This window comes from Candidatus Weimeria sp. HCP3S3_B5 (assembly GCF_052064335.1).
Classification (GTDB): Bacteria; Bacillota; Clostridia; order Lachnospirales; family Lachnospiraceae; genus Weimeria.
On sequence record NZ_JBQHVU010000018.1, the window covers coordinates 1 to 57,671 of the forward strand.

49 protein-coding genes and 2 pseudogenes (1 of these 51 running past the window's edge) are annotated in these 57,671 nt (G+C 44.6%); 46 read left to right on the forward strand and 5 right to left on the reverse strand.

Going from position 1 to position 57,671, the window contains the following annotated elements; translation table 11 throughout:
* The 5 genes from ACTNCK_RS09040 to ACTNCK_RS09060 all read left to right on the forward strand — a co-directional run.
* Positions 1 to 481: DDE-type integrase/transposase/recombinase (locus tag ACTNCK_RS09040; protein WP_441082192.1), on the forward strand; the 481-nt coding region annotated here is incomplete at its 5' end.
* A 200-nt stretch (positions 482 to 681) separates the two neighbouring features.
* On the forward strand, positions 682 to 2,109 hold the full coding sequence (locus tag ACTNCK_RS09045; protein WP_441082193.1) for an NAD(P)/FAD-dependent oxidoreductase: 1,428 nt from the start codon (positions 682 to 684) through the stop codon (positions 2,107 to 2,109).
* 12 nt (positions 2,110 to 2,121) lie between these two features.
* On the forward strand, positions 2,122 to 3,372 hold the full coding sequence (locus tag ACTNCK_RS09050) for an NAD(P)/FAD-dependent oxidoreductase (protein WP_441082194.1): 1,251 nt from the start codon (positions 2,122 to 2,124) through the stop codon (positions 3,370 to 3,372).
* A 15-nt stretch (positions 3,373 to 3,387) separates the two neighbouring features.
* Positions 3,388 to 3,741 (forward strand): DUF1667 domain-containing protein, encoded by a 354-nt coding sequence (locus ACTNCK_RS09055; RefSeq protein ID WP_441082195.1) that lies wholly within the window; start codon positions 3,388 to 3,390, stop codon positions 3,739 to 3,741.
* 187 nt (positions 3,742 to 3,928) lie between these two features.
* On the forward strand, positions 3,929 to 4,147 hold the full coding sequence (locus ACTNCK_RS09060) for a hypothetical protein (protein ID WP_441082196.1): 219 nt from the start codon (positions 3,929 to 3,931) through the stop codon (positions 4,145 to 4,147).
* 5 nt (positions 4,148 to 4,152) lie between these two features.
* Here the strand turns inward: ACTNCK_RS09060 and ymfI are convergent, their stop codons facing one another.
* The 4 genes from ymfI to ACTNCK_RS09080 all read right to left on the reverse strand — a co-directional run bounded on the left by ymfI (position 4,153) and on the right by ACTNCK_RS09080 (position 7,758).
* A complete protein-coding gene (ymfI, locus tag ACTNCK_RS09065) occupies positions 4,153 to 4,917 on the reverse strand; it encodes an elongation factor P 5-aminopentanone reductase (RefSeq protein WP_441082197.1) in 765 nt (254 codons plus the stop codon).
* Positions 4,918 to 5,409: 492 nt separating this feature from the next.
* Complete coding sequence (locus tag ACTNCK_RS09070; RefSeq protein WP_441082198.1) at positions 5,410 to 5,964, reverse strand: lysophospholipid acyltransferase family protein; 555 nt, start codon at positions 5,962 to 5,964, stop codon at positions 5,410 to 5,412.
* A 249-nt stretch (positions 5,965 to 6,213) separates the two neighbouring features.
* Positions 6,214 to 6,747, reverse strand: a complete 534-nt coding sequence (gene hpf / locus ACTNCK_RS09075) for a ribosome hibernation-promoting factor, HPF/YfiA family (RefSeq protein ID WP_441082199.1) — start codon at positions 6,745 to 6,747, stop codon at positions 6,214 to 6,216.
* Between the two features lie 87 nt (positions 6,748 to 6,834).
* Positions 6,835 to 7,758, reverse strand: a complete 924-nt coding sequence (locus ACTNCK_RS09080) for a helix-turn-helix domain-containing protein (protein ID WP_441082200.1) — start codon at positions 7,756 to 7,758, stop codon at positions 6,835 to 6,837.
* Positions 7,759 to 8,027: 269 nt separating this feature from the next.
* Here ACTNCK_RS09080 and ACTNCK_RS09085 point away from each other — a divergent pair, with 269 nt between their 5' ends.
* From ACTNCK_RS09085 to ACTNCK_RS09150, 14 genes are all read left to right on the forward strand, one after another.
* A complete protein-coding gene (locus ACTNCK_RS09085; RefSeq protein WP_441082202.1) occupies positions 8,028 to 8,270 on the forward strand; it encodes a Veg family protein in 243 nt (80 codons plus the stop codon).
* 100 nt (positions 8,271 to 8,370) lie between these two features.
* The gene (locus tag ACTNCK_RS09090; RefSeq protein ID WP_441082203.1) at positions 8,371 to 9,555 is read left to right on the forward strand and encodes a C40 family peptidase; all 1,185 of its coding nucleotides are present in this window, start codon (positions 8,371 to 8,373) and stop codon (positions 9,553 to 9,555) included.
* Entirely contained in the window at positions 9,552 to 10,298 is a 747-nt protein-coding gene (locus tag ACTNCK_RS09095) for a hypothetical protein (protein WP_441082205.1), read from the forward strand. Before ACTNCK_RS09090 ends, ACTNCK_RS09095 begins: the two co-directional genes overlap by 4 nt.
* On the forward strand, positions 10,295 to 11,209 hold the full coding sequence (locus tag ACTNCK_RS09100; RefSeq protein ID WP_441082206.1) for a methionyl aminopeptidase: 915 nt from the start codon (positions 10,295 to 10,297) through the stop codon (positions 11,207 to 11,209). The genes ACTNCK_RS09095 and ACTNCK_RS09100 overlap by 4 nt, the downstream gene beginning before the upstream one ends.
* Positions 11,210 to 11,793: 584 nt before the next feature.
* Positions 11,794 to 15,336: a transcription-repair coupling factor gene (gene mfd / locus ACTNCK_RS09105; RefSeq protein ID WP_441082207.1), complete on the forward strand. Its 3,543-nt coding sequence runs from the start codon at positions 11,794 to 11,796 to the stop codon at positions 15,334 to 15,336.
* 49 nt (positions 15,337 to 15,385) lie between these two features.
* Positions 15,386 to 15,811 (forward strand): RrF2 family transcriptional regulator, encoded by a 426-nt coding sequence (locus tag ACTNCK_RS09110; RefSeq protein ID WP_441082208.1) that lies wholly within the window; start codon positions 15,386 to 15,388, stop codon positions 15,809 to 15,811.
* Positions 15,812 to 15,898: 87 nt separating this feature from the next.
* Positions 15,899 to 18,493 carry a preprotein translocase subunit SecA gene (secA, locus tag ACTNCK_RS09115; protein ID WP_441082209.1) on the forward strand — a complete coding sequence of 865 codons (2,595 nt, stop codon included), beginning with the start codon at positions 15,899 to 15,901 and terminating at the stop codon, positions 18,491 to 18,493.
* 220 nt (positions 18,494 to 18,713) lie between these two features.
* Positions 18,714 to 20,081 (forward strand): ABC transporter substrate-binding protein, encoded by a 1,368-nt coding sequence (locus tag ACTNCK_RS09120; protein ID WP_441082210.1) that lies wholly within the window; start codon positions 18,714 to 18,716, stop codon positions 20,079 to 20,081.
* A gap of 236 nt (positions 20,082 to 20,317) precedes the next feature.
* Positions 20,318 to 21,160 carry a carbohydrate ABC transporter permease gene (locus tag ACTNCK_RS09125; RefSeq protein WP_441082211.1) on the forward strand — a complete coding sequence of 281 codons (843 nt, stop codon included), beginning with the start codon at positions 20,318 to 20,320 and terminating at the stop codon, positions 21,158 to 21,160.
* A gap of 1 nt (position 21,161) precedes the next feature.
* Positions 21,162 to 22,031 carry a carbohydrate ABC transporter permease gene (locus tag ACTNCK_RS09130; protein WP_441082212.1) on the forward strand — a complete coding sequence of 290 codons (870 nt, stop codon included), beginning with the start codon at positions 21,162 to 21,164 and terminating at the stop codon, positions 22,029 to 22,031.
* 28 nt (positions 22,032 to 22,059) lie between these two features.
* On the forward strand, positions 22,060 to 23,559 hold the full coding sequence (gene malQ, locus ACTNCK_RS09135) for a 4-alpha-glucanotransferase (protein ID WP_441082213.1): 1,500 nt from the start codon (positions 22,060 to 22,062) through the stop codon (positions 23,557 to 23,559).
* Between the two features lie 24 nt (positions 23,560 to 23,583).
* The gene (locus ACTNCK_RS09140; RefSeq protein WP_441082214.1) at positions 23,584 to 24,618 is read left to right on the forward strand and encodes a LacI family DNA-binding transcriptional regulator; all 1,035 of its coding nucleotides are present in this window, start codon (positions 23,584 to 23,586) and stop codon (positions 24,616 to 24,618) included.
* Between the two features lie 86 nt (positions 24,619 to 24,704).
* Entirely contained in the window at positions 24,705 to 25,904 is a 1,200-nt protein-coding gene (locus ACTNCK_RS09145; protein ID WP_441082215.1) for an NUDIX domain-containing protein, read from the forward strand.
* Positions 25,905 to 25,999: 95 nt separating this feature from the next.
* On the forward strand, positions 26,000 to 26,281 hold the full coding sequence (locus ACTNCK_RS09150) for a LysR family transcriptional regulator (RefSeq protein WP_441082216.1): 282 nt from the start codon (positions 26,000 to 26,002) through the stop codon (positions 26,279 to 26,281).
* Here ACTNCK_RS09150 and ACTNCK_RS09155 read toward each other — a convergent pair.
* The gene (locus ACTNCK_RS09155; RefSeq protein WP_441082217.1) at positions 26,269 to 26,808 is read right to left on the reverse strand and encodes a histidine phosphatase family protein; all 540 of its coding nucleotides are present in this window, start codon (positions 26,806 to 26,808) and stop codon (positions 26,269 to 26,271) included. The genes ACTNCK_RS09150 and ACTNCK_RS09155 overlap by 13 nt on opposite strands.
* 157 nt (positions 26,809 to 26,965) lie before the next feature.
* Between ACTNCK_RS09155 and lon the strand changes: the two genes are divergently transcribed.
* From lon to brxL, 27 genes and pseudogenes are all read left to right on the forward strand, one after another.
* Positions 26,966 to 29,272 carry an endopeptidase La gene (gene lon, locus ACTNCK_RS09160; RefSeq protein ID WP_441082218.1) on the forward strand — a complete coding sequence of 769 codons (2,307 nt, stop codon included), beginning with the start codon at positions 26,966 to 26,968 and terminating at the stop codon, positions 29,270 to 29,272.
* 43 nt (positions 29,273 to 29,315) lie between these two features.
* The gene (locus ACTNCK_RS09165) at positions 29,316 to 30,680 is read left to right on the forward strand and encodes a sugar transferase (protein ID WP_441082219.1); all 1,365 of its coding nucleotides are present in this window, start codon (positions 29,316 to 29,318) and stop codon (positions 30,678 to 30,680) included.
* A complete protein-coding gene (locus ACTNCK_RS09170; RefSeq protein ID WP_441082220.1) occupies positions 30,677 to 31,504 on the forward strand; it encodes a hypothetical protein in 828 nt (275 codons plus the stop codon). Before ACTNCK_RS09165 ends, ACTNCK_RS09170 begins: the two co-directional genes overlap by 4 nt.
* Before the next feature lie 40 nt (positions 31,505 to 31,544).
* Positions 31,545 to 33,356, forward strand: coding sequence for an O-antigen ligase family protein (locus tag ACTNCK_RS09175; protein WP_441082221.1), 1,812 nt, complete (start codon positions 31,545 to 31,547; stop codon positions 33,354 to 33,356).
* A complete protein-coding gene (locus tag ACTNCK_RS09180) occupies positions 33,353 to 34,270 on the forward strand; it encodes a glycosyltransferase family 2 protein (protein ID WP_441082222.1) in 918 nt (305 codons plus the stop codon). Before ACTNCK_RS09175 ends, ACTNCK_RS09180 begins: the two co-directional genes overlap by 4 nt.
* A 16-nt stretch (positions 34,271 to 34,286) precedes the next feature.
* Positions 34,287 to 35,783: a sensor histidine kinase gene (locus tag ACTNCK_RS09185; protein ID WP_441082223.1), complete on the forward strand. Its 1,497-nt coding sequence runs from the start codon at positions 34,287 to 34,289 to the stop codon at positions 35,781 to 35,783.
* On the forward strand, positions 35,761 to 36,456 hold the full coding sequence (locus tag ACTNCK_RS09190) for a response regulator transcription factor (protein ID WP_441082225.1): 696 nt from the start codon (positions 35,761 to 35,763) through the stop codon (positions 36,454 to 36,456). The genes ACTNCK_RS09185 and ACTNCK_RS09190 overlap by 23 nt, the downstream gene beginning before the upstream one ends.
* Positions 36,453 to 37,571 carry an ABC transporter ATP-binding protein gene (locus tag ACTNCK_RS09195; protein WP_441082226.1) on the forward strand — a complete coding sequence of 373 codons (1,119 nt, stop codon included), beginning with the start codon at positions 36,453 to 36,455 and terminating at the stop codon, positions 37,569 to 37,571. The genes ACTNCK_RS09190 and ACTNCK_RS09195 overlap by 4 nt, the downstream gene beginning before the upstream one ends.
* Complete coding sequence (locus ACTNCK_RS09200; protein WP_441082227.1) at positions 37,571 to 38,344, forward strand: ABC transporter permease; 774 nt, start codon at positions 37,571 to 37,573, stop codon at positions 38,342 to 38,344. The genes ACTNCK_RS09195 and ACTNCK_RS09200 overlap by 1 nt, the downstream gene beginning before the upstream one ends.
* Positions 38,345 to 38,491: 147 nt before the next feature.
* Complete coding sequence (locus ACTNCK_RS09205; RefSeq protein WP_441082228.1) at positions 38,492 to 40,828, forward strand: YfhO family protein; 2,337 nt, start codon at positions 38,492 to 38,494, stop codon at positions 40,826 to 40,828.
* Positions 40,825 to 41,955, forward strand: coding sequence for a dTDP-4-amino-4,6-dideoxygalactose transaminase (gene rffA, locus ACTNCK_RS09210; protein ID WP_441082229.1), 1,131 nt, complete (start codon positions 40,825 to 40,827; stop codon positions 41,953 to 41,955). Before ACTNCK_RS09205 ends, rffA begins: the two co-directional genes overlap by 4 nt.
* Positions 41,952 to 42,953, forward strand: coding sequence for an NAD-dependent epimerase/dehydratase family protein (locus tag ACTNCK_RS09215; RefSeq protein WP_441082230.1), 1,002 nt, complete (start codon positions 41,952 to 41,954; stop codon positions 42,951 to 42,953). Before rffA ends, ACTNCK_RS09215 begins: the two co-directional genes overlap by 4 nt.
* A complete protein-coding gene (locus ACTNCK_RS09220; RefSeq protein WP_441082231.1) occupies positions 42,950 to 43,891 on the forward strand; it encodes a glycosyltransferase family 2 protein in 942 nt (313 codons plus the stop codon). The genes ACTNCK_RS09215 and ACTNCK_RS09220 overlap by 4 nt, the downstream gene beginning before the upstream one ends.
* The gene (locus ACTNCK_RS09225) at positions 43,884 to 45,053 is read left to right on the forward strand and encodes an ATP-grasp domain-containing protein (protein ID WP_441082232.1); all 1,170 of its coding nucleotides are present in this window, start codon (positions 43,884 to 43,886) and stop codon (positions 45,051 to 45,053) included. Before ACTNCK_RS09220 ends, ACTNCK_RS09225 begins: the two co-directional genes overlap by 8 nt.
* Before the next feature lie 97 nt (positions 45,054 to 45,150).
* Positions 45,151 to 45,444, forward strand: a complete 294-nt coding sequence (locus ACTNCK_RS09230) for a prevent-host-death protein (protein ID WP_441082233.1) — start codon at positions 45,151 to 45,153, stop codon at positions 45,442 to 45,444.
* On the forward strand, positions 45,434 to 45,751 hold the full coding sequence (locus tag ACTNCK_RS09235) for a type II toxin-antitoxin system RelE/ParE family toxin (protein WP_441082234.1): 318 nt from the start codon (positions 45,434 to 45,436) through the stop codon (positions 45,749 to 45,751). The genes ACTNCK_RS09230 and ACTNCK_RS09235 overlap by 11 nt, the downstream gene beginning before the upstream one ends.
* 58 nt (positions 45,752 to 45,809) lie before the next feature.
* Complete coding sequence (locus ACTNCK_RS09240; RefSeq protein WP_441082235.1) at positions 45,810 to 45,932, forward strand: hypothetical protein; 123 nt, start codon at positions 45,810 to 45,812, stop codon at positions 45,930 to 45,932.
* A gap of 48 nt (positions 45,933 to 45,980) precedes the next feature.
* Positions 45,981 to 48,437 carry a glycosyltransferase family 2 protein gene (locus ACTNCK_RS09245; RefSeq protein WP_441082236.1) on the forward strand — a complete coding sequence of 819 codons (2,457 nt, stop codon included), beginning with the start codon at positions 45,981 to 45,983 and terminating at the stop codon, positions 48,435 to 48,437.
* A 77-nt stretch (positions 48,438 to 48,514) separates the two neighbouring features.
* Positions 48,515 to 49,753, forward strand: coding sequence for a lipopolysaccharide biosynthesis protein (locus ACTNCK_RS09250; RefSeq protein ID WP_441082237.1), 1,239 nt, complete (start codon positions 48,515 to 48,517; stop codon positions 49,751 to 49,753).
* A 415-nt stretch (positions 49,754 to 50,168) separates the two neighbouring features.
* Positions 50,169 to 51,194, forward strand: coding sequence for a BrxA family protein (locus ACTNCK_RS09255; RefSeq protein WP_441082238.1), 1,026 nt, complete (start codon positions 50,169 to 50,171; stop codon positions 51,192 to 51,194).
* Positions 51,195 to 51,206: 12 nt separating this feature from the next.
* Complete coding sequence (locus ACTNCK_RS09260; protein WP_441082239.1) at positions 51,207 to 52,487, forward strand: AAA family ATPase; 1,281 nt, start codon at positions 51,207 to 51,209, stop codon at positions 52,485 to 52,487.
* Entirely contained in the window at positions 52,487 to 52,909 is a 423-nt protein-coding gene (locus tag ACTNCK_RS09265) for a hypothetical protein (RefSeq protein WP_441082240.1), read from the forward strand. Before ACTNCK_RS09260 ends, ACTNCK_RS09265 begins: the two co-directional genes overlap by 1 nt.
* Positions 52,910 to 53,191: 282 nt before the next feature.
* Complete coding sequence (locus tag ACTNCK_RS09270) at positions 53,192 to 53,986, forward strand: hypothetical protein (RefSeq protein WP_441082241.1); 795 nt, start codon at positions 53,192 to 53,194, stop codon at positions 53,984 to 53,986.
* Between the two features lie 18 nt (positions 53,987 to 54,004).
* Positions 54,005 to 55,516: pseudogene (gene pglZ / locus ACTNCK_RS09275) on the forward strand (BREX-1 system phosphatase PglZ type A); the annotation flags it as partial.
* An 8-nt stretch (positions 55,517 to 55,524) separates the two neighbouring features.
* The gene (locus ACTNCK_RS09280; protein WP_441082242.1) at positions 55,525 to 56,136 is read left to right on the forward strand and encodes a DUF6338 family protein; all 612 of its coding nucleotides are present in this window, start codon (positions 55,525 to 55,527) and stop codon (positions 56,134 to 56,136) included.
* Positions 56,129 to 56,275 carry a hypothetical protein gene (locus tag ACTNCK_RS09285; protein WP_441082243.1) on the forward strand — a complete coding sequence of 49 codons (147 nt, stop codon included), beginning with the start codon at positions 56,129 to 56,131 and terminating at the stop codon, positions 56,273 to 56,275. Before ACTNCK_RS09280 ends, ACTNCK_RS09285 begins: the two co-directional genes overlap by 8 nt.
* Before the next feature lie 155 nt (positions 56,276 to 56,430).
* A pseudogene (brxL, locus tag ACTNCK_RS09290) lies at positions 56,431 to 57,671 on the forward strand (protease Lon-related BREX system protein BrxL); its annotated part runs 14 nt beyond the window's last position; the annotation flags it as partial.

Consider the following 57,671-nt stretch of genomic DNA (forward strand, 5'->3'; position numbering starts at 1 on the left):
CTTCTGCAACTATCTGAATGCGGTTCCAGAGTTCAAGGCGTATTTTAATAAACGACGACCATCAAAGAGCCAGGCATTTATACGATATGAGACAGAGGCAGGTAAGCAGGCGCAGCTTGACTGGAAAGAATCAATGAAGTTGCTTACCACAGATATCGGATGGGTCGAGATAAATATATTCGTGCTGATTCTATCTCTTTCGAGATACAGGGTCTATCAACTTACTATGAGTAAGTCTCAGGATGTTCTTTTCTCCTGTCTGGATAACGCTTTCGAGACATTTGGCGGCGTCCCGGAAGAAATAGTCACAGACAACATGAAAACTGTAATGGATTCACCTAGAACAAAAGGTTCTGAAGGGAAGATCAATATACGTTTTAAGCAGTTCGCCGATGATTATGGATTCAAAGTTCAGCCATGTGTGGCGGCTACGCCTAAGACAAAAAATCCATTTCTAAAACAGTTGATATTCTCTACTTGAACAAGAGGTTTACCATGAAATACACCAAAGAACAACATTTGGACATTGGCCGCCGGATTTATTCTGGTGAAATCAGTAAGTTCTCGAAGAATGTAGCAAAGAAGCCTCCTCCCTTGCTCACTCCTCCGAATCGTGATATAATCGAAACTATAACGAGACGATTTAGTTTCGCGGGGCTTATAGATAAGGAGGAAAGACAGATGTATGACGTGGTGATCATAGGGGCCGGCGCAGTCGGTTCAGCCACAGCCAGAGAGCTTTCAAGGCACAAAGGGAGATTTCTGGTGCTTGAGGCAGACTGTGATGTCTGCTCTGGCACGACAAAGGCGAATAGTGCGATAGTGCATGCAGGATATGATGCAGTGCCGGGGTCGCTCAAGGCAAAGTATAACGTGTGGGGTTCGAGGGTCATGGAGGCGCTGTCAGAAGAGCTTGATTTCCCGTATAAGAAGACGGGGTCTCTTGTGGTATGCAGGAAGGATCAGGACAGGGCGGAGCTTGAACGGCTGCTTGAACAGGGGAAGAAGAACGGAGTAGAAGGACTTTCTATAATAGAAAGAGATCAGATCATAGAGATGGAACCGCAGATAGCCGATGAGGTTACCTGCGCGCTTTACGCGCCTACGGCAGCGATCATCTGCCCGTTTGGGATGAATATAGCTTTTGCGGAAAATGCCGCGGACAATGGCGTGGAATTCGCCTTCAATTCAAAAGTCACCGGGGTGAAAAAGGTCGATGACCATTTCTCCATAAAGACAGAGAATAGTGAATATCAGGCAAGGGCAGTTGTAAATGCAGCCGGTGTCTATGCTGATATCATCCACAATATGGTATCAGAGAAGAAGATCCATATCACGGCCAGAAGAGGTGAATATGAGCTTTTGGACAAGTCGGCGGCAGGGATCTGCAGCCATACTATTTTCCAGCTGCCATCAAAGCTTGGAAAGGGAATTCTGGTGACTCCTACAGTGCATGGGAATGTGCTTATAGGGCCTACAGCAGAGGATATACTGGATAAAGAGGACATTGAAACAACGGCCGATGGCTTGTCCAGGGTCGAGGAGATGAGCGCGCTTTCGATAAAGGATATACCATACAGAAGTGTGATCACATCATTTGCAGGACTAAGGGCTCACGAGGATGGAGGAGATTTCATCATCGGGGAGGCGGCCGACTGCAGCGGATTTTTCGATGCGGCAGGGATAGAGTCACCGGGATTATCAAGCGCACCGGCAATAGGAGCAGACCTGGCAATGATGGTGGCAGAGAGTCTTTCTCTTAAGGAAAATGAACGATTCAACGGTACAAGGATAGGAATCCTCGATCCGAAGAAGCTGTCTGCAGAGGATCGGAACACACTGATAAAGGAACATCCGGAGTACGGTCAGATCATCTGCCGGTGCGAATCGGTGACGGCGGGCGAAATAAAGGATGCGATCACAAGAACGCTTGGCGCACGGACCCTTGACGGGATCAAGAGACGAACAAGAGCCGGAATGGGCAGATGCCAGGCCGGATTCTGCACACCGCGTCAGATGGAGCTTCTGGAAAAATATGCAGGCCTTTCGTCTGAGCAGGTTACCAAATCAGGCGGAGACAGCCTACTGGTTTATGGCAGGACTAAATAAGGGAGGCTTCTAATGGAAAATTATGATCTTGTAATTGTCGGAGGAGGTCCTGCGGGTCTTGCTGCTGCACTTTCAGCCAGAGCTGATGGGATTTCTGATATACTAATACTTGAAAGAGATGACAGACTCGGAGGCATCCTGAACCAGTGTATACATAATGGCTTTGGACTCCATACCTTTAACCAGGAGCTGACAGGACCTGAATATGCAGCAAGGTTCATTTCCCAGGTCATCGATCAGAAGATCGACTACAGACTGAACACAATGGTGATGGATATAAGCCATGACAGGACAGTCACAGCAATGAATCCGACTGATGGACTTTTCATGGTAAAGGCAAAGGCTGTGGTACTTGCAATGGGATGCAGGGAAAGGAGCCGCGGCGCTTTGAATATTCCGGGCTTTCGCCCAGCCGGCATATATACTGCGGGCTGCGCCCAGCGCCTTGTAAATATGGAAGGAGAAATGCCGGGAAGGAAAGTCGTGATCCTGGGTTCAGGTGATATTGGACTTATAATGGCCAGACGCATGACGCTGGAGGGCGCTAAGGTCGAGGTAGTAGCCGAGCTCATGCCATATTCAGGAGGACTCAAAAGAAATATAGTCCAGTGCCTTGACGATTTCGGAATACCATTAAAGCTTTCCCATACAGTTGTAAGCATTGAGGGAAAGAAAAGGGTCGAGGCTGTGACAATAGCAGAGGTTGGAGCAGACAGGAAACCGATAGCCGGTACTGAGGAAAGATATGAGTGCGACACGCTTCTTTTGTCCTGTGGACTGATCCCTGAAAACGAGCTTTCAAAGGACTGCGGCGTTGAGCTTTCAAGGATCACAAATGGCCCCGTCGTAAATGACTCGCTGGAGACAAGCGTTGCTGGAATATTTGCCTGTGGAAATGTGCTGCATGTCCATGATCTGGTGGATTTCGTCTCAACAGAGGCAAAGAATGCCGGACACTATGCAGCAGAATTCATAAGGCACGGCGAGACATCATATAATACCATAGACATAAGATGTGATGGCAGGGTACGCTATACTGTGCCTCAGACCGTAAGACCCGAGGCCATGGAGGATACGATCACAGTAAGGTTTCGCGTAGCCGATGTCTATAAGGGAGCCTCTATTGTCGTAAGGGCAGCAGGCAGGGAGCTTGTCCGCAGAAGGAAGCAGATAATGGCACCCGGTGAAATGGAACAGGTGGTCCTTAAGAAATCAGATCTTGGAGATGCTGATTCGATAGAAATAGGCCTGGAGGAAGCCTGAACAGGAGGTAGAACAATGGAAAGGAATCTGACCTGTATAGGATGTCCCATGGGATGTGCCCTTACAGTTACCATAGAAAACGGGGAGGTAAAATCAGTAACAGGTAATACCTGCAAGCGCGGCGAGGATTATGGAAGAAAGGAGGTCACTAGCCCTACAAGGATAGTGACAAGTACAGTTGCAGTAGAGGGCGGAAGGGACGCTGTGGTGTCCGTAAAGACCGCCTCCGATATACCAAAGGCAAGGATCGGTGATATTGTAAAGGCGCTTGGAACAGTGAAGGTAAAGTCTCCGGTGCATATCGGTGATGTAATAATAAAGAATGTCTGTGATACTGGCGTTGATATCATAGCGACCAGGGAGGACTGAATAAAGCAGGATGAAAAGGAAGAGATACTTCTTTTTCATCCTGTTTTTTTAATCTGAAGATACAATTATGATAAAGTGTCTTATAAAGTGAAAAAATGGTGTTGACATAGATTTATTTATAAGTTATAGTAATGTGAGTAGATAAAAATAAATATTTAAGTAAATTATAAATAAAAGGAGAAAAGAAATGAGTGATATAAGCACTAGCGAACAGGCCGGAGCACAGACCGAGTCCCGTCACAGAGGGAGGCCCAGAGTTGCTAACAAAAAGAAACAGTATACTCTTACAATGAGACCCGATATATACAAGCAGGCCTGTGAGGAGGCTGACAGAAGAGGCATATCGTTTTCGGCGCTGATCGCAAATGCTCTTACCGAGTACCTGGACAAGAACTCAGATGATTAGGCGGATCAGATAAAGGCACCATCAGCAGTGAGAATCTGTCCAGTCACATAGGTCAGGTTCATTACTGACCAGGCTGCATCAGCTATTTCATCAGGAGAAGCGAATCGGCCGAGAGGGATCTGGTTTTCCAGATCCTTTTTTTCTTCTGGAGAAAAAAAGGAATTCATATCAGTATCAACGCAGCCTGGAGCGATCGCATTGACCCTGATCCCGGATGGAGCCAGTTCTCTGGCAAGAGCCTTTGTATAGAGATTGACTCCGCCTTTGCTGGCTGAATAGGCTACCTCGCAGGAGGCGCCGACATTACCCCACATAGACGAGATGTTCAGTACGGACCCTCTTTTCTGATGGATCATGGAAGGTATAAAGGCCTTTGTCATATAAAAAAGTGAAGAAAGGTTGACAGCTATCATACGGTTCCAGTCTTCCACTGACATATCGGTGATAAGGCCGATAAAGGAGATTCCGGCATTGTTTACCATATAGTCGATATGAGGGAAGTTCTCTAACACCTTATATTTCATGGCACTTACAGAATCCGGATCACCTACATCGCATCCCTGGCATATTACACTGATACCGTAGTTCTGCTCCAGCTCCTTTCCTAGCTCCTCAAGCATGTCCACAGAGTTCCTGCAGCAGATAGCCAGATTTACGCCGTTTTCGGCCATTTTAATGGCGATTGAGCGCCCTATGCCTCGCGATGCTCCGGTTACGATCCCGTAGGATGGCGAATTTATTGATGGTATTTTATTTAATAAACTTTTCATTGGCTGTTCACAATTCAAACACAAACATTATGTATCATATAACCATCAAAAGGAAATCACAGTTCCTTTTGAGACGGAAATTGTTTTCGTTTTTCATACTCCCCCTCTTTTACAGGGCCCCCAGCATGGGGGCTCTTGTTTTTTGGAAGCAGCTTTTTGAAGCCAGGGATCAGGGATCAGGGACACCATCAGATACCACCTATCTCTAGAACCTAACCCTTCACACCTCAGACCTCACACCTCACACCTCAGACCTCTCACCTCGGGAAGTTCTGCTCGCTAAGCTCAAGCTTCGCCTACGGCTTGCTTTCGCTAATAAGGAAGTTCTTTTCGCTAAATTCGAGCTTCGCCTATGGCTCGCTCTCATTAATCTCAAAGAACGGCTTCGTTTCGGATTCGAGCTTCGCTATAAGCTCGCTCTCATCTCGAAACTTTCAGCCTCACAGAACGGCCTTGCCTGTGGTTCGAGCTTCGTCTTCGACTCGCTCTTGCCTACAGGCTTTCGGCCTCACACCTCACACCTCGCACCTCACCCCTCACTCTCTCAGGCAACTCCTTTATCTCCTCCTTACTCAGTTCCTTTGTCTCGATCGGCTTACCAAAGGTCAGGGTTACCCTTGCTTTCTTGATGTTAGGGAAGTGGTATTCCAGGATGTCCCTTGTGCCTGTGATAGTGACAGGGACGATCGGGACCTTAGCCTTTGTAGCGATCTTGAAGCTGCCCGGATGAAACTTATGGACTTCTCCGTCCTTTGACCGGGTGCCCTCAGGATAGATGAAAATGCTGACGCCGTGCTTTAATCTGTCAACAGCAGTAAGTATCATATCCATACCGGAACGAAGGCTGTTTCTGTCGAGAGAGATGCAGTAAAGCCTTTTCATCAGGAGGCCAAGGACAGGAACCTTGAAAATGGACTTTTTGGCAACAAAGCCAGTAAGATTCGGAAGACGGCTGTAGGTGATGACGATATCAAAGAAGCTCTGGTGATTGCCAATGAAAAGGACAGGCTGGTCTGATGGTATGTTTTCAAGTCCACTGACCTCCACGCTTGATCCTGATATTTTTTCAACACAGGAAAAACCCCATTGAACGAAGTGCATAATGAACTTATCGGTCCGGGAAGGATCTTTTCTGCTGATAAGCCAGGAAATCCCAAGGACAGGGAGAGAAATGATAAGGAAGAGAACTACATAAATAAGTGAAAGAAGGGTCCGCATGATATCTCCAGAAATAAAAAATCGCCAAAGAGACTTAGAAGCCCCCTTGACGATCTGCAGCTAAAAATAAGACAAGTATCAGAATTCAGGCTCTATAAGACCGTAGGTGTTGCCACGACGCTTATAGACCACATTTACCTCGTCAGTCTCAGCGTTTCTGAATACGAAGAAGTCATGTCCGAGAAGCTCCATCTGTACGCAGGCATCCTCTGGATACATAGGCTTGATGCCGAAGTGCTTAGTCCTCTTGATCTTTATCGGGGACTCCTCATCGATATCCTCGTCATCAATGAAATCCTCCTGGAAGAATTCCCTTGGTTCGTTCTGCCTGGAAACGAGCTTTGTGCGGTATTTACGAAGCTGCCTCTCTATAACCTCCTCTACAAGGTCGATCGATACATACATATCATTGGAAACCTGCTCAGATCTGATAATCTGTCCTTTGATAGGGATCGTGACCTCGATCTTCTGTCTGTCCTTCTCTACTGAGAGGGTGACATTGATAACGGTGTCGTCAGTAAAGTACTTCCCGAGCTTTCCGAGCTTGTCATTTACTGCAGTCTTGATGCCGTCAGTGAGTTCGATGTTTTTTCCTGTGATGTTGATCTTCATGATGAAAACCCCCTTTGCTATATATTTGTCTGGGAGGAAAAAGTCCCATCCATCGGGTTGTTTAAAAATAGTATAGCACAAGAGAAATTAAAAAACGAGTACTTTATGGGCACTTTTTCTGGAATTTTTATGAAAAATAAGAGAGGCGCTGTGGCGGAGCTCGCAGGCAGCCTCGGGGTTGCCGGTCCGATCAAGGAGGTCGGCCTTGCACATAAGGGCAAGATAATAAAGCCTGGAGCCACCGGAGTAGGAAATGTTTGTGAAAAGCAGCGAAAGATGCTCCTTTGCCTTATAAAGCTCGCCCATTTCTATCTCAAGCTCGCACAGATTGATAAGGATGCCTATATTTGTCCTCCTCATTATCACAGGAAGCGACCGTTTCATGTTGAGAAGGAGAAGAGTATGGAGGAGACCTATCGCCTCATTTTCTAGAGATGGATCTCCGGAATCAGACAGGCCGACGCTAAGAGCGTTTATCAGGAGAAATTCGGTCTGGGTCGGAATGAAGCCGATATCGGAGGACGAGGAAAAATCGGGACGTTGTGCGCTTATCAGATCCATGCATAATTCGCAGAGCTGGGTCCCGTTCATGAAATCGCTCTGGAAATAACAAAGTATTGCCTCGTAGAAGCCGAGAAGCTGTTTTTCCTCAGGAGAAAGGACCGGAAAAAGACTGTAGTAACGGCACAGACATTCGCTGAGCGTCTCCCAGTTGTCGAGAAGAGCTTCCTCGTGTATCCTCGTGCGAAGAGATAAACGCTCGCTGTTTTCGGGGGTATAGAGGTCCTGATAGGAAAGCCCGGGATCGCCAAGCCTTGACATAAGGCTTATAAATTCTATCTCAGATGGTACATCCTTTCCGGCCTCAATCCGTGAGTATTTCTGGACCGAGCATATCCCGTAGGCTGCCTTTTCCTGCGTGAGGCAGGATTTTCTCCTAAGTTCCCTAAGCATCTGAGCAGATGAGCTGCTGTCACACCTGTATCCGCAGTAATTGCCTCTTTTCTCCATGAATCTCATATTCCTCCTTAAGCAGGCCTGTCCTGCAGCAGCTGTATGATACTGCAGACAGAACTCCGAAAACGGGTACGAAATATATTATACAATGTGAAAAATGATGCTGGTTCGAAACGAAGGAAACCATGACTGATACAATTTTGTAAATTATATAAAAAATATGTAAAACTATTTTGACAATCCAGCAGAAAGGTGGTATACTACATCTTGTATATGTTGCCATTTGGCGTTTTGACTAATGGCGGGCAGGAGGAAAATCAATAATGGAACAGACTGAGTACGAAAAGGTGCGTTATTCAATCCAGCAGCAGTGCGGCAATAAGGTCATGATTCAGCTTGACAAGGGCCGCAATAAGGTGGATGTCCGTACAGGGGTGATCAAGGAAGCATACCCGAGTGTCTTCACTGTGCTGGTATCAGACGATGATGCAGATCATCCGGATCAGCTGCTGTCATTCAGCTATAAGGATGTGATCACCGAGGAGATAAGGATGAGGCTCTGCTGACCGTACTTATACAACTGAATACATATTTACAGAGAGGGCTTTATTGCCCTCTTTTTTTGTGTTATACTATAAAAAATGTGATTTGAATGGAGAGGTGTAAATGAAGAGACTAGGTGCATTCACATTAGCACTTGTGATGATCTTTACAACGCCGCATATACAGGCAGATGCTGCCGGACTTAAGAGCCGTATAAAGAGCCTCCAGAGACAGAGCGAGGAAAAAAAGTCCCAGCTCGATGACCTCCGCTCCCAGCTGGTGGATCTTATTTCCCAGATCGATGCCCTTGAGGAGGATATCAAGGAAAATGATCAGGACATAAAGGACGCAGAGGATGACCTCGCGGATGCGAAGAAGGCTGAGAAGCAGCAGTACAATTCCATGAAATCCCGTATCAGATACTTTTATGAGAATGATACGGAGAATAATGTATTCAATATCCTTATAGGCTCAAAGGGACTTACTGACTTTATCAACAAGGTCCAGTATATGAATGCTGTATACAGCTATGACAGGGATCTTCTTGATTCCTATGAGGCGACGAGAGTTGAGATCCAGGGAATGGAGGAGGACTTAAAGGACAAGCGCGAGGAACTTGACAAGGAAAAGAAGTCATTAAAGGATCAGAAAAAGAGCCTTAAGAATCTGATAGAATCCAAAAAGGACGAGGTGTCAGATATTCAGAGTCAGGTAAAGGCTGCAAAGGCACTTGCAAGGAAAAGAGCAGCCGAGAGAAGACAGAGGCTTGAGGAGGCCAGGAGACAGAGGAATATTGCCAAGGCAGCTGCCGCAGCAAGAGCAGCCCAGGCGGCCCTGACAGGCAATAATGACAACAACGGCGGAGGAAGCAGCGGAGCCAGCGGAGCCAGCGGAGGCAGCGGAGGCAGCGGATCAAGCCCATTTATCCAGGATGCCGATCCGTCTCCTTCCACAGACGTCTCAGGCTCATCGGTAGTAAGCTATGCTATGCAGTTTGTTGGAAACCGCTATGTATGGGGAGGTAATTCCCTGACCAACGGTGTTGACTGCTCAGGCTTTGTCGTACAGGTTTACAGACATTTTGGCATAGACCTGTCAGGCTCGAGAAACTCAGCAGCCCTGAGGTCTGTCGGAAAGGCAGTAAGCCCTGACAATATAAAGGCCGGAGACATAGTCTGCTATCCGGGACATGTGGCTATCTATTCCGGAGACGGCCTGATAGTTGAAGCACAGAGCTCGCGTGCCGGCATCACTCACAACCGTTCCTGGAACCATGGAACAGTACTTGCGATCAGAAGGGTTATATGACAGACAAGAGAAAAAGCCGGCTGGCCCGCTTTAAGGCCAGGGCAGGGAAGAGTCTTGCTGCGATCCTTGTAGCCTCAGGGATCACAGCTCTGATTGTGGGGGGTCTGTATCAGGGACTTACAAGGAGCAGGGACCTTATCTACAAGGATCATCTGGATGATACGGCAGCCGTGGTTGACGGTGAGAAGCTGACCTTTCGAGATCTGGCCTTCTATGTGACCTACGAGGAGAATCAGGTACAGAAGTCTGCTCTTGCCTATGATCCGGAAAAGCCATGGGATTACTGGGATTCTAATCTGGGTGGGAAGTTTGTCGTCTCCGAGGCGAAAAGAGCCTCTATAAACATGGCCATACATGACAGGATACTTCTTCGGATGGCCGAGGACTCCGGAACGGCGCTTACGACGGAGGAGAAGAAGCAGCTGGAGAACAGAACGACGGATTTTTATGAAGATCTTTATGATGATCAGAGAGAGAATCTTCCGGTTTCCTATCAGACCATAAACAGGACGATTTCGGATATTGCCATAGCAGAAAAGTATCAGAGAGAATTAGCAGAGAAAAATGACGATACATTCGCTTCCTACAGCTTTGATGGGAAAGCGTACAAAAGGCTTCGTAAGAAACATGATGTGAAGATAAGCGATTCCTGGTGGAGGATCAGAATGGGAAGGATCACACTGGGATATGGAGTGGCTTATTCTTCGTCAAGGAAGAATTTAAAAAGAAAGACAGGCAAATGAAGGCATTAGGATCAGGCTTTGGAAGGAAAGAAAAAAAGATAGTAAAGATTGGCAGGAATGATCCCTGCTGGTGCGGAAGCGGGAAGAAATACAAGCAGTGCCATGAAGCATTTGACAGGAGGATAGAGCGTATCAGACTTGAGGGACATGAGGTCCCGGACAGGACCATAATCAAGACTCCTGACCAGATAGAAAAGATAAAAAAGAGCGCAGCCATAAACATGGCCTGTCTCGATGAGGTAGAGAAGCAGATTCATCCGGGAATGACGACCCAGGAGATCGACGATATAATAAACGATGTCACCTATGGAATGGGAGGAGTACCGGCTCCGCTCAACTACGAGGGCTTCCCTAAGAGTGTCTGCACATCTGTAAACGATCAGGTCTGCCACGGCATACCTTCAGAGGATGTGGTGCTTCAGGATGGAGACATAATAAATGTTGACTGCTCCACGATACTCGATGGATATTTCTCGGATTCATCTAGAATGTACATGATAGGTGAGGTCTCCGAGGAGAAGAGACGCTTAGTCGAGGTCACAAAGGAGTGCTGTGATCTGGGACTTGCTCAGGTAAAGCCATGGGGCTTTCTGGGAGACATGGCAGAGGCAGTCCATACACATGCTGAAGAAAATGGCTACAGCGTGGTAAGGGAAATAGGCGGGCATGGCTGCGGACTGGAATTCCATGAGGAGCCATGGGTAGGCTACCTGTCCAACAGAGGCGAGGATATGCTGATGGTCCCTGGAATGTGCTTTACTATTGAACCGATGATCAATATGGGAGCGGCGGATATCTATACAGACAAGGAGAACAACTGGGAGGTCTACACGCTTGACGGGATGCCATCTGCTCAGTGGGAATATCAGGTCCTGGTAACAGAGGATGGCTGCGAGGTCATCACACATTAATAGGCTGTAAGCCGCATCCGCTACAGCTGGAATGGATCTGTAAAGCCTTTTATTGCAATACAGATTATGCAGGAGGTCATTAACCACCAGATGATAGAACGGCAAAGTGCTGTGAGGTAATTTCATGTTGATGCAGCTACAATATATAGATCAGGCAAGAGGGCAGAAGGCGACATGATAAAGGATAGTGACCTGCGGCAGGCATGGTAGGCGGTAAGCGTGTTTTTTAGGGAAATGCGGTAAAGGACAGTATTTGCAGAGGATAGCTGAGGGACACCGATCCGATCGGAAAATTCGAGAAAATAGAAGTCTTGTTCAATATAATGGTATGAATCGACAGATCAGACTAAATATAGTAAAAGACATCTGGAGACAGAAAATTGTATAAAAATTTAAAAAAATTCAACCACTCCCTCAAAAACCTCTTGCATTATCATCTGGAATATAGTATATTATGTTAGTACCAACTAACGTTAGCAAAAGCTAACATAGTTGCCTCCACTACATACTTTTCATACATACTTTTCCAGAGAATCCGGCCTTATGGGTCGGGTTTTCTGGTTTAGAAGAATAATGGCAGACATATGAAGAAGATCTATTCACCTCTTTATGAGCTTGGAGAAATACAGGAACTAAGAGACAGACTGAAAAAAGGAGGCATGTACGAGCTGTCCGGCATACTAGATCAGGCCAGAGCGGGTACAGTCATGGCTCTGGGCGGCGAGTGCAGCTGTAAGCTGATCGTTTTTGATACAGAAAAAAAGGCCCTGGATTTCGTGGATGAATACAGGAATCTGGATCAGGACACCGAATATTTCCCGGCCAAGGACGTGCTCTTCTATCAGTCAAATGTCAAGGGCAACACCCTCACAAGGGAGAGGATGAAGGTCTTTCGCTCTATAATAGAAAAGGAAAAGATCACAATAGCGACAACCGTAGATGCACTAATGAATATACTCCCTCCCCTTGATGAGCTGCGCGAGGGGGTCATCATGCTGCATCCGGGAGATATAATAGATCCGTCTGTCCTTCAGAAAAGGCTGGTCGCCTCCGGCTATCAGAATTCGGCTCAGGTGGAGGAACCGGGCCAGTTTGCCTCACGTGGAGGGATAATAGATGTATTCCCGCTTACAGAGGATGTTCCGGTCAGGATAGAGTTCTGGGATGACCAGATCGATACTATAAGGACCTTCGATATAGGAAGTCAGAAATCTGATGAGAATGTCGAGAGCGCCCGCATCGATCCTGCCATGGAGCTTTTCCTCACGGAGGAAAGAAAAAGAGAAGGACTTAAACGCCTTGAAAAGGATTTCAAAAGCAGATATACAAGCCTCAGGGATTCAATGAAGACCGAGGAGGCCTTTGCCTTAAAGACCATGTACGAGGACTTCACAGGTCTTTTGGATGGCGGGGATATGTCGTCGGCAGACAATTTTCAGATGTACTTTGAGGACAGGAAATCAGGCCTGCTCGATTATATACCTGAGGATGGGATGATCTTCCTCGATGAGCCTGCAAGACTTTTAGAAAGTGCAGAGGTCGTGGAGCAGGAGGTCTCATCGGCCATGATGAGGAGAGTTGAGAACGGAACAGCCCTGCCTCTCCAGCAGCAGATACTTTTCGGCTCAAGAGAGACAATAGCCAGATTTGGCGGCAGGAATGGGATCATTTTTGCCCAGATAGCAGGAAATACAGGTATACTGAAGCCGAAGGATCAGTTCTATGTCCATCAGGTCTCGGTGACGAGCTACCAGAATTCGATCGGGCTTTTGGAAAAGGAGATCGGGTCCTACAAAAACAGGAAGTACCGGATCTGTATAGTCACATCCTCGTCGACAAGAGGGAAGAAGCTAAAGGATGATCTGACTGCAGACGGGATCAACGCATTCTATTCTGATACGGACGAGACCGCAATAAAGCCAGGTCAGGTGATGATAAAGGCGGGGTCGATCAGAAGGGGATATGAATTTCCGGATATAGGCTTTGTATACATTGCCGAGGGCGACATTTTTGGCGCAGCCGTAAGAAAAAAGAAAAGAAAGAAAAAGCATAATTCCGGCGCCCAGATAACGAGCTTCGGAGAACTCTCGCCCGGTGACTATGTAGTACATGAGAATCATGGGCTTGGCATCTATGAGGGTATAAAAAAGATAGAGGTCGACGGGGTCGTCAAGGATTTCCTTAAGATCTCCTATGCCGGAGACTCGAATCTCTATGTGCCGGTCACGAATCTGGATGTCCTGTCAAAGTACGGAAGCGTGGGCGATAAGAAGCCAAAGCTGAATTCCCTTGGTGACGGGGCATGGAAGAAGACCAAGTCCCGTGTCAGGTCAGCCGTTGGCGAGGTGGCAAAGGAGTTAGTAAAGCTGTATGCGATAAGACAGAAGAACAAGGGCTATGTCTATGGACCGGATACAGTCTGGCAGAAGGAGTTTGAGGATTCATTTCCTTACGAGGAGACCGACAGCCAGCTGCAGGCCATAAATGATGTTAAGGCTGATATGGAAAGTCCAAGGATCATGGATCGGCTTGTATGCGGGGATGTGGGGTTCGGGAAGACAGAGATAGCCATGAGGGCGGCCTTCAAGGCAGTCCAGGAAAACAAGCAGGTCGCGTATCTGGTGCCGACGACCATACTCTGTCAGCAGCATTATAATAATTTTAAGGAAAGGATGAAAAACTATCCTGTAAATATAGAAATGCTGAGCCGCTTCAGGACATCCGCCCAGAACAGGGAGACTATAGCCAGACTGAAGGAAGGCCGGGTAGATATAGTGATAGGGACTCACAGGCTCCTGTCAAAAGATGTGGGCTTCAAGGACTTAGGCCTTCTGATCATTGACGAGGAGCAGAGATTCGGCGTCACCCATAAGGAAAAGATAAAGGAAATGAAGAAGAATGTGGATGTGATGTCGCTTTCTGCGACACCGATACCACGCACCCTCCATATGAGCATGTCGGGAATCCGCGACATGAGCCTGCTTGTCGATGCTCCGACAGACAGGGTACCGATCCAGACCTTTGTCTTCGAGCAGAATGATGAGATGGTAAGAGAGGCCATAGAAAGGGAGCTGGCCAGAGGCGGTCAGGTCTACTATGTGATAAACAAGGTCAGACAGATAGCTGACGTTGCAGCAAGGATAGCCGCGATGGTCCCTGACGCAAATGTCGAATATGCCCATGGTCAGATGTCGAAAAACAGGCTCGAGGAAATCATGACAGATTTCGTGAACAGGGATATTGATGTGCTTGTTGCGACGACTATTATCGAGATAGGGCTTGATATAAGCAATGTAAACACGATAATTATCCATGATGCCGACCAGCTGGGCCTGTCGCAGCTCTATCAGCTTCGTGGAAGGGTAGGCAGGAGCTCGAGGACAGCATACGCATTTCTTATGTACAGACGCAACAAGTCGCTCAAGGAGGTCGCAGAGAAGAGACTTGCAGCAATAAAGGAATTTACAGAGCTTGGAAGCGGTTTCAAGATAGCCATGAGGGATTTGGAGATCCGCGGGGCAGGGAATCTTCTCGGGGAGGAGCAGTCAGGACATATGGCTTCAGTAGGCTATGAGCTTTACTGTAAGCTCTTAAACGCAGCCGTCGCAAAGGAAAAGGGTATCGACGAAGCGATTGAAGATGATTTCGAGACAAATGTGGATATAAGGCTGGATGCCTATATACCAGCATCCTATATCAGGGATGAGGAGACGAGGCTTGATATATACAAGCGCATAAGCACGCTCTCATCTGATGAGGAGCAGCAGGAGCTTCTTGAGGAGCTTATAGACAGATTTGGAGATCCAGGGAGGACGCTTCTTAGCCTGCTTGATGCAGCCCTGTTGAGAAACACCGCCCACAGGGCTTTTATCACGAGGATAAAGCAGGATAATGACCAGGTGACGCTTTCCTTCTGGGAGAAGGCAAGGATAGACGCGGCAAGGATACCGGAGATAGTCGGAGAATTTTCGCCATATCTTGCATTTGTTCCGGCCCGGCTGTCGCTTACTCTTAATATGGCTGCCAACAGGAACTTTCCGCGAAATGACATGGTCAGATACCTGATCGGTATCTGCCAGAGGCTTGCTACTATAGTTCTTCCTATTGACAGAAAAACGGATTCATGAGACAATAAAACAAACCCGGTGAAAAGATGGGAATAATAGGAGAAAAGATATGACCATAAGTACCAGAGGAAGATACGCGCTCAGAGTGATGGTAGATCTGGCTGAGCATAATAATGGAGAGTTCATTCCGCTTTCCGATATAGCAGACAGGCAGGAGATATCGGAGAAATATCTGGAGTCCATAGTCTCAATGCTCTCCAAGAGCGGCTTTGTTGTCTCGCTAAGAGGCAAGGGCGGCGGATACAGGCTTACAAGGAGCCCTGAGGAATATACTATAAGGGAAATCCTCGAGGTCACAGAGGGTTCTCTCGAACCAGTACCGAATATGGATGAGGACAAGGGAGACAATGTCTCGGCAGCTCGCGAGATGAAAATGTGGAAGGGCCTTTACAAGGCTATCACCGATTATCTGGATTCAGTCACTATAAAGGACATAACTGGCACAGAGATAGGACAGTACGACTTCGTGATCTGATAAAACTTGTATAATTTTTATAAACGTGTTATCATATATCCTAATTGGCTTCTTTGAAAAGAATACATAAGGAGAAAACACACACATATGAGTATAGTCACAAAGATATTTGGAACCCACAGCCAGCATGAGCTGCGCCGTATCAGACCGATAGTAGACAAGATAGAGGGCTATCGCGATGAGATGGGAAAGCTTTCTGATGAAGAGCTTAGAGGCAAGACCGATTACTTCAAGGAGCAGCTTGCGAATGGCAAGACTCTTGACGATATCCTTCCTGAGGCGTACGCAGTAGTCCGCGAGGCTGCGAAGCGTACACTCGGAATGGAGCACTTCAGGGTCCAGCTGATCGGTGGCATCATTCTTCATCAGGGCCGTATCGCAGAGATGAAGACCGGTGAAGGAAAGACACTTGTATGTACCCTTCCGGCATATCTGAATGCCCTTGAGGGCAAGGGAGTCCATGTAGTAACGGTAAATGACTACCTGGCAAAGCGTGATGCAGAGTGGATGGGAGCAGTCCATGAGTTCCTTGGTCTTACAGTTGGCTGTGTCCTGAATGACATGGACAAGGAGGAGCGTCAGGCCGCCTACAACTGTGATATCACCTATATCACGAACAATGAGCTGGGATTTGACTATCTGAGAGACAACATGGTCGTAAGGAAAGAAGACATGGTCCAGAGAGGCCTGCACTATGCGATCATAGATGAGGTGGACTCAGTTCTCATCGATGAAGCCCGTACGCCTCTTATCATCTCAGGCCAGAGTGGCAAGTCGACCAAGCTTTATGAGATGTGCGATGTGCTTGTACGCCAGATGGAGCGAGGCAAGGATCTCCCGGAATATTCCAAGATGGATGCCATTATGGGAATAGAGCAGGAGGAGACAGGTGACTATATAGTCGGCGAGAAGGATAAGGTAGTAAACCTAACCCAGAGAGGCATAAAGAAGACCGAGGAATTTTTCCATATAGAAAACCTTGCAGATCCTGAGAATCTTGAGATCCAGCACAATGTGATCCTTGCGATCAGGGCTCATGAGCTTATGCACAGGGATCAGGACTACGTCGTAAAGGACGGAGAGGTCCTGATAGTAGATGACTTCACAGGAAGGATCATGCCTGGCCGCCGTTATTCAGACGGACTCCACCAGGCTATCGAGGCCAAGGAGCATGTGGATATCAAGAGAGAAAGCATGACCCTGGCCGATATCACATTCCAGAACTTCTTCAACAAGTATGACAAGAAGGCCGGAATGACAGGTACCGCCCTCACTGAGGAGCAGGAGTTCCGTGATATCTACGGAATGGATGTAATCGAGATCCCGACCAATAAGCCTGTCATCCGTATAGATCATGACGACGCTGTATACAAGACCGAGAAGGAGAAGTTTGCGGCAGTAGTTGACGAGGTAAAGGAAGCCCATGCCAAGGGCCAGCCAGTCCTTGTAGGAACGATTACTATCGATGTGTCTGAACGGTTATCCAAGCTTTTAAGCCGTGAGGGCATACAGCATGAGGTCCTGAATGCCAAGAACCATGAGAAGGAGGCTGAGATCGTAGCTCAGGCCGGTATCCATGGTCATGTGACTATAGCTACAAATATGGCCGGACGTGGTACCGATATCAAGATCGATGACGAGGCCCGCGAGGCCGGAGGCTTAAAGATCATAGGAACCGAGCGCCACGAGTCGAGACGAATCGATAACCAGCTGCGTGGACGTTCAGGTCGTCAGGGGGATCCGGGTGAGTCCCAGTTCTTCATTTCCCTTGAGGACAATCTGATGCGCCTGTTCGGATCAGAGAGACTTATAAAGGTATTTAATTCCCTTGGTATTCCTGAGGGCGAGCAGATCCACCACAAGCTGCTCACAAGCGCAATAGAGCATGCCCAGGAGAAGATCGAGAGCAATAACTTCAGCATCAGAAAGAACCTGCTCGAGTACGACGAGGTCAATAATGACCAGCGTGAGCTTGTTTACAAGCAGAGACGCAGAGTGCTCGACGGCGAGGATATGCATGATCAGATCAAGGCAATGATCGCAGATCAGGTAAGGTCTCTGGTAGAGAAGGTAATAAATGACGGAATAGGCCGTGATGAGTGGGATCTGAACGAGCTTAACCGCATCCTGCTCGATGTGATACCTATGAAGCCTGTCACCGAGGACTTCCTTGACCAGCATTCTATAAAGAATGTCGCAGATCTCGAGGAGAAGATCATAGAGGAGGCAGACGAGCTCTATGAGCAGAAGGCAGCCGAGGCTCCGGAGGAGGTTGACTTCCATGAGATAGAGAGAGTAGTGCTTCTGCGTGCTATCGACCAGCACTGGATGGAAGAGATCGACGATATGGAGCAGCTCAGACAGAGCATAGGCCTCCAAGCATACGGACAGAAGAATCCTATCGATGAATACAAGGCCGAGTCCTATGAGATGATGGATGCCATGAACGAGGCTATTCGTCACGATACAGTTATGATGATGTTCCGCATCCGCTTCGAGAGAAAGATCGAGCGTGAAGAGGTGGCCAAGCCGACAGGAACGAATAAGGACGACGGTCCTTCTCAGTCAGGACCTAAGCGCAGGAAGGCGCCGAAGATCTATCCGAATGATCCGTGTCCATGCGGCAGCGGACTTAAGTACAAGAACTGCCATGGAAAGAAGCTGTATAGCAGTAAGGGCTGAAAATGATAAGAGGCTGGGTTTTGTGCAAGTTGCACAAAACCCAGCCTCTTTTTTTGAACAGGTTCAACAAAATTGTCAAAAGGGTATTGAAAACGTTTCCAAAACGTGATACATTAGATTCATCGAAAGGAAACGTTTCCAAGCAAGAAGGAGATGCGAGGTAACGTTTCCGAAAGAAACGTTATCAATCTAAAAAGAATCAGAATGGAGGATTCGAATCATGAAAAGAAAACTCGTAACAGCGCTCCTCTGTGGAGCAATGGCAGTTACAGCATTAGCTGGCTGTGGCGGTTCAAAGAACACATCATCTTCATCCACCAAGTCTTCTTCAGGCACATCAAAGAAGGCATCAGGCGGAAAGGTTTATTACCTGAACTTCAAGCCAGAGGCAGACGAGGATTGGCAGGCTCTCGCAAAGGAGTACACAAAGGAGACCGGAACAGAGGTCAAGGTTGTTACAGCCGCATCAGGAACATACGAGCAGCAGCTCACTTCTGAGATGGCAAAGAAGGATGCTCCTACACTCTTCCAGGTAAACGGACCTGTAGGACTTGCAAGCTGGAAGGACTACTGCGATGATATGTCAAAGTCAGAGATCTACAAGCACATGAAGGACGGTACAGATTCCTTCGTTCTTAAGGATGGAGACAAGGTTGACGGAATCGCATACGTTATCGAGACCTATGGAATCATCTACAACAAGGGCTTACTTGACAAGTACTGCAAGCTCGATGGCGCAAAGATCTCCAAGCCAGAGGACATCAACAGCTTCGACAAGCTGAAGGAAGTAGCAGACGACATTCAGGCAAAGAAGGATCAGCTCGGAGTAAAGGGAGCCTTTACATCAGCTGGAATGGATTCTTCATCAGACTGGAGATTCAAGACCCATCTTGCAAACCTTCCTATCTACTATGAGTACCAGAAGGAAGGCGAGACAGATACAGACGCTATCAAGGGCGAGTATCTCGACAACTTTAAGAAGATCTGGGATCTCTACCTTACAGATTCTACCTGCAAGCCAACCGAGATCGCTGCAAAGACCGGTGATGACGCTAACTCAGAGTTCAACAACGGCGAGGCAGTCTTCTATCAGAATGGTACATGGGCTTACTCAGATATCCAGAAGGCCGGCAAGATCAAGGACGATGAGCTTGGAATGCTTCCTATCTACATCGGAGTTGACGGCGAGGAAAATCAGGGACTCTGCACAGGATCAGAGAACTACTGGTGCGTAAACAGCCAGGCAAGCGATGCTGACAAGCAGGCTACATATGATTTCCTTAACTGGGTCATCACATCAGATCAGGGACGTGATTCTATAGCAAACAAGATGGGATTCGTTACACCGTTCGATACTTTCACAGACAAGTACGAGACAACAAACCCTCTTGTAAAGATCGCAAACGACTACGTTGCTCAGGGCAAGACACCTGTATCATGGAACTTCACAACAATGCCTTCAGAGGAATGGAAGAACCAGCTTGGTTCTGCTATGACAGCATATGCTGATGGCTCAGGCAAGTGGAGCGGAGTTGTTAAGGCATTCGTTGACAACTGGAAGTCAGAGAAGGCTGCATCAGCTCAGTAACGATATTAAAGCTTCTTCTTCATTAGATATATAACTCAATTCAGGGCTCTGCCTATCCTCCTTTAAGACAGAGCCTGACATGCGGGCGGATGACACCCACCGTCATCCGCCCGATTTTTCTAAGCGGAAATGATGTATTTCCAGGAATCCGGGACCAAATAAATCCGTATCCCGGGAAAGATATTATTGGCAACACTAGAGATCAGATCGATTTTTCACAGAAAGGACAATGGCAGATGAAAAAGACAGTCAGAAGGGCCTTCCCCATTTTCGTGCTTCCTACCTTGATCGCCTTTACAATTGGCTTCATAGTACCGTTCCTATGGGGAGCTTATCTATCATTCAACAGATTCACAGTAATCAACAACACGACCTTCGTTGGTCTGGAGAACTACAAGAAGATCTTTACAGAGAATGATTTCACTCATTCACTCTGGTACACGGCACTGTTTACAGTCGTAAGTGTGATTACGATAAACGTATTCGGATTTCTAATAGCGCTTGCCCTGACCAAGAGGTTCAGAGGGACAAACGTATTCAGGACCATCTTCTTCATGCCAAACCTTATCGGAGGAATCGTCCTTGGTACCATCTGGAAGATGATCTTCAACGGCATTCTGGCACATTGGAGCACTACAATAGTAAGCAACGCAAAGTACGGCTTCTGGGGCCTTGTCATTCTTATGAACTGGCAGCAGATAGGATATGTAATGATAATCTATATAGCCGGTATCATGGGAGTGCCTCACGAGCTTATCGAATCAGCAGAGATAGACGGAGCCGGAGCATGGCAGCGCCTTAAGAACGTAGTTATCCCTATCCTTCGCCCGACCATCACTATCTGTACCTTCCTCACACTGACAAACGGCTTCAAGCTCTTCGATCAGAACCTTGCCCTTACAGCAGGTAAGCCTGGTAAGGCATCGCAGATGCTTGCACTTAATATCTACAACACCTTCTATGGAAGAGTAGGATGGCAGGGGGTAGGACAGGCAAAGGCTGTACTGTTTACCATACTTGTAGCAATAATAGCGTTCGCACAGCTGCACTTTACAAGACGCGGAGAGGAGCAGATGTAATATGGCAAAGAATAAGAATACAAACTTTGATCCGGCAGATAAGCCGGTAAAGTTCGGATTTATCTGGACAATATTGTTTACAGTATTATCACTCTTCTTTATTTTCCCGATATTCGAGGTTGTGATAAATTCATTCAAGACCACCAGCAATATAGGAGGAGCCAATACATTTGTCCTTCCGACAAAGGATTCCTTTGCAGGACTGGCAAACTATGTACAGGGTATAGCTGATACCAACTTCTGGTCAGCCTTCGGAAACACGGTCCTCATAACAGTGCTTTCAGTCGCAGCCATAATCCTCTGCACATCCATGTGCGGTTGGTATATAGCAAGAGTGGACAGCAAGGGAGCAAAGATCGTTTACGCACTCTTCGCATTCTCTATGGTAATTCCGTTCCAGATGGTAATGTATACTCTGGCTTATGTAGCCCAGAACCTTAATCTTACCAATCCTATCGGATTAGTTCCAGTATATCTGGGATTTGGAGCAGGTCTTGCGACATTCATGTTTGTAGGCTTTGCCAAGTCCATTCCTCTTGAGATAGAGGAGGCTGCAATGATAGACGGCTGCGGAGCACTGGGCATCTTTTTCAGGATCGTAGTACCTATAATGAAGCCAACCTATATCACAGTAGCCATTCTTGAGGCGATGTGGATATGGAACGACTACCTTCTGCCTTATCTGGTGCTTGATTCAAACTACAAGACAGTACCTATCGCTATCCAGTTCCTTCAGACCAGCCATGGTCAGGTCGAATGGGGACCAATGATGGCCATAATCATACTTGCTATTATCCCTATAATCGTCTTCTACATGCTTGCACAGAAGTACATTATCGGAGGAGTTGTAGCTGGAGCAGTTAAGGGTTGATACAGGCTTATTTACGAAAGGAAACATAATGAGATCAGCAGGAATTCTGATGCCAGTGTTTTCTCTTCCGGGATCATACGGAATAGGCTGCTTTTCTGCAGAGGCATATAGATTTGTGGATTTTCTCGAGCAGGCAGGCCAGTCATACTGGCAGATCCTGCCGCTCGGCCCTACGAGCTACGGAGATTCTCCATATCAGTCCTTTTCCACATTTGCTGGAAATCCTTATTTCGTCGATCCTGATACCCTGAAGAATGAAGGTCTGCTGACAGAAGCAGACCTTCACGATTTTCCGGGAGGAAATGAAGACAGGATAGACTACGGAAAACAGTATGAAAACAGATTCACTCTTTTGAGAAGAGCCTTCGCCCGCTTTGACACGGATCAGGAAGGCTACAGGGCATTTAAGGAAAGGGAAAGCGACTGGCTGTTTGACTATGCCCTTTTCATGGCTCTAAAAGATGCACATGACGGCAGAAGCTTCACAGAGTGGGAGGATGACTACAGGAAAAGAGATGAGACTGCACTTGCCTCATTTCTGGAGGATCGGGGAGAGGATGTAGAGTTTTACATCTTTATCCAGTACGAATTTTTCACCCAGTGGAAGAGGCTGAAGGAATATGCAAACAATCACGGTATAGAGATAATAGGCGACATACCGATCTATGTAGCGGCAGATTCATCAGATGTATGGACCGGTCCAGAGCTTTTTCAGATGGATGAGGACCAGAAACCTACGGCAGTATCAGGATGCCCGCCTGATGGATTCTCGGCAGACGGTCAGCTCTGGGGCAATCCTCTCTACAGATGGGATTATCACGAGTCTACTGGCTATGAATGGTGGATAAGACGGATAAAAAAGTGTCAGGAGCTTTATGATATAGTAAGGATTGACCATTTCAGAGGCTTTGATGAATACTATTCTATCCCGGCCGGCAATACTACAGCTAAGGGAGGCCACTGGGAAAAGGGCCCTGGAATTGGACTTTTCAACAAGATAAGACAGGAACTTGGAGATGTCCGTATAATAGCCGAGGATCTGGGCTTTATTACGGACAGTGTAAGGGCTTTGGTAAAGGAATGTGGCTTTCCTAATATGAAGGTTCTTGAATTCGGCTTTGACAGCAGGGATTCCTCCGGAGTGATCAATAAAGAAAACCAGTATCTGCCATTCAACTATCACAGGAACAGTGTGGTCTATACAGGTACCCATGACAATGAAACTCTTCGGGGATGGCTAGACAGCATTACTCCATTAGAGCTGCAATCTCTGAAAAATTACTTAGGCCTGCCTGATTCCGCTACAAAGCCGTCCGTAGTAAAGGGTATGATAAGGCTGGCACTTGGAAGTGTATCAGATATGGCAGTGATACCGCTCTGGGACTATCTGAGGCTTGACAACAGGGCAAGGATCAACACTCCATCCACTCTCGGAGATAACTGGAGATGGCGGGTCAGGAAAAAGGCACTGAGCCAGGAAAAGGCGGAAGAGATAAGGAAGCTTACAGAGGTGTACGGCAGACTGTAAAGATAGTAAAGGAGAACTGATAGAATGTCGGACCAGCTTACAATAAAGGATATCGCGAAATACTGCGGAGTAGGTGTAAGCACGGTCTCGCGCGCTATAAACGATGACCCGGGGATCAGTCCCAAGACAAAGGAAAGGGTGCTTAAGGTAGTAAAGAAGTTTCATTATATTCCAAACAACAGCGCCCGCAACTTAAAGATCCAGGAATCCAATACAATAGCTCTTATAGTGCGCGGACTGAACAATATATTCTTTCAGTCGATGTTTGACGGATTTCAGACCCTGCTCTATAAGAATGGCTATGATTTTCTGATCCATCTGGTAGATGAAAATACGGCAGTTTCACGTTCGGCCATAGAGCTTGCCAAGGAGAAGCGGCTTAAGGGAGTCATATTCCTTGGAGGACAAATGGAGGATCCTGCCGTGGAGCTTGACCAGCTTGATGTGCCCTATGTGCTGTGTACGGTAGCGCACAGCATGTATACCCCTATGCCGAATGTGAATCTTGTCGCCATAGATGACGCCGCAGAAAGCTGCAAGGCAGTTAAGTACCTGATCGAAAAGGGCCACAGGAGGATAGCGATAATCACAGGACATAAGGATGATCGTGCGGTGGGAGGACAGAGACTGTCAGGCTATAAAAGGGCTCTTGCGGAAGCTGGGATAGCCTATGACGAGGATCTGGTCGGATACATGGAGGAGGATATTCCGGAGTTCACCACGGAAAATGGTTATGCGGTCGCAAAGAAGCTTCTGGCCAGAACTGATTTTACAGCTCTTTTCTGCATTTCAGATATAACAGCTATAGGAGCCTATAAGGCGATATCAGAGGCAGGCCTTAATGTAGCGGATGATCTCTCGGTGGTCGGCTTCGACGGAATAGACCTTGGAAGGTTTACGATCCCGTCTCTTACGACGATAAGCCAGCCAAAGGACAAGATGGTAAAGTCCTCAGTAGATCTTCTGATGAAGGCGATTAACGGAGACGATACTCCACGGCAGCTGGTGTATTCTGCCTCGCTTCTTGAAAGGGAATCGGTAAAGGCAATAGAAAGATGAAAGTGTAATCTTTCATCTTTTTTATTGCATTTACAGGTGTTTTCAATTAACATATAACTATTATGACTTTTTCAGGAGGTAAACAGATGTCTCGAATCACAGATCCGGAGGGACCATTTGCGTCTACTATGACAAAGGTCGCGAATCTGGCACTTATAAATATCTGGTTCATAATCTGCTCGCTTCCGGTCTTTACTATAGGGGCAGCCTTTACAGCTCTTATGGATATAGCCTGGAAGATGACGCTGGGAACCGAGGGCACGGCGATTACCAAAGCTTATTTCAGATCCTTTAAGGATAATTTCAGGAAGAGCACAGCTATATGGCTGATCCAGATCCCGCTGTTTCTGATACTTGCAGCTGATTTTTTTATAGGGATCAGATCCGGCCTGAAGGGCGGCATGACAGTGGCTTTCTTTGCCATTTTCCTTATAGGGCTTATGATAGTCCTGTTTACGACCTGGTATTCGCTTACAATGCAGGCCATTTTTGACAATACAGTCGGCAATATGATAAAGAACGGACTGATGATAAGCTTTGCCAGATTCCCATATACCCTGGGAATAGCGGTATGCCTGCTTTCGCCGGGGATACTTCTTCTTATGTCACCGAGGAGAGCCTATTTCTTTCTGCCGCTCCTTGCTATAATATGGTTCGGCGCAGCAGCATACGGAGCAGCATTTATTTTCAGAAAGGCCCTTATGCCATTCCTTCCGGAGGGATATGGCGATGAGATAGAGGAAAAGGAGGATGACGACATGGAAGAGGCGCTTTCACGTCTGGATGAGATCTGGGATATATATGACAAGGACAAAAGGCCTACAGGGCGGACTATGAAAAGAAACGACTGGAATATGGCCGACGGAGATTATCATCTGAGCGTGCTTGGAGTCCTTGTAAGGCCTGACGGGAAGTATCTGATCACAAAGAGAAAGATGGACAAGGAATGGGCGCCCGGCTCCTACGAGGTACCGGGAGGCGGAGTGAGAGCCGGAGAGAGCTCTGCTTGCGCAGTAAGGAGAGAGGTGCTTGAGGAGACAGGAATAGATGTGAAAAATGCGCTGGACGGAGGCTTTGCCTTTGATTACAGACGTGATAATCCTGAGGAGAAGAACAACTATTTCGTAGATGTCTACAAGTACACTATCGAGATGGAGGACAAGGATATCCATCTTCAGGAGGATGAGACAGAAGGATATATGTTTGCGGACTCAGAGGAGATCGGTAAGCTTGGAGAAGAAGGCAAGTTTCTTCATTATGGTAGCATAAAAAAAGCGTTACAATAAATTGGATAAATGCATTAAAAATATTGACAAAATCGGCTGGATATGTAAAAATAACCTTGGAAATATAGTATTAAAAGCTGGAAGGAGAGCAAAGCTTGCTGTTAAAACAGATAGACTATTTTCTGGCAGTGGTAAATGCGAAGAGCTTTACGGCAGCCGCAAGGGATTGCGGAGTATCGCAGTCGGCTATCTCTCAGCAGATCGGCCTTCTCGAGAAGAATCTCGGAGTCAGATTGCTTGAGAGACACAACCGGACATTTACACTGACGGAAGCTGGTGAATATTTTTACAAGGAATCGACAAAGATCAGCAGATCAGTAGCAAAAATGATGAAGGAAACCGAAAGGATAGGAAAGAGCGAGGATCAGAGACGATAGATCCTTATCTCGCAGTTCTTAGGCTTTGGATTCCACATCAGCTCGTTTCTTTTGTGGCCGAGGATTCCTGAGAGGACGCGCATGATGCCGCCGTGACAGGAAATAAGTACATTTTGATAGGACGTCTGAGAGAGCTCATCCAGAAAGGAATGGGCTCTTTTTTTCATGTCATGGATGGTCTCTACTGTAGATGGAGCAGGGAAAATGGTAGGAAGGAGCCAGAAGGAGAGCATCCTTGGGCCTAAGGCCCAGTATTTGCGATTCTCATATCTTCCGAAATCCACTTCTATCAGGCGGGGGTCCTTTTTTATTTCCTTTTTGTCAAGGCCGCTCATAAGTGAAGCGGTCTCTATGGCGCGGCGAAGGGGACTGGAAAAGACAGCGTCAAAGCTTATTCCGCTAAGCCTTCTGGCGGCATCAAGAGCCTGCTGCCTGCCATGGGCATTAAGCGGAGCATCGGTACGCCCCTGCATGAGGTGGGCCTTGTTCAGATCGGTCTGTCCGTGTCGGGTGAGGTAGATTGTCATGTTAAAACTCCTTTCCGGAATATTATCCCACTACTTGACATATTATGCAATTGGTGTTATACTTCGTACACAATTTAATTAGCACTCTATGTAGATGAGTGCTACCAATATAAAGAAGCCAGTAACTGTTAACCCGATACAGGCGAAGGAGGACAAAATGACAGTACTACCACTATATAATGTAATGCTGATTCCTGAGACCAATCTCTACATTCAGACAGAGGCCTTCCGCAATATGGCAGGCAAGGAGCCTGAGGCTCAGGAGAGACTGATCCTTGCAGCACTTAAGGAGCCGAAGAATAGAGCGGATATCACAGAGACAGACCTCTATCCGATCGGAGTCTCCGGTATCATCACGGAGGTGAATGAGAACGGCTATGTAGCCATCCGGACCAAGAAGAGGGCAGATATCTCCGATATCACTATCCTTGCAGATCATACCATTAGTGTAAACGCTACAAGGCGCGAGGATACACCCGGAGAGGAGAGCGACCCTGAGGCTGAGAGAGCCAGACTCGACAAGCTGAAGCAGGCTTTGGTCTCCTACTTCAATAATTCCCAGTGGGCCAATATGAGCCGGGGATATATAGCCCAGTTCTCTTCTATAGGCGAGATAGCGGCAGCGATGAGCCCGTGGCTTTTCAACTCCGCAGACGACAGATACAAGATCCTTGAGGAGGATTCAAAGGCAAAGAGGACAGAGCTCCTGGAAAAGATGATCTATGAGAACATAGAGATGAGCAATATAGGCCAGGAGGCAGCCAGCGCCCAGGAGGCAGACTATCAGAAGATATACAGGGAGTCAGCTCTTAAGAAGCAGATAGATTACCTGCAGAAGGAACTTGACGATATGCATCCTGAGAATGTCTCGGATATCAGGAAGTTCGAGATAGCCCTTAAGGACAACGGGATGAATGAGGATGCCAGGAAGGAGGCCGGGAAGGTCCTTGGCAGACTCAAGCAGGAGGGAAAGAATTCTCCTGAATACGGTATGCTCTATGACTATCTCGACTTTGTCACAAGCCTGTCATGGAAGAAGGAAGAGCCGAAGGATATAGATCTGAAGCAGGCCAGAGCGGTTCTAGATGAGGATCATTACGGCCTTAAGAAGGTAAAGGACAGGATAATCCAGCAGATAGCTGTCATGAACTTAAAGAAGCAGCAGGCCGGATCGATCCTTCTCTTTGTAGGAGCACCCGGAACAGGCAAGACCTCGATCGGAAAGAGCATAGCCCGTGCCCTTGGAAGGAAGTATGTAAGGGTAGCCTTAGGCGGAGTCAGGGACGAGGCAGAGATCAGAGGCCACAGACGTACCTATATAGGAGCCATGCCAGGCCGTATAATGGATGGCATCCATAAGGCAGGAGTTTCAAATCCGGTCATGGTACTTGATGAGATCGACAAGCTTCAGGATTCCTACAACGGCGATCCGGCAGCGGCCCTGCTTGAGGTGCTTGATCCCGAGCAGAATAACAGCTTCACAGACCACTATATGAATGTGCCATATGATCTGTCGGACGTCCTTTTTATCTGCACGGCCAATACACTCGATACTATACCGGCACCTCTTCTGAACAGGATGGAGGTCATAGAGTTCCAGGGCTATACTCCTACAGAGAAGGAACATATAGCTAAGGATCATCTGATCCCAAAGGCCTTCGAGAAGAACGGAATCCCTAAGGGAGTGCTTTCTATAGACGATGAGGCGCTTGATACCATTATCTCCGACTATACGATGGAGGGCGGGGTCAGAGGTCTGAAGAAGAGGATAGATACCCTCTGCCGTATAGCAGCGGTCAAGATAGCATCAGGAGAGGAAAAGGTGGATGTCCATAAGGATGAGCTCCGCGATTATCTTGATATGCATCCTCTCCACCGGGAAAAGGTCAAGAAGGAAAGCAGACCTGGAATCATTACAGGACTTGCCTGGACCCAGGTCGGAGGAACCATCCTCTATATAGAGACCCTGATGACCAAGGGAAGCGGAAAGCTCACAATTACCGGGCAGCTGGGTGATGTGATGAAGGAGTCGGCTACTATAGCCCTTTCACTTGTAAAGGCAATGTATCCGTCAAAGATCAAGCTTCTGGAAAAGAGTGATATCCATATTCATGTACCTGACGGCTCTACGCCAAAGGACGGACCTTCTGCAGGAATCACTCTTACTACAGCACTCTCATCACTTGTGACAGGTACAGCAGTCACACCGGAGGTGGCCATGACAGGTGAGGTATCCCTGAATGGCTCTGTAAATCCTATCGGAGGCCTGCCGGAGAAGCTTATGGCGGCTCAGAGAGCAGGAGTAAAGCACGTATTCATCCCTGAGGAAAATATGGATGACCTGCGTGACGTGGCAGAGGAGGTAAAGAATGCGCTGGAGATCACTCCTGTAAAACAGGTGACAGATGTCCTTGGAGCTCTTTCCATACCGGTCGAGAACCCTTCCCTGTCAAATAACAAGTAACAGGTGATTGAAATAATCAGGAAATTATACTATAATTAATGTCATGAGAATTGACATTGCCAGGCGGTCAGAGGAAAAGGACCTGATAAGAAGGCTCGAGGGCATAGCCGAGGTCCTGATCCTGACCGTACTTTATTTTTATATATGGAAAAGCCGCTACAGTGTGATGTATGTCCGTACCTTCTACGGCAGGGGCCGCGTGCTTCTGATGGGCATATATTTCATCATCATGTACGTGATAATGGCACTTACAGAGGGACTGCGCTTCGGGAATCTGAAGCTCTTTGATATAGTAGTCTCCCAGTGGGTGTCTGTTTTTGTTACAAATTTCATCACATTCTGGCAGATATGTCTGATCTTAAATACCATGTCGGATCCTAAGCCCATGCTGCTGCTTACTCTCTATGATCTTGCTATCACAGTGGCTCTGCCTTTTTTCTTTACCTGGCTTTATCATCTGACATATGTACCTCGCAATATGGTCCTTATCTACGGGAAGAGAAACGGTGAGAATCTCCGATTCAAGATACTGGAGAGACCAGACAAGTATGCAATCACGAAGACTATCAGTGCCTCGCTTCCATTCGATCAGATAAAGAGGGAGATCCTTTTCCATGATGCAGTGATAATAAATGACGTGCCGGCGGAAATCAGAAATGATATACTGAAATTCTGTTATCAGAATGACGTCAGGACATATATAGTACCTAAGATATCAGATGTGATAATAGGCGGAGCATCAAACATCAACCTGTTTGACACTCCGCTCCTTCTGGTGCGTGGAAGGGGATTATCGGTTGGACAGAGGTCCGTAAAGAGATTCTTTGATATAGTTCTGTCGGCTATCGCGATAGTAATCCTTTCGCCGGTCTTTCTTATAGTAGCCATACTGATAAAGGCTGAGGACGGGGGAAGTGTATTTTTCCTGCAGAAGAGGGTTACAAAGGATGGGAAACTGTTTACTATCTACAAGTTCCGCAGCATGAGGACAGACGCTGAGAAAAATGGCGCCAGGTTTACAGTAGATGACGACCCCAGGATCACCAGGACAGGCAGGTGGATAAGAAGGACAAGGATAGATGAGCTGCCCCAGCTTTTTAATATACTTAAGGGAGACATGAGCATAGTAGGACCAAGGCCGGAGCGGATAGAGAATTATCAGATGTATGAGAAGGAAATACCTGAATTCGGTTTCAGGACCAAGGTGAAGGCAGGACTTACCGGCTATGCCCAGGTATACGGCAAGTACAATACAACGGCTTATGACAAGCTGAGACTTGACCTTATGTATGTGGAGAATTATTCCTTTATTCTGGATATAAAGCTTGTCCTTATGACCATAAGGACTCTTTTCCAGAAGGAAAGCACAGAGGGCTTTACAGACAGCAGGCGGGGAGGAAGTCAATGATCACGGCCTCAGTCGTTCTTTTCCATACTAAACAGACTCTTATAGATACGATAATAGAAAGCTATGGCCCGGCAGAGGACAGGCTGCTTTTTCTTGTGGATAATTCACCAGAGGAGGGGGCTGATCAGGGATTTGGGGAAAGCAGCAGGCCATACGTATATATCCACCATACAGGCAGGAACACAGGCTATGGCAGCGGACATAATATAGCCATAAGGGAGGCAGTGAGACTTGGAAGCAGCTACCATGTAGTGCTGAATCCTGACCTGTCGTTTTCGCCTCAGGTCATTGATGCTCTGGCCTCCTATGCGACAGATCACAGCGATGTAGTCTATATGCTGCCAGAAGTAATCGATCAGAATGGAGAACTCCAGCATCTGTGCAAGCTGCTGCCAAGGCCATCTGACCTTATCCTGCGAAGGTTCTTCCCGCATCTTCCTGGCGCAAGGAAGAAAAATGACAGATATGTCCTTTTAGACAAGGATTATGATAAGATTATGAATCCCCCATGTCTTTCGGGCTGCTTTATGTTTCTTAGGGTTGAGACAATAAAGAAATACAGCCTCTTTTTTGACCAGAGATTCTTTATGTACTGTGAGGACTTCGATCTGATCCGCCGTCTTCACAGGGTCGGAAAGACCATCTATTATCCTCTGGTGACTATTACCCATATCCACGAGAGAGGCTCCTATCATTCGATCCGTATGCTCTGTCATCATCTGGCTAGTGCGATCAGGTACTTCAACAAATACGGCTGGATAAGGGATCCTGAGCGGGATAGGATGAATGAAGAAATAACTGGTCAGGGGATGGAAAATCCTTAGGAATGTGTTATACTATAGGGGTTTTTAGAAAGGATTAATTATGTCATCCAAAACGATCAAGGACAATAAAAGGAAATACAGGGAAGAGGCATCGGCAGGGATAATACTGTCAGTGATTGCAGCGGGTATCATTCCACTTATAATGAGGACCTATACCTACGATTCCCACCTTTCAGACTATCAGTGGTTCTCTACAGACGGGACTGTAGTCGATATCTTTCTGGCTGCCAAGTCATTTGTTATAATCGCAGTCGGGATCCTTATGGCCATAGTGCTTATCTATAAGGCAGCAAACTATGACAAGCTGCCAAAGTCAAGACTATTCATTGTAATGGCTGCCTATGGAGCAATGGTACTGATTAGCGGACTTGCTTCAAAATGGAAGGGCTTCGCCTTTGGCGGCTCCTATGAGATGTTCGAGTCGGTCCTTGTGATCCTCTGCTATCTGATGTTTGCCTACTACACATGTGCGGTCACAGAGAACAGGACGACACTTCTGGCCTTTCTCAAATGGACCGGGATCTTCGTACTCGTTCTTATGCTTATAGGAGTATTCCAGGGCTTCGGAGCGGATCTGTTTGCGACAAAGTTCGGAAAAGTGCTCTTTTCAGGCCCGTCATACTGGAGCAATCTTGACAGCCTTGTGATCAGGATGCCAAAGGGCACCTCCTATTCGACTCTCTACAACCCGAACTTCTTCTCACTTTACCTGGGACTTATCCTTCCGCTATCTGTAGCATCCTTCTTTGCGATAAAGAAGAGAACCGCAAGGATACTCTCGGCAGCCCTGGCAGCATGCTCAGTTATCCTGCTTTTTACAGATATATCTATCACAGGAGTGATGTGCCTTGTGATATCCGGCATCATCACTCTGCTGGTCGTGCTGTCGAGGAAGAGAAAGCTGTTTATAGCAGCATGTTCGGCACTTGCTGCAGTGATCCTTGTCGGGATAATACTTAGTCTGACGGTTTCTCCGGTAAAAAGCCTGGCCCAAAGGATGCTTACCGCTGATCCTACCCCTCTTACAGCAGGGACCTTAAAGGACATAGAGACCAATAAGAATGATGTGACTCTTGACATGAAGGATGGCAGCAAATGCAGGATAGTATTCAGCTTTGACAATAGCGGACAGCTCAATGTGACGGCAGAGGGAGACGACGGAAGCAAATACGACTGCCAGTGGGATGGAAGCGCGGTACAGATAAACGACGGGGATGAAAATCTGGCTTCGGTGGTCCCGAAGAATACAGAAGATGGAACTCCATATGTGGCCATAAATACAAGCGGCCGTGAATTCTGGTTCATACAGACTGAGGAGGGGTACGGGTACATAACAGGCGCCGGTAAGGTCGTAAAGCTTAATAACCATATAAGGACGGCAGGCCTTTTTCCGGAGGATTTCTTCAGTAACAGAGGTATCATCTGGAACCGGACCATACCGCTTCTCGGCAGGCATATCCTGATCGGAAGCGGATCAAACACCTTCCTTATGGACTATCCACAGGACAATTATATAATGAAGGACCTGCTTATAGAATCAGAGACCACATCAGTAGATGTTAAGCCGCATAATCTTTTCCTCCAGCAGTGGGTTGAAAACGGACTTCTGGCTCTGATATTCTATCTGGTAGTGGTAATCGGATATATGGTCCAGACAGCCGGCTTGATCAGGAAAAACGATATAAAGGAACCGCTTGTTATCATCTCGATCGGTATCTTTGCGGGAATCTGTGCCCATACAGCTGCCGGAATAGCAAACGATTCAAATGTCTGCACATCTCCTGTGATGTGGATACTGCTGGGACTTGGCTTTGCAGTAAATAATCTGATAAGGAAAGCGCAGAAAAGTTGAAGCTCCAGATCCTTCTTGCGACACGCAACGGGGAAAAGTTCATAGGGACCCAGCTCGATTCTCTGATCGCCCAGCAGCACAGGAGAGAGGATATCATAGAGATCCTGATCTCGGATGACGGATCGACTGATTCCACAATAGAGAGGATCAGGGAATATCAAAGCAGATACCCATCTATGATACGGATCCTGCCCCAGAGGAGATCAGGCTCTGCGGCAGCAAATTTCATAAGGCTTGCGGCAAGCTCTGATGGCGATCTGGTATTTTTCTGTGATCAGGATGATTACTGGATGCCTGATAAGGTGCAGAGGATGGCAGAGGCCTTTACCGATGAGGATATGCCCCAGCTCGTATATTCTGATGCATATATAGCAGATCAGGACCTGAAGATCATCCCGTGCCGGGATGATCGGCTTCAGACAAGAGTCAGAGGTAGCCTTACCCTTGAGAAGCTTCTGGTTCAGAACTATATAATGGGATGTACGATCGCGGTGAACAGGCCTCTTGTAAACGGAGTGTGCCGTGATGAGTATCCTGGAATGCAGATGCATGACTGGTGGCTTGCGATTTATGCGGCATCATTCGGAAGCATAAGGCATCTTCCGATAAAGCTTATGAAATACAGGCAGCATGGTGACAATGCGGTCGGCGCCAGGGACTTAGGAAGCATGTCCTATATCTTCTCGCATCTTGACATGAGACGGCTTCGCGAAAGCTGCGGCAGGCTTATTGATCAGGCAACAGGCTTTTATGGATGCTATGGAGATGCTATGACACCAGCTGTGGAAAGGGTCTTTATGGACTTTATCGATCTCAGGAAGAGCAATAAGCTTAGGCGTATCTGTACTCAGATACGAGGCGGCTATCTGAAAAGCACTCTTCCAAGGGTAATAGGACAGCTATTGTATATGTGATAAGTGAGAGGATCAGATGAGATTAAAGACGAGACTATTTATGAGCTTTCTGCTGATAGTGATCCTTCCGATTCTGCTGGCCTTTGTCCTTTATTTCCTTATCGCCTCAGGGAGGGTGAACGGGAACGAGGAGACAAGCCCGCTGTATTTTACAAATACGATCGATACTCTGATAAACGATACGGACCCGGAGGTGCAGGAGCTGAAGCATTGGTCGAAAGCCTTTCCGGACAGGTTCTTAAAGACGGATATACTTAAGGAGATAAACTCAAGCTTAAGTAGCGCCAATTCCTTTCTCGTCGTAAAGCAGGGGACCAGGGTAGTTTTCGACGGAGCTCCGGACGGCATGCATCCCAGATACTCCAGGCTTCCTGTATACGGCAAGCTGTCCGAGTCTGATGTGATGGTGGTAAAGCTTGAGAACCAGTCGGCAATGCTTCGCGAGGTTGATTTCGGAGATTATAAGGACAGATATCATGGCCAGGCCTTTGTCATCACGCCTACCGGGACAGTGATCCCTGGAGCCGGAAAGATACTTATCACCTATGTGCTCTGGATGGCGCTTATACTTCTGATCACGGCTTTTGTTATAGTGACCTTGCTTTACAACAGCATCATCAGGAAGGTAAGACGGATGCAGGAGGCTACGGAGAATATCCGGAACGGCAATCTGGACTTCACGCTGAAGGTCAAGGGAAAGGACGAGATCTCAGAGCTTGCCGGAAGCATAGAAAGGATGAAGAATCATCTGAGAGCCGATGCGATGCAGAAGCTTGAGACGGAGGATGCACAGAGGAAGTTTCTTAGCAATATCACCCACGATCTGAAGACTCCCCTGACCTCAGTCATAGGATATTCCGAGGGACTTATCGACGGGATAGCACCTACGCCTGACAAGCAGATGAAGTATCTGACGATCATCCACAATAAGGCAAGTGAGATGAATGATCTGTTAAACGAGCTGTCGGTCTTTACAAAGATAGATACGGACTCTATCCCTTATAATTTCTCAAGGGTGAATGCGAGGGGATTTTTCGATGAATTCGCCGAGGAAAACGAGGTGGAATTTGACAGTCAGGATGCTATCTTTCTTTACCAGTGTGACCTGCCGGATGGCTGTGAGATAATGATAGATACATCACAGATAAAAAGGGTACTTCACAATCTGGTATCAAATGCTGTAAAATACAGGAGAGATGGAATCAGACTAAAGGTCATGCTAAGGGTATCTGATGCAGGAGAATTCATACAGGCAGAGATCGCGGACAACGGACGCGGGATCAGTCAGGATGACCTGCCTCATATCTTTGAGCGTCTGTTTCGGGCCGACAAGGCCAGAAATACCCAGATCAAGGGCAGCGGCATAGGCCTGTCGATCGTCAAGAAGATAATAAGCGATCATGGGGGCCAGGTCTGGGCGACCAGTATAGAAGGAACCGGAAGTAAGTTTTATTTTCTGCTGAAAAAATGCAGTGACAAGGAGGAGCCGGATGAGCAGGATTCTGATAATTGAGGATGAACAGGCAATAGCTGAGCTTGAGAAGGACTATCTCGAGCTTTCAGGATACACAGCCCTGATCGAAAACAACGGGACCAAGGGACTGGAGAAGGCTATGGATGAGGAGTTCGATCTCTACATCATAGACATAATGCTTCCCGGGACCGATGGCTTTGAGATATGCAGACAGATCAGGACGGAGAAGAATACCCCTATAATAATAGTGTCAGCCAGAAAGGATGATATAGACAAGGTAAAGGGCTTAGGCTTCGGAGCGGATGACTATATCACCAAGCCATTTTCACCAAGTGAGCTTGTAGCAAGAGTTAAGGCCCATCTGGCTCAGTATGACAGACTCGTCACGGCAGCGAACGCCACAGCCAACGACGATATCATAAGGATCAGGGGCTTAAGGATTGATGACACATCACATCAGGTATGGGTCGATGGAGTAGAGAAGAATCTTACCACGAAGGAATATGAGCTTCTGCTCTTTTTCGCCAGACATCCGGGACAGGTATTCACTAAGGAGGAGATCTTCCAGAAGATCTGGGATCAGGATTCAGTCGGCGATATAGCTACGGTCACGGTTCATGTAAAGAAGATCCGTGAAAAGATAGAGATCAATAAGGACAGACCGCAGTATATTGAGACGGTCTGGGGTGTCGGATACAGGATGAAGGTATGACAAACAGCGATAATGCGATCGAGGTCAGAAACCTGACAAAGGAGTTTCGCATCAGCCGTGACGGGGCAAAGACTCTGAAGGACTTTCTGGTAAGGCGTCATACAAGAGCCCAGAAGCATCTGGTGCTAAAGGATATAAGCCTTGATATCAGAAAGGGCGAGACTGTCGGCCTGATAGGTGTAAACGGAAGCGGCAAGTCAACGCTTCTTAAGCTTATGACACAGATCATATATCCGACAAGCGGGACAGTCGAGACAGCCGGCAGGGTGACGTCTCTTCTGGAGCTTGGAGCCGGCTTCCATCCCGATTTCACCGGCCGGGAAAATATCTACTTCAATGCATCGATATTTGGCATGACCAGAAAGCAGATTGACAGCAGGGTAGATAAGATAATCGAGTTCTCCGAGCTGGGAGATGCGATCGACGAGCCGATCAGGACATATTCCTCGGGAATGTATATGAGGCTGGCCTTTTCTGTAGCAATAAATGTAGATGCAGACATCCTGCTCATAGACGAGATCCTGGCAGTCGGAGACCAGCACTTTCAGGACAAGTGCTATGCCAAGCTTCTGGAGCTCAAGGATTCCGGAAAGACTATAGTCATAGTTTCACATGCCTTAGACCAGGTCAGAGCGCTCTGTACGAGAGCCGTTTGGATCTATAAGGGGACTCTCCGTCTCGACGGAGATCCAGCCTATGTGATAGAGGCCTATAAGAAGCAGTCAGCCATAGACCACAAGGAGGAGAAAAGAGTCGCCCATGAAAATGGCACGGAAAAGTACAAGGGAGTGGTATTTATCGACTATCCGGCGGATTTTTCACATGTCAGAAAGGGAGGCGAGCTAAGAATAAGCGGCTGGAGGATAGCTGACAGTGACAACTTTGATTTCACACTAAGCGTAAACGGAAAGAGGCTTACAGATATTTCTCTGGTTGAGCGGCCGGATGTGCTTTCCGTATACGAGGAGGAATACGCCGGATACATAGAGGACAGGGCGCCGGGTTTTTCGGCAGCCTTCACGCCGGATATGGCCGGAGAACTGTCGATAGAGGCACAGATAGTGATCGATGGGAAAAAGATAGCAGGGAAGCAGATAACAGTAACAGTAGAATAATGCTAAAAGAAATCTATAAATACAGGGAATTATTAAAGACTAATGTGAAAAAGGACATCAGGGGCCGCTACAAGGCCTCTGTTCTTGGCGTACTCTGGTCCTTTATCAATCCTCTGCTGCAGGTACTTGTCTATGCAATAGTATTCCCTTATCTGATGAAGGGATCAGCCGATCACTATGTGATCTATCTGGTCACAGGTATCATACCCTGGACCTTCTTTCAGACAGTAGTGAACCAGTCGACGACCTGCATCAAGTCCAATTCCGGTATCATAAAGAAGGTTTATTTTCCCAGGATCATCCTGCCACTCTCGGCCTTTTTCTCAGGACTTATAAACTTCTTTATCTCATGCATCATTATAGTAGTATTCTGTCTGGGCTTTGGGATAGGGATCTCTTGGCACCTGATATTCCTTCCTGTCATAGCAGTGACAGAGGGACTCTTCGGCCTTGGCCTTGGAACGATATTCGGCGCCATAGATGCCTATATCCAGGACACAGAGTATATAGTAAACTTCATCCTGATGATGGCCATGTACGGGGCACCTGTGATCTACGAGACCTCGATCTTCCCTGCGGGCTCCCGAATCGGTGCTTTGATTCAGATGAACCCGATGACCCATATAATGGATGCCTACCGCGATATCTTTATGGATCACGCTATACCGGACATGCCACGAATAGGGATCGTCTTCGCCGTCTCCCTTGTCCTCTGCATTGCCGCTGCAGCAATTTTCCAGAGGATGCAGAAGGGATTCGCAGAGCAGTTCTAGGAAGGATTCAGAAGATATACAGAAGGATGACAGGTACGAGGCAGCAATGACACAGCTCTTATCCGAACTGGCTTAGGGTCTCAGGCCGGAAGAGGATGAGGGCCTTGTGAGCGAGCATTTCAGGAAGCTAAGAGAAAAGGAAAACTGATGTCAAACCGGAATAAAAGATATTTGAAAACAACGGATATAAATAAGGCTGTCGTTCCTCCTCGGGCTGTATTAATGATCATGATGTTGGGTACAGCTTTATTAGTGTACTGTAAATATATTTTCGGAAATAGCTATTGGATTTTTTACGATATCGGATCTGATACATGGAATGAATATTTTCCGGCATTGACGATGCTTGCTGAAAAAATAAGATCAGGTGATCTTTCCACCTGGTGTATGAACTGGGGGACTGGTGTTGATCTTGCAAATAATCAGTCCATTATTTGCGACCCATTTAATATTCCACTTGTGATTTTATATCTGGTTGGTGGACGATGGGCCATGGCTTACGGATTGATCTATGTTCATATGGCCAAATGCCTGCTTACAGGTTATATTACATTTCTTTGGCTGTCAGAGTTTAAGCTTGACTGGAATGGGAGAGTTATAGGGGCTTATGTATGTGCATTTAATGGTTTTTTGGTTCTGTGGGGACAGCACTATTTTTTTGCTACGGCATGTGTTTTCATGATATTTGATATATATCTGATCGAAAAAACGATAAGAGATCAGAATAAATCTGTCTGGATGATAATATCGATTGCTATGACACTTGCTACAAGCCTGTATACAGCCTTCCCTATTGCACTGGCTTGCGTGGCATATCTGGTATTAAGGCTTTTATCACTTGTTAATGTATGGAATACGAAAAGAATAATAAGAAAGCTTGCAACGATCATTATTGATGTTATCGTAGCAGTACTGATCTCAGGTATTATTTCCTTACCCGCATACTATCAGCTTACAGAGGTAAGCTCCAGAATTGGCGGACAAATGTCAGTCCCTTTGTTTTTTGATCTGGCGACATTAGGAGGGATCTTTACAAGGTTCTTTTCAAATAACCTTCTTGGAATAGCAAATAATTATATAGGGCCACTGAATTATTATGAATTAAGTCAGCTTTTTTTCTCGTGTCTTGGACCGTCCATGCTGATCATTTTCTTTGTGGAAAAAATACATCGAGATGAGAAAAGGTGGCTTTATCTGATATTGGCTATTATCGCAGGAATGATGATGCTGATGCCATTAGGAGGAGCAATCTGTAATAAATTTGTTACAACAGCTACCAGATATAGTTATGTATATATTCCATTAATGGCATATGCTATTGCGTGGTTTTTTTCAAATTTTAGAAGGCTGCATAAGGATACCCGCATAATAGTATTTTGCACTACAGTAGTATCTGCTATTATGTTATGCTTTATCTATATAAAGCATGTGAGAGCTAATACTCAGGATAGAAGCATACTTGATGTTTATCTGACAGTGATTGTAATATGCCTGTTAACTTTTGCTGTAATGATAATATCTGACTATAAGGAAAAGGGAAAAAACAGGTTTATAGCTTCAGCAGTGTTTTGCATTATAATCTTTAGTGTCATTGCGGATTCGGCAATAACAAGTCTAATAAGATTAAACATTACATCAGATAGCACATACACAAAGAATGTGGAGGATACGAGCCAGATACTCAGAAAGATAAGGACCGATGATAAAGAGCTGATTCGTATAGAAAAGACCTATGATGACAGTTTCTATAATGATGCTCTACTGGAAAATTATCTGGGGATATCATACTACAATACTACGTTTTCAAAATATGTACAGTCTTTTATGACAGAGGTATGGCCAAAAACAGTGAATGTGGGTGGTAATCCAGGGTATGTGACATTCAATGCTGATGCAGAGAACGGTGGAATGGCCTCTTTGTTTGGGATAAGATATGTTCTGTCAAAAGCTCCGGTTTCAGATTGCTATTCGCAAATAGAAAATTTGGCAGATGGTATTGGAGCGTACAAAAATGAAAACAGCATGGGACTTGGGAGGATCTATAAGAATGTAATGCGACAAAGTGATTTTGCTGAACTTACAGAAGTGCAAAGGCAGAAGGCACTGGAAACTTCATTAGTCCTACAGGATTTTGACTATGAATTAAATAGGATGAATACAGTTGAGACACAAACCGCTGTAAAGGTTTTTAAAGGGAAAAACAGCAGTCACATGATGATAAAGGCTGAATCATCAACACCTGGATATATTTTTGTCCCTGTGACCTGGGATAGGGGATGGAGGGCAAAAGTAAATGGACATCAGGTGAAACTGTACAGAGCTGATATTGGATTTCAGGCAATTAAGATACAATCAGGTAAGAATATTGTAAAACTTGATTACAAACAGCCTCTGCAGAGGGAAGGAATTATTGCTACGATATCTGGTTTACTTTGCATCATTGTGTTATTATATCTGAAAAGAAAAAGAGGTATATCATCATGATAAACTTTAACATCCCGCCATGCGTAGGTAGGGAAATAGATTATGTAAAGCAGGCCATTGATTCTCATAAAATCTGTGGCGACGGAGCGTTCACAAAGAAATGTAATGAGTGGCTTGAGAGCAGATTCAACGCAGAGAAAGTAATGCTTACTACCAGCGGGTCTACGGCTCTTGATATGGCCTTTGAGCTTTGTGAGCTGAAGCAGGGTGATGAGGTGATTCTTCCGAGCTATACCTTTTCGAGTACGGCCAATGCCGCGGTCCTTTGCGGCGCAAGGCTTGTCTTCGTGGATATCAGACCAGATACCATGAATATCGATGAGAAAAAGATCGAAGCAGCCATAACAGATAGGACAAAGGTCATCTGCTGTGTCCACTATGCCGGGGTAGCCTGTGAGATGGATACGATCATGGATATAGCAACCAGACATGGGCTCAAGGTCATAGAGGATGCAGCACAGGCAGTGACTAGTAAGTATAAGGGCAGATATCTGGGAACCATAGGAGATTTCGGATGCTATTCCTTTCACGAGACGAAGAATTTCTCTATGGGCGAGGGCGGAGCTCTTGTCATAAATAACAGGGAGTACAACGAAAAGGCAGAGATACTTCGTGAGAAGGGAACCAACCGTGCAAAATTCTTCAGAGGTCAGGTGGATAAATACACCTGGGTAGACTTCGGTGACAGTTACCTTCCGAGCGAGCTTAATGCGGCATATCTATGGGCTCAGTTGGAGTCGGCTGATAAAATAGAAAAAGATAGAATGGAGACATGGAATTACTATAATGAGCAGCTTCAGGATCTGGCAGCGTCAGGAAAGGTAGAGCTTCCATTTTTACCTGAGTACTGTGAGCATAATGCACATATGTATTATCTGAAGTGTAAGGATCTGCAGGAGAGAACGGCGCTGATATCTTACTGCAAAAAGAACGGAGTACAGCTGGTATTTCATTATGTACCGCTTCATTCAGCACCTGCAGGATATAAATTTGGCAGATTTAACGGGAATGACGAGTATACGACAAAGGAAAGTGAGAGACTTGTCAGACTGCCGATGTATTATGGACTTGTTCAGAGTGACAGAGAAAAAGTGGTACAGACTGTAAAGGACTTTTACATGAGATGAAAAAGAGGATAGTTATTTTTGGGGCGACCGGATACATTGGAGCGTATTTTACAGATTATTGTATAGATCATCTGCCAGATGACTATGAGGTTGTGGCATGTGCGCGTCGTGGAGTTGATTTTTACCAGAAAAAAGATGTGACAGCTGCGAAAGTAGATATATGCCGCCAGGAAGATTTTGAAAAACTCCCGACGGAAAATGTCTATGCAATAGTAAATCTGACAGGACTGTTGCCAGCATATATGAAAAAATACGATCCTTTCGCCTATGTGCAGACAAATATAACAGGAAGTCTCAGGATAATGGAGTATGCCAGAAAGGCTGGAGCAGACAGAGCTCTATATACCCAGACCTGGGCTGATCAGGCAGGTTACTGGGGAAGTACTGAAGTATTATCACCATCTCTTCCAAGAAAACTTCTGTTTACCGGAGACCATGCATTTTATGCTATAACCAAATGCACAGTGGTCGATACCATGGAATACTATAAGGAAGAATTCGGAATAAAGAATTTCGTATTCAGGCTTCCAAATGTCTACATGTATGCACCGGAATCGACATACTTTGTAGATGGGAGAGAGAAAAAAATCGGATACAGATATATGATAGAGGAAGCTGTCTCTGGTCATGATATAGAACTCTGGGGAAACCCTGATGCGTTTAAAGACATTCTCTATGTAAAAGATCTGTGCCAGATGATGTATAAGGCATTATTTGCAAATGTTAATGGTGGAACCTATAATGCGGGAACCGGGATCAGAACAACGCTTCGTGAACAGATAGAAGGAATGATAAGCGTTTTTGCACCTGAAGGTTCGCATCCTCAGATCCATGAAGTGCCAATGAATGATAGTTTCACGAGTTTTGTAATGGATATAGATAATGCCAGATCAGAACTCGGTTATGAGCCGGAATACACATATATCAGATACCTGGAAGACTACAAGAAGGAGAGAGAACTGAAACGTTTTGATGAATTATGGGCCGGAAAGAAATGAAGATATCAGTTGTTATACCTATGTATGGCTGTCCGGAAGCAATACCGGAGCTGCATAAAAGACTTACAGATGTACTGCATAAAATAGTTGGTGATGATTATGAAATCATAATGGTAAATGACAGCTGTCCTAAAGGATCATGGAATAATATCAAGAAAGTCTGTCAGAATGACAGCCATGTAGTTGGTATAGACTTATCCAGAAATTTCGGGCAGATACGAGCTATACTGGCTGGTCTTGACTATAGCACAGGGGACTGGGTTGTAGTGATGGACTGTGATCTGCAGGATGCGCCGGAGGAAATAGAACAACTGTATAATAAAGCACAGGAAGGGTATGATGTAGTATTTGCAAGACGCGCGCAGCGAAAAGATTCCGCGTTCAAAATTTTTGTCTCGGGACTTTTTTACAGACTATATTCCTGGGCAACAGATGTGAAGTATGATGAATCACTCGAAAATTTCTCCATATCCAGCAGAAAGGTCATAGACTCTTACTGCAGTATGAGAGAAATGCACAGAGCCTTTGTGATGTACATCCAGTGGATGGGATTTAAGAGGACATCTATAGTGGTGGAGCATCATGAGAGATATGCAGGTAAAAGTGGATACAACTTCAAAAAAAGAATGAACATGGCTACAGAGATCCTGACATCACAGTCAGATAAACTGCTGCGAGTTCTTTTCAGAGTTGGTATGGCAATGTCGCTGGCAGCATTTATAGCAGTGATTGTTATAGTGGTAAGACATTTTATAGTCCATTCACCGGCGGGCTGGGCGAGTATTGTGGCATCTATTTTCCTTATGGGCGGACTGTTATTGGCTGGACTTGGAATAGTAGGAATATATGTGGGAAACATATTTATGCAGGTAAAGAACAGACCGCTATACCTGATCGAAGATGTGCTGAATGGAAGAAAAGAGGATAAGGATGAGTAAGAAAAAACTAGCTATAATAGGAGCATCATACTTACAGGAGCCGCTTATAGAGAAGGCTGAAGAAATGGGCATAGAGACCCATGTATTTGCGTGGGAGGCGCATGATGTAGGAGAAGAGTCTGCAGATTTTTTTTATCCTATAAGTATTGTAGAAAAAGAACAGATAGCTGATAAATGCGCAGAAATAGGAGTAGATGGAATCTGCACTATAGCTACTGATCTGGGAGCAATAACTGTCAATTATGTTGCAAAGAAACTGGGACTCATAGGGAACTCTTCTTACTGTGCCAGGGTATCGACAAACAAGGAAGAGATGCGGGAATGCTTCAGAAGAAATAATGACCCGTCACCAAAGAGCATGGAAATGAAAGGCACTGATCTGTCAGATGATGAAATAGACCAGATGCTAAGTGATAATGAATTCAGTTACCCCGTTATAGTAAAGCCGACAGACAGATCCGGTAGCAGAGGAATAACGGAACTTTCTGATAAAAATGGTATTTCTGCTGCTGTAAAAGCTGCGGCAGAAGTAGGTTTTGAAAAGAAAGTTTTAATTGAAGAATTTGCCACAGGTCAGGAATACAGCGTTGAATACATTTCCTGGCAAGGTGAGCATCATTTCCTGGCGCTTACCCAGAAATATACGACAGGTTCTCCACACTTTATTGAGACAGGACACCTGGAACCAGCACCAGTGTCAGATGAAGTGCTTGAAAAAGTAAAGCAGGTGGTGGAGCATGCTCTTACGTCACTTGATATAAAGTACGGAGCCTCTCATTCGGAAATAAAGATCGCTGTCGATGGTACTATCAGAATAATTGAGATAGGCGGAAGGATGGGAGGAGATTTCATAGGAAGTTCCTTAGTCCAACTTTCTACAGGTGTCGATTTTGTCAAAGCGGTAATTCAGGTGGCACTTGGTGAAGAGCCGGATCTGAAACCATCCGAAAATACCAGCCCGGCTGGAGTAAGATTTGTCTTTTCTGATGATGATCTGACCATAATAGATCAAATGGAAAAGGACCCAGCGATAAAAATTGTTTATCGAGAAATCGATGACATTAGCGGAACAGTATCAGACAGCTCATCCAGGTTTGGGTGTGTGGTATTTATCGCTGATGATATTGGCCAGGTAATAAGGTATCTGCCGGAAAAAGGATAGCTAATGTTGAGGAGTAGCATCCCGAAGAGCTTTCGAAAAATATGTTGAATGATATATCGAAGGATGATACAATGTATTCAGATAAGGAGGTAAGCTTATGCCAGTAATAAAACCAGTATCAGATCTGCGTAACTATGGACAGGTATTAGATAAGGTATCGCCTGGCTCACCAGTTTATCTGACTAGAAATGGTGAGGGGATATACAGCATACATAGTATAGAGGATGATGACAAGTATGAAAAAGCAAATGCAATGGTAGAGCTATTATCCGAACTGAATAAGGGTATCAGATCTGGGGAGGATGAGGATCTTCTTACAGATGATGAAGTTAGTGAGCATTTCAGGATACGCAGGGAAAAATATCTAAAGGAGCACGCAATTGAACAGTAGCCCAGTAAAATATACGCATGCTGCATTGGATGATCTGGATCAGATATGGTCAGAGGTGTTTGATGTATCCGCTGATATAGATACAGCACAGAATTATGTGGATGGAATAAGGCAAGCCATCAGTAAAAAGGCTGGGTATCCTAAGACAGGTATTCCACTCCTTTATAATGAGCATCCAACGGGGATGTGTTTTGTAGTCTATAAGAAATATTATGCTTTTTATAGGATGCATAGCACATATATAGAGGTTATAAGAGTTCTATACGGAGCGAGTGATTATATGAAGGTTCTGTTTGATGGTGAGTGAATACGACATGATTATGAGTATGTGAAAAAGAGCCAACAGCAAATGTTATAATAAGCAAATGGGATTTAAAGAAGAAGGGGTGTTTAAAGATATGATCTGCGAAAACGGTAGATACAGAAGCATGGATTTTATGGCATGTCTTAATGAAAATGAAAAAAATGTCAGTAGGACTGAGCCCTGATAAAGACAAAGAGACATTAAAGATCCGGATGTGATAAGGAAGAACAAATTGAAGCCAAGAAATTCAATCGATGCATTAAAAATAAACAGACTGCCCGATCATGATGTATTAACAGTAAGCGGATGGGCATTTAATGAGAATGGTATGCCTGAGGCTATCACTCTTTATATTAACGGAAAGCAGCAGGATGTTAAGATAAAAACAGTTGCTCGTCCTGACGTGGACAGAAGATATTTCCATCAGACAGAGGGACTTATCAACTCTGGCTTCAGGATCCAGATGAATGATTGCGAACATATAAGCCAGCTGGAAATACACTCTGGCAATACTGTGATACTGTCAATGGATAAGAAGGCTATAGATCATATTATCTCATATGATACAATTGTTTATGCCATTGATAATGAAACACATGATAAGAAAGGGAATACATCGGTTACGGGATGGGTGTATTCCTTGAATCATGTACCTGTCAGTATATCAGTTATGGATAGGCACACGAAAAAAGAGCTTCCATGCAATATCAGAAGGATCTTCAGAAATGACCTTTACAGGCTGGGCTTGATCAATAAAGATGAAAAGAACGCTGGATTTATTATTTCATTCGAGAGTTCCAGAAAAAACAGTGATATAATAACCTTTTCATCAGATAAGGATAGGGCAATTGAAGCGGTTCCTTATACAAGTACAGATAAGAGAGGCTTTGGCAGACTGATAAAGAATATAAACAGAAAGAATATTAAGAAGTTTTTTAAGTATGTAAGGACCTTTGGACTTTCAAAAACGCTGAAGACAGTCTTTTCATATAGTGGCGGATATGATTATGATCAGTGGTTCAGAACTCATCGAATAACTCCTGATCATCTTGAAGCCCAGAAACAGGTAAGATTTGCCTGTGAGCCTGTTATAAGTATTATAGTACCTGCATATAATACAAATGTGGATCTTCTTACGGCAACAATTGATTCTGTTGAGCAACAGAGCTATAACAAATGGGAACTTTGTATAGCATTCGCTGGAGATGAAAGCGCACCAGCAAGGAAACTGCTTGATGAAATACAGGAACATGACCAGAGAGTAAAGGTGACTTTCCTTGATAAAAACTATGGTATATCAGGGAATACGAATAAAGCACTTGAGCTTGCAAACGGTGATTTTGTCGGACTCTTCGACCACGATGATCTGCTTGAACAAGACGCTTTATACGAGGTGGTAAAAGCAATAAATAATACTGAAAAGCCTGTGGCTTTCTATACCGATGAGGATAAATATGACACAAAGGGAAAGACTTATATAGATCCTAATATGAAACCGGATTTCAATCTGGATCTGCTTAGAAGTCATAATTATATAACGCATTTTTTTGTTGTAAAAAGGTCTGTATTGGATGAAACAGGTGGCTTCAGAAGCGAGTTTGATGGAGCACAGGACTACGATATGATTCTGAGAGTCGCAGAAAAGACAGGTCCTATTATGCATATTCCAAAGGTACTATATCATTGGAGAATGCTTCCGGGATCTACAGCGCTTGATCCGGAGAGTAAAAAATATGCATATATTGCCGGACAGAAGGCAATAGAGTCTCATCTTGAAAGAAGTCATATCAGGGCAAAGGTCAGGATGCAGGAAAAACCAAACTATGGTCTGTATGAGGTGGATTATGAACCTGTAAGTAAGCCGCTGTTGTCAATAATAATACCGAATTATGAACAGCGTGATCTTCTGAAGCAATGTATTGATTCTATAGAAGAGAAGAGTACGTATAGAAATTTTGAGATAATCGTTGCTGAAAACAATAGCACTTCTCAGAAGATAAAGAGCTATTACTCTGATGTGCAAAAACAATATGATAATGTAAGAATTGTTGACCTTGGTAAAATGACATTTAATTTTTCGAGGATAAATAATCTTGCAGAAAAGGAAGCAAAAGGAGATCTGCTGCTGTTTCTCAATAATGATACTGAACTGATCAGGGAAGATTCCATTGCAAATATGGCAGGCTTTTTTGAAAGACCTGAGGTTGGAGTGGTAGGCGCAAAGCTTCTGTATGAGGATGATACTGTTCAGCACGCCGGAGTAGTTATAGGCTTTGGAGGCTTCGCAGGACATATTAATACAGGTATAGATAAGGATCAACCGGGCTATATGATGAGAGCGCTATTAAATTGTGATTACAGTGCAGTGACCGGCGCCTGCCTGATGACTCGCAGGAGCCTGTTTGAGTCATTGGGCGGATTTGACGAGGCATTCAGAGTGTCATGCAACGATATTGACTATTGTATGAAGGTAAGAAGAAAAAACCTGCTTGTAGTCTATAATGCGTTTTCAATCTGGCATCATTATGAATCAAAGTCCAGAGGCTATGAGGATGACCCTGAGAAGATAAGGAGATTCGAGGGTGAGATAAAAACCTTTCAGGAAAGGTATGAAAAGGAGCTTTCAGAAGGTGATCCCTACTATAATCCGAATTTCAATATTAACTATGGACCTTTTCAGCTAGGATAGGATAGGGGTAAGGGTGTAGGGTATAGAAACCAGTCCCTCGCTCCTACCCCCTACCTCCCTCACCACAGGACAAACAAATGAAAAAAGACATAGCCTGGAACACGTTTGGAAATATTTTTTACGGCTTCTGCACCTGGGTCATCACTATAATAGTGGTCAGGATGGGATCATTTACAGATGCCGGATATCTGTCGCTGGCAATGACGACCAGCAGCACATATAATGCGATCGCCCTGTTCGCGATGAGAAACTATCAGATAACAGATCTGACACATGTCTATTCAGACGGACAGTATGTATCGAGCAGGATACTGAGCTGTATAGCGGCCTATGCTTTCCTTGCTGTAGCGGCAGCCTTGAGCGGATCACTCTATCAGGCCATATGCATAATAGCCTTCATGCCGGTGCGCCTGTCGGAGGCCTTTTCAGATGTTTATCATGGTATTGACCAGCTGCATGACAGGTATGATCTGATAGGGAAATCATTTGCCATAAGAGGCGCAGCAGTCATAGTCATCTTTATAGCGGGAATGGCGGCAACGGATGACCTGGCTCTGACACTTGCACTCATCTCCCTCGCAACCTTTTCCATATCCATCCTCTGGGATCAGAGGATCACTTCAAGGATCACAGCAATAAGGCTTCGCCTTCGCGACTCACGACTGATTTCCCTGTATCTGAGCTGTCTGCCTCTAATGCTATTCACCTTTTTCATGGGAATGCAGATGATGTACGCAAAGACAGTGCTTTCTCAGATGGCCGGGGTCACAAAGCAGGGAATCTACGCTTCGATCTCGAATCCGACCTATGCGGTCCAGGTCTTTGGTCAGGCCTTATTCGCACCTTTTCTTCCAGCGCTTGCCAGGTGCATAAGGACAGGAGACCATAAGGGCTTCAGAGGCAGCCTGCTTAAGGTGACAGGAATCCTTGCCGGATTTCTGGCGCTTGTGCTGCTTGCCTCCGCCCTGCTTGGCAGATGGGTGCTAATGCTGTTTTTCGGGAAAAAGATTCTCACATACTATTCACTTTTTATACCGGTGGTCCTTGTCGTTATAATAAACACATTTGTCTACTGGTTCCAGGGAGTTCTGGTGGCCCTCAGGAAAAATATAAGCCTTGCCGTTGGAATGACCGTGGATTTTGTCTTCTTTGCCTTTATAGTAAGACCTATGATAAGAGCCTTCGGAATGAACGGAGCCAGCTATGCCCAGATAGTATCACTCACCTGCTTTGTGGTCTTTGAGATAGTAATGATCCTGACAGGTGAGCAGGCTATAACCATAGAACAAGGAACCGGACAGAGAGGAGTCAGATAATGGCAGTCATAAAGCAGTATGACGAAAGAACCGGAATCATATACGTCTACGAATCATAGTCTGACTGGGAATGAGGCACTACCTTTGACGCTGAATGGGCGATGTGAAAGGTAAAGGTAAACGGAAAGTGCTGAGATCATTTACTGCATATAGAACAAAGTTTTGACGCTTACAGAGTGATGTGATAAGATTATCATTAATAAAAGCCTTAGTAGCAGTATGTAGCCAGGAGCTCAACGAAAGCGAAGGTAGTGATAATAAATATCTGACCAGACGGGGAGAGGTCGTCTGGTTGGCGGAGCATACGTTTTTTATATAAATTGGAAAAGATTCCTTTCATTCGGTAATTCAGTGCGGAGTATTCAAAAATAATATAAGAAGTGTTTTTGTTGATAGATGAAGAGGATAGCAACACATGATAAATGGAATTGATTCACCATATAAGGGAAGCGGAGGACTTACAAGGGAACAGTTTCTCTTTCACGAGACCAGAGTGGTGGCAAGGTTAATGACAGATGAAAATCTGAGCGACCAGGAGATTATTGATAGAGTGGTCTCGGAGAATCTCTTCCAATTTCCAACAGAGCGTATGATCAGGAATCTTGCAGGAGTCTGTGTAAAGAGACTTCATTGCCTTGATGATAATTATACATATGCATCTCTATATGGGGTAGAGAGAATGGTTAATTGCGATATAAAGACATCGGATGTTACATTGAGAGGAATATCAGTAGAAGAAGCAATAAAATCCCTAATTTCATATGCCGTAGGGTGTATGTTTGGTCGTTATTCTCTTGATGTACCAGGACTTGCATATGCAGGATGGACATGGGACGATACTAAGTATGTTACTTTCAAACCTGAAGAAGATGCAATCATTCCTATTTGTGATGATGAATATTTTAATGATGACATTGTTGGTAGATTCATTCAATTTGTAGAGATTGTTTACGGAAAACAGACACTAGAAGAAAACCTGCAGTTTATAGCTGATGCATTAGGTGGTAAGGGTTCGTCGAGAGAAGTAATCCGTAACTATTTCATAAATGATTTTTATGCTGATCATGTGAAAATATATCAAAAGAGGCCAATTTATTGGCTATTTGATTCTGGTAAGAAGAATGGCTTCAAGTGTTTGATTTATATGCATCGTTATCAGCCTGATACTATTGCGCGTATTCGAACTGATTATGTTCATGAACAGCAGGCACGTTATAGGACAGCTATCGAAGAGACTGAAAAGAGACTAGAGAGCACAACAGGCTCTGATAAGGTTAAGTTGACAAAGAAGCTTAATACTTTAAAAGCTCAGGACGATGAGATTCACGCTTACGAAGAGAAGATTCACCACCTTGCAGACCAAATGATAAGTATAGATCTGGATGATGGTGTAAAGCATAACTATGAAATATTTAAAGATGTATTAGCCAAGATAAAGTAAGGAGGAGACATCATGCAAAAGCTTACAATAACGAATTTAGGACCAATTAAAGATTGCACTATAGTCGTAAAAGATTTCATGGTGTTTACAGGCCCTCAGGCATCAGGAAAGAGTACGATTGCGAAAAGCATTTTCTTTTTCAACAATCTTAAGAATATTCTTTTTGCAATGTATCAGAAACAACTGGCTAATAAGCCTCTGTTTGAGATTGGTACATTGGAAGATTATTTTACTAAGGAAGTACAGAGAGCGTTTTTACAGTCATTTGGTGTTAACATTGATACAAATGCTTATGGCACGGTAACTTATGAGTATGATAATTCATCAACTGTAGTAATCAATATTGAGCCGGCAGCAGACGAATTATCTGTTGTAGTTGCATTTGATGATTATTTAAAATCTAAGCTGACTGCCCTTTCTGAATTATTAAAGTCAAATGATAGAAAAGATGTTGAAAAGATAAGAGATTTTATTTATAAGGAAATGTTTGCGTCTGATCTGGATGTTGTATATATTCCGGCTGGCCGAAGCCTTCTTACCATGCTGAGTTCCCAGATTAACTATATATACGCGGTAATGGACGATCAGCAGAAATATGCAATTGATTACTGCACACAGACATATCTTGAAGAAGTACTGAGGATAAAAGAATTCTTCAATATGAGTCCAGATAAGCTTGCCCGCAAAGTAACAAATGAAGTTGATTATGAGATAAATCAAGCAGATGTTGATGCTGCAATAGAGCTGATGAATACAATACTTCATGGTGAATATCGTAATGTAAATGGAGTTGAGAAGTTATATTTTTCAGACGATCATTCTGTAAGGATGAACTATGCCTCATCAGGACAACAGGAAGCAGTATGGATTACCAATATTCTTTTTTATCACATGCTTGGCAGGCGTAATACTTTATTTGTTATTGAAGAGCCTGAGTCTCATCTTTTCCCAGAGACACAAAAATCTGTAGTAGAGCTGATTTCTTTGGTTAAAAATGAAAGCAATAAGGCAATCATAACTACTCATAGTCCTTACGTTCTTGGAAGTGTCAACAATTTGCTTTATGCAAATCACATTTCAGAAGGAACTAATGACGCTGAAATAGAAGCTGTGGTACCAAGATGTTTATGGCTTAATTTTGAAAAACTTGGGGCATATTTTCTTTTAGATGGAAAGGTAAAAGATATTGCAAGTCCTGAATACAATGATATCGATCATGATGTTATTGATGGAGTATCAGGCGTGTTGAATGAGACCTATGAAAAACTGATGGATATCGCGAGGGAAGATTAATGGATCTACAAAAGGAAACATATACCGGGGATATTCATCAGAAGATAATAGTCTCAGCAGAAAATGGACGTAGACATATTGCTACAAATCCATCAGGACAGTATGAGGTTCGTCATTACAGACTTGATGGTGCGCTCATCAAAAATGAGCAATGCTGCGACTTTCTTCTGATAAATGATACCGGAATGAAAGCATACTATATTGAGCTTAAGGGCTCTGATTTTTCTCACGCTGTAGAACAGGTTGAAGCAGGAGAAAAGCTTTGCAGGTCTCATCTTAAAGGATATGTTCCATACTACAGAATTGTGACCAGCAAAACCAGGACTCAGGAACTCAATTCAACGAAATTTAGAAGATTCCAACAGAGAGTTGGGGCAGATAAGATAAAGTACGGAACAAACGAGATTAAGGAGACGTTGTAAGCGGATTTATTAGCAATTGGGCAGGAATTAAATAGGAGATTCCTTGAACCATTACCAGAGTTTTACAAAAGAAGAATCATTGTATGGTATGACGAGGAGAAAGAATTTGCTGAGGAAATCAGCAGTCTTGAGCTTACCAACGCAAAGGTTTTGTGTCTTACCGGAAGCAATAACTTTGTGGTTAAAAAGACTCTTGCTATAGATGAACCAACACAGAATTTCTAGATTTATAATCCGATTTCCTATGAGAAGGTAGAGGATGATTGGCTTCTTGACGTGGAATTGTACAGTGAAGAGTTTAGGGCTGATCTTATTGCGATTTGGATGGATGAAATGGGAATACCGTCATCTGTAGCTTTAAGAAATCAGGTGAAGAAGTACAGCAAGTTCCTTAATGCTAAGGCCAGACGTGAAGATGTGGTTAAACTCTCTGACAGTCTTGACTCACCTATGAAGCTCCAACTTGCTGTGATGGCATCAATCGGTGAAGCTGGGCATACAGAGCCAATAGCCATTATCAAGTCAGTTTTAAAAGCTGGCTTGAACACGGATGATAATTATTTATATCAGGAGTTTGTGAAGTATGAAGCATCCGATCTCTTCTGGGGGATGGTTTCATCTATTACTGGCTACAACGATGCTGATCACAATCTTGGTAAGCTTGCAGCTCATATCATATTGACTGCAGCCAGCAGAACACTTCCTACCGCTGTGTTTGATGGATTATCAGATTATATGTCAGAGAATGGTCAGCTACAGGCTTATTGCAGCGACTTGATTTCTGATTGGATTCATAGTGATGATGCAGATTCTTATGTTTCTATTGCAGAATCAGTAGAAAATGAAATGCATCTTGAAAAGAGAGTATCAAAGCAAACTGCAGATGCATTAGCAGATACAGAGATATTACCTTGTATAAATAGAATTATACTGTCAAAGCTTATGACTGATATTTCAAATGAGATTGTAAGCTCTGAAAGTATTTTTGCAATTGCAGAGAAACGTCGAGCTATGGTGTGGTTTGATGAGTATAAGGATTATTATACCGGTATTGTTGCTCTTGCAAAGATGAATTAATTCTATAAAGAGCATGCCGCAGGGTTCCATATTGTGGGAGCTAAGAAGATTTGGGATGCTTACACTAAGGAATACTATAAGATGGATACTTACTATCGTGAGTTCCATATGAGCTATGAGAACAGTAAGAAAACTTATGGCGGTAATCTTCAGGATCTTTTTACTGCAGTATGCGATAAGGTTGAGAGACTTTATACCAACTGGTATTTGGATGGACTTGGACATAACTGGTCTGAGGAAGTTGCAGCTGATTTAGAGAAGCAAGGTTTTATTGAAGGTATTGAAAGACAGGAAAATTTCTATGATCGCAAGATTAAGAATGCGGATAATAGAGTTTATGTCATTATTTCTGATGCAATGAGATATGAAGTTGCGGTTTCTCTTTCAGAAGAGATAAGCCGAGATATGCAGGGCAAGGTCAACCTGTCTAGTATGCAGGGTATTTTCCCTACTATTACGAAGTTTGGTATGGCTGCGTTACTTCCTCACAGAGAGATAAATGTTGAGTTAAAAAATGATCAGCTAAAGGTATTAAATGATGGTCAGTCCACAGACAGTACTTATCGTGAGAAATTATTACAGCAGGTTAATTCAGAGAGTATCGTGCTTAAGGCTACAGATCTTGTCGCAATGAAAAGAAGCGAGCGTTCTGATTTAGTTAATGGCAAAGAGGTAGTATATATTTATCACGATACTATTGATGAGACAAGCCATACGTCAGAGGAGAAGGTTTTTAACGCATGTGAAGAGACTATTGATGAAATTAAGAACCTTATAAAAATCATTGTTAATGATTTTAGTGGTGTAAATATCATGATTACTTCTGATCATGGATTCTTATATACATATAGTCCGCTTACAGAGGAATCCAAGACTGATAAGTCTGATTTTTCTCACAGGATTATTGAGTATGGCAGACGTTTTGCTATTTTGACAAAGGGAGAAGATCCTGATTTCTTACTTCCGGTAAATCTTTTATCTGGAAGAACTGATTATGCAGGATATGCTCCAAGAGGCAGCATACGAATCAAGACAAGTGCAGGTTCAGGAATGAATTTTGTGCATGGAGGTATCAGCTTACAGGAAATGTGTGTGCCTCTTATTGAGTACAAGCATCTTCGCAATAGCTCTAAAGAATACCAAAGAAATAAGGAAAAGTATGATACCAAGCCTGTAGAAGTAAATCTTCTTTCAGCAAACCATAAGATTAGCAATATGATCTTTTCTCTTAACTTCTATCAGAAGGAAGCGGTTGGCTTAAATAGGGAAAAGTGTATTTATAATGCATACTTTGTGGATGCTACTGGCAAGAAGATTTCTGATGTGCAGAAGATTATTGCTGATAAGACTACGGAAGATATTCAGGCACGTACATTTAGATGTAACTTTAGTCTTAAATCACAGGCTTATGATAGTAAAGAACTTTACTATCTGATTATAGAAAAGGAAGATAGTACAGATCTTCCGGAAAGAATTGAATTCCAAATTGATATAGCATTTGCTGCAGATGATTTTGGGTTCTTTGGTTAAGGAGAGATATGACAATAAAATCAATAGATGTTGTTATATACACTGCATGGTTTGTATTGCCGGGGTACATAATAACAAGAATCATTAATACTTTGTGTCCGGGACGAAAAATATCTGATTCAATCAATTTACTAAAGTGTATAGGTTATAGCTTAATTGATATAGCATTATGGAGTTGGCTTTACAAAATATGTATTGATTGTAACCAAAAGGCATGGTGGTTTTATTTGCTACTTACAGGTGTTGTTGTATTAACAAGCACTATAACTGGATTAGCAATAGGTTTAATTAGATATTGTGGATTTTTTAGATGGCTTGTTTTGAAAGTTTTTAAAATTCAAATTGAAAAGCCTATTCCAACAGCTTGGGATAATATATTTTCATCTAGAAAATTTGGATGCTGGGTAATTGTAACATTAGGAAATGGAAAATATATTGGAGGGCGATTTTCTGCGAATTCGCATGCTTCGTCAGATCAAGATTATAGAGATCTGTATTTAGAAGAGACATATGAAGTTGATGAAAATGGATGGATAAAAACACCTAATACAGAAGGTGTATGGATTTCTCCAGATGAGATAAAGAAAATTGAATTTATAGGAGATGGAAATAATGAGTGATAATAAGCAAAATAAAAACAATGAAAGTTTTAAGAAATTTAGTTATCAACCTACAGAGCAAAGAAGTTATCAGCCAACTAATAGTAGTACAAGTAATAGGCCACCTGAACCACCAAAAGTAAAAAGTGCCGAAAAGTAAGAAGGATAATAAAAGATAAAGTATTCACAGAAGTATAAGTGATTTTGTGATTAAGGAGAGATATTAAAATGGGTTTTATGGATGCATTTAGCAGGAAAGCTGATGATGTAGCTCCGGAGGAAACTAAGGTTGATACTGAAGCTTCTCAAGGCAGTAATAGAGAAGAATTAAATAAAAAGCTCAGGCAGACTTTCGACGGGAAAATCGTCCGTAAAGACCTGACAAAACATATTAAAGAGGGCGCAAATGTTCCAATCTATGTATTGGAATATTTGCTAGGTCAGTATTGTAATTCTGATGATGAAGCAATCATAAATCGTGGAGTTGAGACAGTTAAGAGTATTTTGTCTAATAACTATGTGCGCCCTGATGAGGCTCAGAAGGTACTTTCTTTGCTTCGTCAAAAGGGGCTCATACAGTAATTGATATGATTACAGTTGAGCTTAATATGAAGCTAGATATGTATGAGGCGTCATTCTCTAATTTAGGACTTACTAGAATTCCAATCTCAGAGGAATATCCTGAGCAGTACGACAGACTTCTTTGCGGAGGCATTTGGTGTATTGTTCAGCTTGAGTATGGTGCTGATGGCTCGGATGATTTTGGTATTGTCGATATGGATGGAGCGGAGCTTAGATCCAAGAAATCTAAGCAGAAGGATTTATCTCCAGTATCTATCACAAAACTTACTCCGATTCAGATGCCAAACGTTGATATGGATCAGCTGAAAGCAGGAAGAAAAGAATTTACAAAGGATGAATGGTTGGATATCCTTCTTTGCTCTACTGGTATGGAGCCAGATGAGTTTTCATACAGAGAGAAGTGGTTGCTTCTTACAAGAATGCTTCCACTTGTAGAGAATAACTTTAACCTTTGTGAGCTTGGGCCAAGAAGCACAGGAAATCACATCTGTATAAGGAGATTTCTCCAAACAGTATTCTTGTTTCAGGAGGCCAGACCACAGTAGCTAATCTTTTCTATAACATGGGTCGTAAGACTATGGGATTAGTTGGGCTTTGGGATGTTGTGGCATTTGATGAGGTTGCAGGTATCAACTTCAAGGATAAAGACGGAATCCAGATTATGAAGGATTACATGGCTTCCGGATCATTTGTCAGAGGCAAGGAAGAAAAGGCTGCTTCTGCATCTATGGTATTCGTAGGAAATATTAATCAGAGTGTAGATGTGCTTTTGAAGACATCAAGCCTATTTGATCCATTTCCTCCTGAGATGGGAACAGATACAGCATTTCTCGATAGAATACATTGTTATAATCCAGGTTGGAAGATTCCGAAGTTTAGACCGGAACATTTTACAGATGATTATGGCTTTATCACTGATTATCTTGCTGGCTTTATCCGCGAGCTTAGAAAAGAGCAGTTTGGTGATGCAATAG

Excerpts from the sequence above, each read along its gene's own strand:
- ACTNCK_RS09045 (WP_441082193.1), top strand. The coding sequence starts at position 682 with ATGTATGACGTGGTGATCATAGGGGCCGGCGCAGTCGGTTCAGCCACA.
- ACTNCK_RS09050 (WP_441082194.1), top strand. The coding sequence starts at position 2,122 with ATGGAAAATTATGATCTTGTAATTGTCGGAGGAGGTCCTGCGGGTCTT.
- ACTNCK_RS09055 (WP_441082195.1), top strand. The coding sequence starts at position 3,388 with ATGGAAAGGAATCTGACCTGTATAGGATGTCCCATGGGATGTGCCCTT.
- ACTNCK_RS09060 (WP_441082196.1), top strand. The coding sequence starts at position 3,929 with ATGAGTGATATAAGCACTAGCGAACAGGCCGGAGCACAGACCGAGTCC.
- ymfI (WP_441082197.1), bottom strand. The coding sequence starts at position 4,917 with ATGAAAAGTTTATTAAATAAAATACCATCAATAAATTCGCCATCCTAC.
- hpf (WP_441082199.1), bottom strand. The coding sequence starts at position 6,747 with ATGAAGATCAACATCACAGGAAAAAACATCGAACTCACTGACGGCATC.
- ACTNCK_RS09080 (WP_441082200.1), bottom strand. The coding sequence starts at position 7,758 with ATGGAGAAAAGAGGCAATTACTGCGGATACAGGTGTGACAGCAGCTCA.
- ACTNCK_RS09085 (WP_441082202.1), top strand. The coding sequence starts at position 8,028 with ATGGAACAGACTGAGTACGAAAAGGTGCGTTATTCAATCCAGCAGCAG.
- ACTNCK_RS09090 (WP_441082203.1), top strand. The coding sequence starts at position 8,371 with ATGAAGAGACTAGGTGCATTCACATTAGCACTTGTGATGATCTTTACA.
- ACTNCK_RS09095 (WP_441082205.1), top strand. The coding sequence starts at position 9,552 with ATGACAGACAAGAGAAAAAGCCGGCTGGCCCGCTTTAAGGCCAGGGCA.
- ACTNCK_RS09100 (WP_441082206.1), top strand. The coding sequence starts at position 10,295 with ATGAAGGCATTAGGATCAGGCTTTGGAAGGAAAGAAAAAAAGATAGTA.
- mfd (WP_441082207.1), top strand. The coding sequence starts at position 11,794 with ATGAAGAAGATCTATTCACCTCTTTATGAGCTTGGAGAAATACAGGAA.
- ACTNCK_RS09110 (WP_441082208.1), top strand. The coding sequence starts at position 15,386 with ATGACCATAAGTACCAGAGGAAGATACGCGCTCAGAGTGATGGTAGAT.
- secA (WP_441082209.1), top strand. The coding sequence starts at position 15,899 with ATGAGTATAGTCACAAAGATATTTGGAACCCACAGCCAGCATGAGCTG.
- ACTNCK_RS09120 (WP_441082210.1), top strand. The coding sequence starts at position 18,714 with ATGAAAAGAAAACTCGTAACAGCGCTCCTCTGTGGAGCAATGGCAGTT.
- ACTNCK_RS09125 (WP_441082211.1), top strand. The coding sequence starts at position 20,318 with ATGAAAAAGACAGTCAGAAGGGCCTTCCCCATTTTCGTGCTTCCTACC.
- ACTNCK_RS09130 (WP_441082212.1), top strand. The coding sequence starts at position 21,162 with ATGGCAAAGAATAAGAATACAAACTTTGATCCGGCAGATAAGCCGGTA.
- malQ (WP_441082213.1), top strand. The coding sequence starts at position 22,060 with ATGAGATCAGCAGGAATTCTGATGCCAGTGTTTTCTCTTCCGGGATCA.
- ACTNCK_RS09140 (WP_441082214.1), top strand. The coding sequence starts at position 23,584 with ATGTCGGACCAGCTTACAATAAAGGATATCGCGAAATACTGCGGAGTA.
- ACTNCK_RS09145 (WP_441082215.1), top strand. The coding sequence starts at position 24,705 with ATGTCTCGAATCACAGATCCGGAGGGACCATTTGCGTCTACTATGACA.
- ACTNCK_RS09155 (WP_441082217.1), bottom strand. The coding sequence starts at position 26,808 with ATGACAATCTACCTCACCCGACACGGACAGACCGATCTGAACAAGGCC.
- lon (WP_441082218.1), top strand. The coding sequence starts at position 26,966 with ATGACAGTACTACCACTATATAATGTAATGCTGATTCCTGAGACCAAT.
- ACTNCK_RS09165 (WP_441082219.1), top strand. The coding sequence starts at position 29,316 with ATGAGAATTGACATTGCCAGGCGGTCAGAGGAAAAGGACCTGATAAGA.
- ACTNCK_RS09170 (WP_441082220.1), top strand. The coding sequence starts at position 30,677 with ATGATCACGGCCTCAGTCGTTCTTTTCCATACTAAACAGACTCTTATA.
- ACTNCK_RS09175 (WP_441082221.1), top strand. The coding sequence starts at position 31,545 with ATGTCATCCAAAACGATCAAGGACAATAAAAGGAAATACAGGGAAGAG.
- ACTNCK_RS09185 (WP_441082223.1), top strand. The coding sequence starts at position 34,287 with ATGAGATTAAAGACGAGACTATTTATGAGCTTTCTGCTGATAGTGATC.
- ACTNCK_RS09190 (WP_441082225.1), top strand. The coding sequence starts at position 35,761 with ATGAGCAGGATTCTGATAATTGAGGATGAACAGGCAATAGCTGAGCTT.
- ACTNCK_RS09195 (WP_441082226.1), top strand. The coding sequence starts at position 36,453 with ATGACAAACAGCGATAATGCGATCGAGGTCAGAAACCTGACAAAGGAG.
- ACTNCK_RS09200 (WP_441082227.1), top strand. The coding sequence starts at position 37,571 with ATGCTAAAAGAAATCTATAAATACAGGGAATTATTAAAGACTAATGTG.
- ACTNCK_RS09205 (WP_441082228.1), top strand. The coding sequence starts at position 38,492 with ATGTCAAACCGGAATAAAAGATATTTGAAAACAACGGATATAAATAAG.
- rffA (WP_441082229.1), top strand. The coding sequence starts at position 40,825 with ATGATAAACTTTAACATCCCGCCATGCGTAGGTAGGGAAATAGATTAT.
- ACTNCK_RS09215 (WP_441082230.1), top strand. The coding sequence starts at position 41,952 with ATGAAAAAGAGGATAGTTATTTTTGGGGCGACCGGATACATTGGAGCG.
- ACTNCK_RS09220 (WP_441082231.1), top strand. The coding sequence starts at position 42,950 with ATGAAGATATCAGTTGTTATACCTATGTATGGCTGTCCGGAAGCAATA.
- ACTNCK_RS09225 (WP_441082232.1), top strand. The coding sequence starts at position 43,884 with ATGAGTAAGAAAAAACTAGCTATAATAGGAGCATCATACTTACAGGAG.
- ACTNCK_RS09230 (WP_441082233.1), top strand. The coding sequence starts at position 45,151 with ATGCCAGTAATAAAACCAGTATCAGATCTGCGTAACTATGGACAGGTA.
- ACTNCK_RS09240 (WP_441082235.1), top strand. The coding sequence starts at position 45,810 with ATGGGATTTAAAGAAGAAGGGGTGTTTAAAGATATGATCTGCGAAAAC.
- ACTNCK_RS09250 (WP_441082237.1), top strand. The coding sequence starts at position 48,515 with ATGAAAAAAGACATAGCCTGGAACACGTTTGGAAATATTTTTTACGGC.
- ACTNCK_RS09255 (WP_441082238.1), top strand. The coding sequence starts at position 50,169 with ATGATAAATGGAATTGATTCACCATATAAGGGAAGCGGAGGACTTACA.
- ACTNCK_RS09260 (WP_441082239.1), top strand. The coding sequence starts at position 51,207 with ATGCAAAAGCTTACAATAACGAATTTAGGACCAATTAAAGATTGCACT.
- ACTNCK_RS09265 (WP_441082240.1), top strand. The coding sequence starts at position 52,487 with ATGGATCTACAAAAGGAAACATATACCGGGGATATTCATCAGAAGATA.
- ACTNCK_RS09280 (WP_441082242.1), top strand. The coding sequence starts at position 55,525 with ATGACAATAAAATCAATAGATGTTGTTATATACACTGCATGGTTTGTA.
- ACTNCK_RS09285 (WP_441082243.1), top strand. The coding sequence starts at position 56,129 with ATGAGTGATAATAAGCAAAATAAAAACAATGAAAGTTTTAAGAAATTT.